Origin of the sequence: Falsiroseomonas algicola (assembly GCF_011040385.1) — a bacterium.
Taxonomy (GTDB): Bacteria; Pseudomonadota; Alphaproteobacteria; order Acetobacterales; family Acetobacteraceae; genus Falsiroseomonas; species Falsiroseomonas algicola.
In genome coordinates this window covers 1-57671 of the sequence record NZ_JAAIKB010000015.1, presented here as the reverse complement: position 1 = coordinate 57671, position 57671 = coordinate 1, and the positions used below count along the sequence as shown (strand labels likewise).

The 57671-nt window shown below is 71.5% G+C and carries 44 protein-coding genes and 1 tRNA gene (1 of these 45 running past the window's edge); 21 read left to right on the top strand and 24 right to left on the bottom strand.

What is annotated here, in order from left to right:
* The 7 genes from G3576_RS25730 to rplM form a co-directional block, all read right to left on the bottom strand.
* Positions 1-272, bottom strand: the 5' portion of a protein-coding gene (locus G3576_RS25730) for a hypothetical protein (protein ID WP_164697357.1). It extends 352 nt beyond the left edge of the window; 272 of the gene's 624 nt are visible here — the first part of the coding sequence; its start codon is at positions 270-272; its stop codon lies off the left edge, out of view.
* 89 nt (positions 273-361) lie between these two features.
* Entirely contained in the window at positions 362-958 is a 597-nt protein-coding gene (locus tag G3576_RS25725; RefSeq protein WP_164697356.1) for a P-loop NTPase family protein, read from the bottom strand.
* A complete protein-coding gene (locus G3576_RS25720) occupies positions 939-1496 on the bottom strand; it encodes a hypothetical protein (RefSeq protein WP_164697355.1) in 558 nt (185 codons plus the stop codon). Before G3576_RS25720 ends, G3576_RS25725 begins: the two co-directional genes overlap by 20 nt.
* A 75-nt stretch (positions 1497-1571) precedes the next feature.
* On the bottom strand, positions 1572-2129 hold the full coding sequence (locus G3576_RS25715) for a gamma carbonic anhydrase family protein (RefSeq protein ID WP_164697354.1): 558 nt from the start codon (positions 2127-2129) through the stop codon (positions 1572-1574).
* Between the two features lie 9 nt (positions 2130-2138).
* On the bottom strand, positions 2139-3098 hold the full coding sequence (gene argC, locus G3576_RS25710) for an N-acetyl-gamma-glutamyl-phosphate reductase (protein ID WP_164697353.1): 960 nt from the start codon (positions 3096-3098) through the stop codon (positions 2139-2141).
* 145 nt (positions 3099-3243) lie between these two features.
* Positions 3244-3747 (bottom strand): 30S ribosomal protein S9, encoded by a 504-nt coding sequence (gene rpsI, locus G3576_RS25705; RefSeq protein ID WP_164697352.1) that lies wholly within the window; start codon positions 3745-3747, stop codon positions 3244-3246.
* Position 3748: 1 nt separating this feature from the next.
* A complete protein-coding gene (gene rplM / locus G3576_RS25700; RefSeq protein ID WP_164697351.1) occupies positions 3749-4240 on the bottom strand; it encodes a 50S ribosomal protein L13 in 492 nt (163 codons plus the stop codon).
* A gap of 173 nt (positions 4241-4413) precedes the next feature.
* Here rplM and G3576_RS25695 point away from each other — a divergent pair, with 173 nt between their 5' ends.
* From G3576_RS25695 to G3576_RS25680, 4 genes are all read left to right on the top strand, one after another.
* Entirely contained in the window at positions 4414-4806 is a 393-nt protein-coding gene (locus tag G3576_RS25695; protein ID WP_164697350.1) for a VOC family protein, read from the top strand.
* Between the two features lie 33 nt (positions 4807-4839).
* Positions 4840-6540, top strand: a complete 1701-nt coding sequence (locus tag G3576_RS25690) for a dihydroxy-acid dehydratase (RefSeq protein ID WP_164697349.1) — start codon at positions 4840-4842, stop codon at positions 6538-6540.
* Positions 6537-7379, top strand: coding sequence for an SDR family oxidoreductase (locus G3576_RS25685; RefSeq protein WP_164697348.1), 843 nt, complete (start codon positions 6537-6539; stop codon positions 7377-7379). Before G3576_RS25690 ends, G3576_RS25685 begins: the two co-directional genes overlap by 4 nt.
* A gap of 224 nt (positions 7380-7603) precedes the next feature.
* Positions 7604-8779, top strand: a complete 1176-nt coding sequence (locus G3576_RS25680) for a M20 aminoacylase family protein (protein ID WP_164697347.1) — start codon at positions 7604-7606, stop codon at positions 8777-8779.
* A gap of 216 nt (positions 8780-8995) precedes the next feature.
* Here G3576_RS25680 and G3576_RS25675 read toward each other — a convergent pair whose 3' ends face one another.
* The 5 genes from G3576_RS25675 to G3576_RS25655 all read right to left on the bottom strand — a co-directional run bounded on the left by G3576_RS25675 (position 8996) and on the right by G3576_RS25655 (position 12765).
* Positions 8996-9808: an aspartate dehydrogenase gene (locus G3576_RS25675; protein WP_164697346.1), complete on the bottom strand. Its 813-nt coding sequence runs from the start codon at positions 9806-9808 to the stop codon at positions 8996-8998.
* 44 nt (positions 9809-9852) lie between these two features.
* Entirely contained in the window at positions 9853-10533 is a 681-nt protein-coding gene (locus tag G3576_RS25670; protein ID WP_164697345.1) for a zinc metallopeptidase, read from the bottom strand.
* 15 nt (positions 10534-10548) lie between these two features.
* A complete protein-coding gene (locus G3576_RS25665; RefSeq protein WP_164697344.1) occupies positions 10549-11334 on the bottom strand; it encodes an SDR family NAD(P)-dependent oxidoreductase in 786 nt (261 codons plus the stop codon).
* A gap of 62 nt (positions 11335-11396) precedes the next feature.
* Positions 11397-11472, bottom strand: a tRNA-His gene (locus tag G3576_RS25660).
* Between the two features lie 99 nt (positions 11473-11571).
* The gene (locus G3576_RS25655; protein WP_164697343.1) at positions 11572-12765 is read right to left on the bottom strand and encodes an aminotransferase; all 1194 of its coding nucleotides are present in this window, start codon (positions 12763-12765) and stop codon (positions 11572-11574) included.
* Positions 12766-13113: 348 nt separating this feature from the next.
* Here G3576_RS25655 and G3576_RS25650 point away from each other — a divergent pair, with 348 nt between their 5' ends.
* Both G3576_RS25650 and glnA read left to right on the top strand, forming a co-directional pair.
* Complete coding sequence (locus G3576_RS25650) at positions 13114-13452, top strand: P-II family nitrogen regulator (protein WP_092963044.1); 339 nt, start codon at positions 13114-13116, stop codon at positions 13450-13452.
* Positions 13453-13647: 195 nt separating this feature from the next.
* A complete protein-coding gene (gene glnA / locus G3576_RS25645; protein ID WP_164697342.1) occupies positions 13648-15087 on the top strand; it encodes a type I glutamate--ammonia ligase in 1440 nt (479 codons plus the stop codon).
* Between the two features lie 406 nt (positions 15088-15493).
* Here the strand turns inward: glnA and G3576_RS25640 are convergent, their stop codons facing one another.
* A complete protein-coding gene (locus G3576_RS25640; RefSeq protein ID WP_164697341.1) occupies positions 15494-16045 on the bottom strand; it encodes a TetR/AcrR family transcriptional regulator in 552 nt (183 codons plus the stop codon).
* A gap of 290 nt (positions 16046-16335) precedes the next feature.
* On the opposite strand from G3576_RS25640, the gene G3576_RS25635 reads away from it, so the two are divergent.
* From G3576_RS25635 to G3576_RS25625, 3 genes are read left to right on the top strand one after another with little or no spacing between them, the layout of a single operon-like run.
* The gene (locus tag G3576_RS25635) at positions 16336-17421 is read left to right on the top strand and encodes an efflux RND transporter periplasmic adaptor subunit (protein ID WP_164697340.1); all 1086 of its coding nucleotides are present in this window, start codon (positions 16336-16338) and stop codon (positions 17419-17421) included.
* A complete protein-coding gene (locus G3576_RS25630) occupies positions 17418-20558 on the top strand; it encodes an efflux RND transporter permease subunit (protein ID WP_328729811.1) in 3141 nt (1046 codons plus the stop codon). Before G3576_RS25635 ends, G3576_RS25630 begins: the two co-directional genes overlap by 4 nt.
* A gap of 2 nt (positions 20559-20560) precedes the next feature.
* Positions 20561-22006 carry an efflux transporter outer membrane subunit gene (locus tag G3576_RS25625; RefSeq protein WP_164697338.1) on the top strand — a complete coding sequence of 482 codons (1446 nt, stop codon included), beginning with the start codon at positions 20561-20563 and terminating at the stop codon, positions 22004-22006.
* Between the two features lie 379 nt (positions 22007-22385).
* Here the strand turns inward: G3576_RS25625 and G3576_RS25620 are convergent, their stop codons facing one another.
* The 8 genes from G3576_RS25620 to mhpA form a co-directional block, all read right to left on the bottom strand.
* The gene (locus G3576_RS25620; RefSeq protein WP_164697337.1) at positions 22386-25244 is read right to left on the bottom strand and encodes a hybrid sensor histidine kinase/response regulator; all 2859 of its coding nucleotides are present in this window, start codon (positions 25242-25244) and stop codon (positions 22386-22388) included.
* Between the two features lie 108 nt (positions 25245-25352).
* Positions 25353-25952, bottom strand: coding sequence for a nuclear transport factor 2 family protein (locus G3576_RS25615; RefSeq protein ID WP_164697336.1), 600 nt, complete (start codon positions 25950-25952; stop codon positions 25353-25355).
* Entirely contained in the window at positions 25949-26935 is a 987-nt protein-coding gene (locus tag G3576_RS25610; protein WP_164697335.1) for a Bug family tripartite tricarboxylate transporter substrate binding protein, read from the bottom strand. Before G3576_RS25610 ends, G3576_RS25615 begins: the two co-directional genes overlap by 4 nt.
* Positions 26932-27906 (bottom strand): tripartite tricarboxylate transporter substrate binding protein, encoded by a 975-nt coding sequence (locus tag G3576_RS25605; protein WP_164697334.1) that lies wholly within the window; start codon positions 27904-27906, stop codon positions 26932-26934. The genes G3576_RS25610 and G3576_RS25605 overlap by 4 nt, the downstream gene beginning before the upstream one ends.
* A gap of 27 nt (positions 27907-27933) precedes the next feature.
* Positions 27934-28881 carry a tripartite tricarboxylate transporter substrate binding protein gene (locus G3576_RS25600; protein ID WP_164697333.1) on the bottom strand — a complete coding sequence of 316 codons (948 nt, stop codon included), beginning with the start codon at positions 28879-28881 and terminating at the stop codon, positions 27934-27936.
* Positions 28878-29858: a VOC family protein gene (locus tag G3576_RS25595; RefSeq protein ID WP_164697332.1), complete on the bottom strand. Its 981-nt coding sequence runs from the start codon at positions 29856-29858 to the stop codon at positions 28878-28880. Before G3576_RS25595 ends, G3576_RS25600 begins: the two co-directional genes overlap by 4 nt.
* Positions 29855-30694, bottom strand: a complete 840-nt coding sequence (locus tag G3576_RS25590) for a fumarylacetoacetate hydrolase family protein (protein ID WP_164697331.1) — start codon at positions 30692-30694, stop codon at positions 29855-29857. The genes G3576_RS25595 and G3576_RS25590 overlap by 4 nt, the downstream gene beginning before the upstream one ends.
* A 15-nt stretch (positions 30695-30709) precedes the next feature.
* A complete protein-coding gene (gene mhpA, locus G3576_RS25585; protein WP_164697330.1) occupies positions 30710-32149 on the bottom strand; it encodes a bifunctional 3-(3-hydroxy-phenyl)propionate/3-hydroxycinnamic acid hydroxylase MhpA in 1440 nt (479 codons plus the stop codon).
* A gap of 81 nt (positions 32150-32230) precedes the next feature.
* On the opposite strand from mhpA, the gene G3576_RS25580 reads away from it, so the two are divergent.
* A complete protein-coding gene (locus tag G3576_RS25580) occupies positions 32231-33019 on the top strand; it encodes a helix-turn-helix domain-containing protein (protein ID WP_164697329.1) in 789 nt (262 codons plus the stop codon).
* 7 nt (positions 33020-33026) lie between these two features.
* On the opposite strand, the gene G3576_RS25575 is transcribed toward G3576_RS25580, so the two are convergent.
* Entirely contained in the window at positions 33027-33440 is a 414-nt protein-coding gene (locus G3576_RS25575; protein WP_164697328.1) for a cupin domain-containing protein, read from the bottom strand.
* Positions 33441-33631: 191 nt separating this feature from the next.
* Here G3576_RS25575 and G3576_RS25570 point away from each other — a divergent pair, with 191 nt between their 5' ends.
* The 4 genes from G3576_RS25570 to G3576_RS25555 all read left to right on the top strand — a co-directional run bounded on the left by G3576_RS25570 (position 33632) and on the right by G3576_RS25555 (position 40316).
* Complete coding sequence (locus G3576_RS25570) at positions 33632-35941, top strand: molybdopterin guanine dinucleotide-containing S/N-oxide reductase (protein WP_164697327.1); 2310 nt, start codon at positions 33632-33634, stop codon at positions 35939-35941.
* A gap of 217 nt (positions 35942-36158) precedes the next feature.
* On the top strand, positions 36159-38411 hold the full coding sequence (locus tag G3576_RS25565) for an ATP-binding protein (protein ID WP_164697326.1): 2253 nt from the start codon (positions 36159-36161) through the stop codon (positions 38409-38411).
* Position 38412: 1 nt separating this feature from the next.
* On the top strand, positions 38413-38877 hold the full coding sequence (locus tag G3576_RS25560; protein ID WP_164697325.1) for a response regulator: 465 nt from the start codon (positions 38413-38415) through the stop codon (positions 38875-38877).
* Positions 38874-40316 carry an HWE histidine kinase domain-containing protein gene (locus G3576_RS25555; RefSeq protein ID WP_164697324.1) on the top strand — a complete coding sequence of 481 codons (1443 nt, stop codon included), beginning with the start codon at positions 38874-38876 and terminating at the stop codon, positions 40314-40316. Before G3576_RS25560 ends, G3576_RS25555 begins: the two co-directional genes overlap by 4 nt.
* 16 nt (positions 40317-40332) lie before the next feature.
* On the opposite strand, the gene G3576_RS25550 is transcribed toward G3576_RS25555, so the two are convergent.
* Positions 40333-40911, bottom strand: coding sequence for a TetR/AcrR family transcriptional regulator (locus G3576_RS25550; protein WP_164697323.1), 579 nt, complete (start codon positions 40909-40911; stop codon positions 40333-40335).
* Between the two features lie 162 nt (positions 40912-41073).
* Here G3576_RS25550 and G3576_RS25545 point away from each other — a divergent pair, with 162 nt between their 5' ends.
* The 3 genes from G3576_RS25545 to G3576_RS32660 all read left to right on the top strand — a co-directional run bounded on the left by G3576_RS25545 (position 41074) and on the right by G3576_RS32660 (position 47318).
* On the top strand, positions 41074-42288 hold the full coding sequence (locus G3576_RS25545; RefSeq protein ID WP_235952447.1) for an efflux RND transporter periplasmic adaptor subunit: 1215 nt from the start codon (positions 41074-41076) through the stop codon (positions 42286-42288).
* A 163-nt stretch (positions 42289-42451) separates the two neighbouring features.
* Complete coding sequence (locus G3576_RS25540) at positions 42452-45604, top strand: efflux RND transporter permease subunit (RefSeq protein WP_164697322.1); 3153 nt, start codon at positions 42452-42454, stop codon at positions 45602-45604.
* A 124-nt stretch (positions 45605-45728) separates the two neighbouring features.
* Complete coding sequence (locus G3576_RS32660) at positions 45729-47318, top strand: GMC family oxidoreductase (protein ID WP_164697321.1); 1590 nt, start codon at positions 45729-45731, stop codon at positions 47316-47318.
* 15 nt (positions 47319-47333) lie between these two features.
* On the opposite strand, the gene G3576_RS25530 is transcribed toward G3576_RS32660, so the two are convergent.
* The gene (locus G3576_RS25530) at positions 47334-48320 is read right to left on the bottom strand and encodes a Bug family tripartite tricarboxylate transporter substrate binding protein (RefSeq protein ID WP_164697320.1); all 987 of its coding nucleotides are present in this window, start codon (positions 48318-48320) and stop codon (positions 47334-47336) included.
* Positions 48321-48528: 208 nt separating this feature from the next.
* Here G3576_RS25530 and G3576_RS25525 point away from each other — a divergent pair, with 208 nt between their 5' ends.
* From G3576_RS25525 to G3576_RS25510, 4 genes are read left to right on the top strand one after another with little or no spacing between them, the layout of a single operon-like run.
* Entirely contained in the window at positions 48529-50028 is a 1500-nt protein-coding gene (locus G3576_RS25525; protein ID WP_164697319.1) for an efflux transporter outer membrane subunit, read from the top strand.
* Positions 50025-51395 (top strand): efflux RND transporter periplasmic adaptor subunit, encoded by a 1371-nt coding sequence (locus G3576_RS25520; protein ID WP_164697318.1) that lies wholly within the window; start codon positions 50025-50027, stop codon positions 51393-51395. Before G3576_RS25525 ends, G3576_RS25520 begins: the two co-directional genes overlap by 4 nt.
* Positions 51392-54505 (top strand): efflux RND transporter permease subunit, encoded by a 3114-nt coding sequence (locus G3576_RS25515; protein WP_164697317.1) that lies wholly within the window; start codon positions 51392-51394, stop codon positions 54503-54505. Before G3576_RS25520 ends, G3576_RS25515 begins: the two co-directional genes overlap by 4 nt.
* 3 nt (positions 54506-54508) lie before the next feature.
* Positions 54509-57601: an efflux RND transporter permease subunit gene (locus tag G3576_RS25510; protein ID WP_164697316.1), complete on the top strand. Its 3093-nt coding sequence runs from the start codon at positions 54509-54511 to the stop codon at positions 57599-57601.
* The last annotated feature ends 70 nt before the right edge of the window (positions 57602-57671 follow it).

Here is a 57671-nt window from a genome sequence, read left to right as displayed (position 1 = left end):
ATCTCGAACCCCACGGAGGGGGAGAGCGGGGCCCAGCGCGCATCCCGGGCGAATTCGGCGCTGATCACCTCCACCCGCGCGGCGGCGCGTGCCATGCGGGCGGGATCATTCGCGAGCGACCGGCCCGCATCCTCGAAATCGGTCGCGGCCTGGTTCACCAGGTCCAGCACCGGGTCGGCACTGCCAGCGGCCAGGACGGGCGGGATGCGCGTGATGGGGGCCGGCGTCCGCATCTCCGCGCAGGCGCCGAGTCCCGCGGTCATGGCCAGCAACAAGAGGGCATTCCGGCCGCGGCGCAATGGGCTGATTCCCTTCCCGACTGCCCTGGTGTAGCCGATCGCGGCCGCGTCGCGGAAGGGCACTACTCGTCGAGGTCGGTGTCCCGGCCCAGCCGGATCAGTTCCGAATAGGCAAGGGCGGTGGCGGAGGCTGCCACCTCCGACGGCGGAAGGTGGTCGAGGCGCGAGAGCACCGCGGCGCCCTGCCCGTCGGCCACGGGCGCCAGCGCCGCCGCGCCAGCCAGGCGGTCGCCGAGGTCGAGCGCCGCCGCGGCATCGATCATGGCGCGGGCGACGGCGTCGGCCGGGATGGCGCGGGGAATCCCGATGCGGTCGCGCAGCTGGTCCCGTCCCTGGCCGAGCAGCCGGGCCGTGACAGGCGTGGCGGCGTTCCAGTAGGGATCGCGCGGCAGATCCGTCGCCATCCATTCCAGCCGCGCGACGGCGCGCGCGGCTTCGGCGGGGCGGCCATCGATGCGGCTGACATCGCCGAAGACATAGGCGGCGCTGGTGATGGTGGCGCGCAGCGGATCGCCGGCCCCGGCCATGGGCGGAAGCGGCACGCTGGACTGCTGCGCCGCCGCGGAGGCCGTCGCGGCTGGGGGCGGCGCGCAGGCCGCCAAGGACAGCAATGCCGCCAGGGCGAGCGAGATGGTCCTGTCAGAACAGCCTGCGGTCATCGCGCCCTCCCCGGTCCCTCTGCGCCAGCGCGGCGCGGGCGCGGGTGGTTCCGGCGATCGCCTGCGGAAGGGTCGGAAGGCTGACGAGGCGCGGCACGACACCGCCGGCCGGCGCCACCGGCCGCAGCGCGGCTTCCGCCGCTTTGGTGTCCCGGGCACGCAGCGCGGCGGCGGCGGCGTAGAGCGCATCGACGGCGGCCTGGGCACTGGCATCGGGGCGGAGGCCGAAGGCGCTGCGGGCCTCCGCACGGCCCTGCCGCAGCAGCGGCACCACCAGCGGGTCGATGTCCCGCCAGGCGCCGCCATCCAGCGCGACGGCGAGGTATTCGAGCTGGGCGAGCGCGGTCGCGACCGCGGCCGGGTCGCCGGCGACGGTGCCCGGGCTGGCGAAGGCGACGGAGGAAGCGAGGATGGCACCGCGGGTCGGATCCCCGACGCCAGGGACGGTGGCGGTGGCGGGCAGCGACACGTCCTCCGGCGGCGGCATCGGCGTGCAGGCGGCGAGGAGCGGGAGAAGCATCAGGGATCGGCGGCGCATCGTACCCTCCTGGGTGATCCGGCGCCCCCGATCTTGGGCCTGTCGGGCGCGGCGGCAAGCACCGCGCCTGGCGGGTCAGCCCTTCGTCAGGCTGGACCGGTGCCGCTTGGCCAGGGCGACATAGGCGGGCGCGGTGCGGTCGAAGCGGGCGCGCTCCTCCGCATCCATCACCCGGACCAGCTTGGCGGGGCTGCCCATCCAGAGCTCGTTGGGGCCGATGCGCTTGCCCGGCGGCAGCATGCCGCCGGCGCCGAGCATGCCGCCTTCCTCGATCACCGCGCGGTCCAGCACGGTGGCGCCCATGCCGACGAAGGCGCGGTTGTGCAGGGTGCAGGCATGGATGATGCAGGCATGGCCGATGGTGACGTCATCGCCGATGATCAGCGGCTCCGCCCCCGCATTCAGATGCAGGATGCTGCCATCCTGGATGTTGGTGCGGGCGCCGATGCGCATGATGTTGGTGTCGCCACGCAGCACGCAGTGATACCAGACGCTGCTCTCCTCCCCGATCTCGACATCGCCGATGACCACCGCCGTGGGGGCGACCCAGGCGGTGGGATGGAGCTTCGGCGTCTTGTCCTCGAAGGGCAGCAGGGCGCCGGGGACGCCAAGGGGGACGCTATTCTCGGTCATGGACGGTTCCTATTCAGCGGCCAGCGGCAGGGCGCCCTCGACGTCGAGGCCGAGCATCAGGCCGATATTCTGCACCGCGGCGCCCGAGGCCCCCTTGCCGAGGTTGTCGAGCCTGGCGACCAGCACCGCCTGGCCCCGCGCCTCGTTGCCGAAGACGCGGAGTTCGAGCCAGTTGGTGCCGTTCAGCTCCTCCGGCGCGAGCCGCGCCTTGCCATCCGCGGCTTCCACGCGCACCCAGCCGGAGCCCGCATAGGCGGCGCGCAGGCAGGCTTCGAGGTCTCCGGGCTTCGGCGCCCCGTTCAGCAGGTCGAGGTGCAGCGGCACGCTGACCAGCATGCCCTGCGCATAGTCGCCGACCGAGGGGACGAAGAGCGGGCGCCGCGTCAGGCCGCTGTAGCGCTGCAGTTCGGCGACGTGCTTGTGCTCCAGCCCCAGGCCGTAGAGGAAGAAGGGCGCGGCGCTGCGGGCGGGCTCGAATTCCGCGATCATCGCCTTGCCGCCGCCGCTGTAGCCGGAGACGGCATTGACGGTGACGGGATAGTCCTTCGGCAGGATGCCGGCATCGACCAGCGGGCGCAGCAGCGCGATGCCGCCCGTGGGGTAGCAGCCGGGGTTGGAGACGCGGCTGGCCTTGGCGATGGCGGCTTCCTGGCCCGGCAGTTCCGCGAAGCCATAGACCCAGTCGGGATCGACGCGATGCGCCGTCGAGGCATCGATCAGCTTCGGCGCCTGCGCGCCGAGCGCATCCGCCATGGCCGCGCTTTCCTTCGCGGCGGCGTCGGGCAGGCAGAGCACGACGAGGTCCACTTCCGCCATCAGGGCGCGCTTGGCGTCCGGGTTCTTCCGGTCGGCCTCCGCGATGCTGCGCAGTGTCAGGCCGGGGAAGCGTTCCAGGCGTTCGCGGATCTGCAGGCCGGTGGTGCCGGCCTCGCCATCGATGAAGACGCTGGGGATGGGTCCCTTGGCCATGGTCTTGATCCTCTCGCCCAACGGGGCGCCGGAAGCGGATGGGGATGGAAACAGGCGGAAAAAGCAAGAGGGGCAGGCCCTTGCGGACCTGCCCCTCCTTGATAACCAGCCATGCGGGCCGGGCGTGACGCCCGGTCCGGGGGCGTCAGCGCTTGGAGAACTGGAAGGAACGTCGGGCCTTGGCCTTGCCGTACTTCTTGCGCTCGACCACGCGCGGGTCGCGCGTCAGGAAGCCCGCCTTCTTCAGGATGCCGCGCAGGCCCGGCTCGTAGTAGGTCAGGGCGCGGGAGATGCCGTGGCGCAGCGCGCCGGCCTGGCCGGAGAGGCCGCCGCCGACGACGGTCGCGAAGACGTCGAACTGCTGGTACCGGTCCGCCACCAGGAAGGGCTGGCTGATCAGCATCCGCAGCACGGGGCGCGCGAAATACTTGGCCGAGGGCTTGCCGTTGATCTGGATCTGGCCCTTGCCGGGCTTCACCCAGACGCGCGCGATGGCGTTCTTGCGGCGGCCGGTGGCGTAGGAACGGCCGAGCGCGTCACGCTTCGGCTCCGCCGGGGCGGCGACGGGCTGCGCGGCCGGGCCGCCGGCCGCGTTCACCAGGTCCTTCAGTTCCGCCAGCGAAGCGCCGGTACGGGGAGAATCGCTCATCTCAGGCAACCTTCTTCGCCGGGGCGGCGACCGTGTTCTTGCGGTTCAGGGCGGCGACATCCAGCGCGGCGGGCGTGTTGCCGGCATGGGGATGCTCCGGGCCCGCATAGACGTGCAGGTTGCGCATCTGGCGACGGCCGAGCGGGCCGCGCGTGATCATGCGCTCCACCGCCTTCTCGATCACCCGCTCGGGGTGCGGGCTGGCCAGGCGCTCCGCGATGGTGCGGCCCTTGATGCCGCCGGCATAGCCGGTGTGCCAGTAGAAGACGGACTGCGCGGCCTTCTGGCCGGTGACCTTCACCTTCTTGGCGTTGATGACGACGACGTGGTCACCGCAATCGACATGCGGCGTGAACTGCGCCTTGTGCTTGCCGCGCAGGCGGTTGGCGATGAGGGCCGCGAGGCGGCCGAGCACGAGGCCCTCCGCATCGATCAGGACCCAGCCCTTGGAGACCTCCGCGGGCTTGATCGAGGTTGTCTGGCGAGTGAGCATGGATGTGTCGGTTGTCCGGTGTGAACTGGGCGCGGCTTATCGCGGCCGGGGCGCGGAAAGTCAAGGCTCGAGGCCGGTTTCCGCGTGGCGGTATCGGGATACCGCCAACTTCCGCAACCCTCGTCAAGCTGCGCCGTGGCAGGGATGGGTGCCTTCACGGAAAGGAACTGCCCATGCTCAGCCACGTCACCATCGGCACCAACGACCTGCCCCGCGCCATCGCCTTCTACGACCGGCTCCTCGCGCCGCTCGGCATCACGCGGCACGAGACGAGCCTGGAGCACGGCATGGCGGGCTATGCCCGGGCGGCGGAGGGGACGCCGCAGTTCTGGCTGATGCGGCCGATCGACGGCCGGCCCGCCACGGTGGGCAATGGCGTGACCGTGGCCTTCGAGGCCCTGGACCGGGCGGCGGTCGATGCCTTCCACGCGGCGGCGCTGGCCGAAGGCGGCCAGGACGAGGGTAGCCCCGGGCTGCGGCCGCATTATCATGCCGACTATTACGGGGCGTATGTCCGCGACCCCGATGGCAACAAGATCTGCTGCGCCTGCCACCGTCCCGGATAGGGCGGACGGCCGCGCCGCCCGGGGGTGACACGCATGACCGAGAAGAAGGCGCATGGGCTGGGGCGCAATGCCTCCAACTACGGCGATCCGGCCTTCGCCCTCTATCTCCGGCGGTCCTTCGCCAAGTCGATGGGCTATTCCCAGGCGATGCTGGACAAGCCCGTGGTCGGCATCGCGGATACGGCCAGCGACTACAACAACTGCCACCGGACCATCCCGGAGCTGATCGAGGCGGTGAAGCGCGGCGTGCTGGCCGCCGGCGGGCTGCCGCTGTCCTTCCCGACGATCAGCATCTGCGAGCCCTCGCTCAGCCCGTGCTCCATGCACTACCGGAACCTCATGGCGCTGGACACGGAGGCGATGCTGGCCAACCAGCCCATGGATGCCGCGGTGCTGGTGGGGGGCTGCGACAAGACCGTGCCGGCGCAGCTGATGGCGGCGATCAGCGCGGGCACGCCTTCGGTCATGCTCGTCGTCGGGCCGATGCTGGCCCAGGCCTTCGAGGGCGAGCGCCTGTCCGCCTGCACGGATTGCCGCCGCTACTGGGCCCGCTACCGCGCGGGCGAGGTGACGGATGAGAAGATCAACCTGCTGGAGGGCAAGCTCGCCACCACGGCCGGCACCTGCGGGGTGATGGGCACGGCCAGCACCATGGCCTGCCTGGCGGCGACGCTCGGCTTCATGCCGCTGGACGCGGCCTCCGCCCCCGCCGTGCATGCCGACCGGCTGCGCATCGCGGAGGAGGCGGGGGCGCAGGCGGTGCGGCTGATCCGGAACCCCGTCTCGCCGCTGTCGCTGATGACGCAGGGCAATCTGGACAATGCCGTCCGCGTGCTGCTGTCGCTCGGCGGGTCGACCAACGCCATCGTCCACCTGGCGGCGATCGCGGGCCGGGCGGGGCTGGTGCTGGACCTCAAGCGGCTCGATGAGTTGAGCGAGACGACGCCGGTGCTGGTGGATCTGAAGCCCACTGGCGATGGCTACATGGAGGATTTCCACGCGGCCGGCGGCATGCGGGCGCTGCTGTGGGAGCTGCGGGATCTGCTCGATCTGACGACCAAGGATCTCGACGGGGTCTCGCTGGCGGATCGCATCGGGGACGGGTCGCATTTCGTGGACCGGCGGATCATCCGGGAGCGCGACAAGCCCGTCTCGCCCGTTGGTGGCCTGGTCGCGCTGTTCGGGTCGCTGGCGCCGGAGGGGGCGATCCTTAAGCGGTCCGCCGCCACGCCATCGCTGTTCGAGACGGAGGCGCGCTGCCTGGTGTTCGACGGGCTGGCGGACCTCTCGGCGCGGATCGACGACCCGGACCTCGACGTGACGCCGCAGGACATCCTGGTGCTGAAGGGCGCGGGGCCGCGTTCGCCGGCGGGGATGCCGGAAGCGGGCTACCTGCCCATCCCGAAGAAGCTTGCGCGCCAGGGCGTGAAGGACATGGTGCGCATGAGCGATTGCCGCATGTCCGGCACCGCCTTCGGCACCATCGTGCTGCACATCGCCCCGGAAGCCGCGGTCGGCGGGCCGCTGGCGCTGGTTGAGACGGGCGACCGCATCCGGCTTTCGGTCAAGGAGCGGAAGCTGGACCTGCTGGTGGAGGACAGCTTGCTCGCGGCGCGCCGCGCAGCCTGGCAGCCCGCCCCTGCGCCGAAGCGGGGCTGGGACAAGCTGGTGCATGACCAGGTGACGCAGGCGCCGGAGGGGGCGGATCTGCGCTTCCTGCAGGCGGCGCCTTGATCGCTGTCATCGGCGCCTCCGGGCGCAGCGGGGCGGCGCTGTGCCGCGCGCTGAAGGCCGCCGGGCGCCCCTTCATCCCCGTGGTGCGCAACGCCGCGCATTGGATCGCGACGGGGATCTCCGCGGAGGGCGTCTTCGCGGATCTCGAGGATGCGCGGGCGCTGAAGGCGGCGCTGGCCGGCGCGACGGTGGTGGTGAACACCGCCCATGCCCGCTTCGCCCCCGCCGTGCTGGCGTCGGCGCCGGAGGGGGCGCGCTTCGTCTTCCTCGGCTCCACGCGGCGATTCTCGCAATGGCGGGATGCGCATGGGGATGGGGTGCGGGCGGGGGAGGCGGCCTTCCTCGCCTCCGGCCGCGCGGGCGTGATGCTGCACCCCACGATGATCTACGGGGCGACGGGGGAGGACAATGTCCAGCGCCTGGCCGCCCTGCTGAAGCGCCTGCCGGTGGCGCCGCTGCCGGGCGGCGGGCGCGCGCTGGTGCAGCCGATCCACCAGGAGGACCTCTCCCGCTGCATCCTGGCGGCGATCGACATCGACTGGCGGCATGCGGAGGTGATGGTGGTGGCGGGGCCGGAGCCCCTGCCCTATCGCGATTTCCTGCTGGCGGTCGCCGCCGCCGCCGGGCTGAAGCCGCCGCGGGTGGTGGATGTGCCGGTGGCGCTGCTGGAGGCGGTGGCGCCGGTGACTCGCTGGCTGCCACGCGTGCCTCGGATCGGCGCGGAGGAGGTGCGGCGGCTGGTGGAGGACAAGGCGTTTCCGGTGACGGAGATGCGCGACCGGCTCGGCGTGGTCGGGCGGCCGCTGGCGGAGGGGCTCGCGCTCACCTTCCGCCGGTAGGGCGCGAGGTTGACCGGGGTGGGGGGCGGGGCCATCAAGGATGCGTTCCATCGCTTCCCTGGCACGGGCCGCGCGGACCCCCACCCCGACCCTCCCCCGCAAGCGCGGGGGAGGGAGTGACGGTGGCAAGACCTGCTCCCTCCCCCGCGCTTGCGGGGGAGGGCTGGGGTGGGGGAAAGCGAAAGTCCTGCCGGAAAGGCCGCCACCCCGAAGGGCCCCTTCCCATGCCGATCGTCAACCGGATTGCCGAATTCCACCCCGAGATGACCGAATGGCGCCGGGACTTTCATCAGTTCCCGGAACTCGGCTTCGAGGAGGTGCGGACCTCCGGCATCGTCGCCGCCAAGCTGCGCGAATTCGGCGTGGACGAGGTCATCACCGGCATCGCCAAGACCGGCGTGGTCGGCGTGATCCGCGGCAACGGCACGTCGAACCGCGCCATCGGTTTCCGCGCGGACATGGACGCGCTGCCGATCGAGGAGCAGACGGGCAAGCCCTGGGCGTCCCAGAAGCCCGGCCTGATGCATGCCTGCGGGCATGACGGGCACACCACCATGCTGCTGGGTGCGGCCAAGTACCTGGCGGAAACCCGCAACTTCGACGGCACCGTCTACCTGATCTTCCAGCCGGCGGAGGAGAACCTGGCCGGTGGCGAGGTGATGGTGAAGGAAGGGCTGTTCGACCGCTTCCCCATGGACCGCGTCTTCGGCATGCACAACTGGCCGGGCGCGCCGGAAGGCGTCTTCCTGCACGCGCCGGGGCCCGTCATGGCCGCCGTCGCGAACCTGGAAGCGACCATCACCGGCCGCGGCGCACATGGCGCCATGCCGCATAACGGCATCGACCCGATCCTGATCGCGTCGCACGTCGTCACCGCGCTGCAATCCGTCGTCGCGCGTAACGTGAACCCGCTGGAATCGGGCGTCATCACCATCGCGCATATCGAGGGCGGCCACACCTTCAACGTCATCCCGGAAAGCGTGAAGCTGCGCGGCACGGCGCGCTGGTTCCTGCCGGAGGTCGGCGACCTGCTGGAGAGCAAGTTCAAGGAGATCGTCACCGGCGTCTCCGCCGCCTTCGGCGCCAAGGCGGAAGTGAGCTTCACCCGCGCCTATCCCGCCACGGTGAACGAGCCCGAGAGCACCGTCATCGCCGCCAAGGCCGCCGCCACCGTCGTCGGCGAAAGCCGCGCCCGCCCGCTGCCCCAGCCCACCATGGGCGGCGAGGATTTCAGCTTCATGCTGAACGAGAAGCCGGGCGCCTATTTGTTCCTCGGCGGCGGCAAGGGCGAAGGCGACGCGATGGTCCACCACCCGCTCTACGACTTCAACGACGACATCCTGCCGATCGGGGCATCCTGGTTCGCGACGCTGGCCGAGCAGGTGATGCCGCGCGGCTGAGGTTGCGCTGTCCCGGGAGGGGCGCTGCCCCTCCCGGACCCACCCCGCCAGGGCCGAGACGGCCCTGGACCGTCGTCAGTATAGTCGCGACGCATGAGGGGGGCCGAGGCCCCCCTCATGCGTCGCGACTGCATTTGCTGGCGGGGCCCGGGGACCGCCACGGTCCCCGGCGGGTGGGGTTCGGGGAGGGCAGCGCCCTCCCCGAGGAACCGCCCCTCAGCTGCCGACCTTCAGCGTGCTCGTCAGTCCGCGCAGGCAGGCCAGGATCGACAGGGGCGTGATCTTGCCGGTGCGGGGGTTCTCCTCGCTCGGCACGTTCTCGATCGTCATGGTCAGGCGTGCGCTCTCGGCCTCGACGCGGATGGTGTGGGTGTTGCGCGTGACGTGCGGGTCGGCCCAGATCTCGATCGTCGTGCGCTGCGGGCCGATGCCGGCCAGCGCGAGGGCGGCGGCGACGTTGACGTTCGCCGGGAAGCCCTGGGCGGCGTCGAAGGCGTTGCCCTTGAAGATGAGCTTCTTCTCGTCCGTCACGGCCATGACGTCGATGTTGTTCTGCTCGAGATAGGGCGCGCCGACCAGGCCGCGGGGGGGCTTGCGCGTCTCGATGGTGACGGAGGCGACCTCGCCCTCCGCCGCGGCGCGCACGGCATCGAGGCCGAGCAGGGCGCCGGTCGGCACGATGATGCGGGCGCCGGTTGCGCGGGCGCGATCGACCAGGTGCATGCGGGGCAGCAGGGCGCCGACGCTGCTGGGGACGAAGATGCGCCCGGCCTCGATGGCGGCGGTCGCGACTTCCTCGAAGACCGCGGCGGGGGCGGCTTCGACGACGATGTCGGCGGCCGCCAACTCCTTCAGCCCGACGATGGGCGGCTGCGCCTTGAAGCCGGCCAGGTTGGCGCGCGCCTTGGCGTGGTCCCGGGCGGAGACGGCGTGGAGCTTCAGGCCCTCCACGCCCGCATCCAGCGCGCGCGCCAGGTGCAGGCCGATGGCGCCGAGGCCGGCGATTCCGACGGTGAGTTCACGAGCCATGGCGGGTCCTCCAGCGGGTGTTGGGGCCCGCTAGCACGAAGCGCTCAGCGCCGGAACCAGCGCAGCACGTCGAGCAGCGTGACCAGCGCGGCGGCGACATAGGTGAAGGCGGCGGCGCGCAGCACGCGGGTCGCCTGCGGCATGTCCGCCGGCGCCAGGTAGTTGCCGGCACGCAGCACCGGCAGCGCCTTGTTGAAGCTGGCATCGAGCTCGACCGGCAGCGTCACGGCATGGATCAGCACGCGGAGCGACAGCAGGGCGATGATGGCGCCGAGCTGCAGCGCGATGAAGGCGGGCGAGTGGACGAAGATCAGCACCAGCGGGATGGTGGCCATGACCAGCTGCGCCACGCGGAAGATCGGCGCGATGGCCAGCACCAGCGCCTGGCGGCGAAGGAAGCCCGGCTCGCCGCGGGCGTGCTGCACGGCATGCGCGACCTCATGCGTCGCGACAGCGACGGCGGCGATGGAGCGGCCGGCGTGGTGGGGTGGCGTGAGGCGCACCACGCGCGCATCGGGGTCGTAGTGGTCGCCATCCGGCGTCTCCTCGACGCGGACGGAATGAAGGCCGGCTTCGTCCAGCAGGTGGCGCGCGAGTTCGGCGCCGGTGCCGGGCAGGTCCGGGCGATCCGCCTGGGCGCGGGACAGCACGTGGCGGATCCAGAGCTGCGGGCCGAAGATCAGGGCCAGCAGCAGCACGCCCGCCAGGATGATGAGGATCGCCATGGCGGGCGCTACCGGTCAGACGACGGGGCTGCGCCCGCCATCGACGTTGATCGCGGTGCCGGTGATGTAGCCGGCATTCTCGCTGGCGAGGAAGGTCGCGAGCGCGGCGAATTCCTCCGCCTTGCCGATGCGGCCGAGCGGCACGCCGCGGCCCTGCTCCGCCTTCCAGTCTTCCCAGGAGATGCCGCGCGGGTCGGCCGCGTGGCGGCGGACCCACTGGTCGCTTTCGATGATGCCGACGAGCATGCCATTGACGAGGATGTTGTGGGGCGCGCCCTCCCCGGCAAGCACCTTGGTCAGCGCCATGCCCGCGGCGCGGGAGACCGCGGTCGGCGCGCCCTGCGCCGGCGGCGCCTTGGCGCCGGTGTTCAGCACGTTGATGATGCGGCCCCAGCGGCGTTCCTGCATCCCCGGCCAGACCGCGCGCGTCAGCCGGATGGCGGCGAAGAGCTTGAGGTCGAGATCCGCCTGCCAGAGCGCGTCATCCACGCTCATGAAGGCGCCGCGCTGGCTGGTGCCGGCGTTGTTGACCAGGATGTCGATGGGGCCGAGCTCGGCGGCGGCCGTGGCGGCGGCGCGGGCGCAACCCTCCGCCGTGCCGACATCGGCGGCGATGGCGGCGACGCGCGCGCCCTGGAATTTCGCGATGATGCCGGCCTTGGCCTTGGCGAGCGCTTCCTCGCCGCGCGCGACGAGCGCGACGGAGGCGCCGGATTCGACGAAATGGGTGGCGATGGCGAGGCCGAGGCCCTTCGAGCCGCCGGTGATGAGCGCGACCCGCCCATCGAGCCTGATCTGCATGTCTGGTGTCCCCCCGGGATTGTCCGGAGGGGAAGGTATCCCCGGTCAGGGGAGAGGGCGAGTGGGGCGATCGACGGGGCTCGAACCCGCGACATCCAAGACCACAACCTGGCGCTCTACCAGCTGAGCTACGACCGCCACACGCCTTGCCCGGGTTGGTGCCCGGGCGCCGGGTGATAAGGCCCCGGGGCGGGGCCCGTCAACAGGGGGTCTAGCCCGCTGCCACCCGCAGGGTGGTCAGCCGGCGGCGGCGCGGAGGCCGCCGGCGCGGGAGGCGATCCAGGCCTCCATCCGGGCCAGCGCCGCATCCAGCACCGCATCGCCCTTGCAGAAGGCGAAGCGGGCGTAGTGGTTCGGCGCATCGGCGGAGGCATAGAAGGCGGTCACGGGAATCGCCGTGACCTTCGCCTCCACCGTCAGGGCGCGGCAGAAGGCGACGTCGTCGCCGTTGAAGCCGAGCGGCCGGAAATCGGTCGTGATGAAGTAGCTGCCCTGGGTCGGCAGCACGCCGAAGCCGAGCCGCGCCAGGCCCGTCGCCAGCCGGTCCCGCTTGGCCTGGAGGCTGGAGGACAGGCCCTCGAAATACGCATCGTCCTTGGCCAGGCCGACGGCCACTCCGCGCTGGAGGTTGGGCGGCGTCGTGAAGGTCAGGTTCTGGTGCGCCTTCGCGACATTGGGGGCGAGCGAGCGGTCGCAGGTGACGTAGCCGATCTTCCAGCCCGTCAGGCTGAAGGTCTTGCCCGCGCTGCCCACGCGCATGCAGCGCTCCCGCATCCCCGGCAGGGTCATCAGCGGGATGTGCTTCCAGCCGTCGAAGGTCAGGTGTTCATAGACCTCGTCGCACACTGCGTAGCAATCGTGCTTCTGGACGAGGTCCGCGATGAAGGCGAGTTCGGCGGCGGTGAAGACCTTGGAGGTCGGGTTCATCGGCGTGTTGAGCAGGATGGCCTTGGTCTTGGGACCGAAGGCGGCGGCGAGTTCCGCGCGCGGCAGTTCCCACTTCGGCGGCGTCAGGCGCACGAGCTTCGGGATGGCACCCAGCAGCTTCACCACCGGCAGGTAGGTGTCGTAGAGCGGCTCGATCAGCACGCATTCATCGCCGGGGTTCAGCACGGCCATGAGGCAGGCGGTGATGGCCTCCGTCGCGCCGGAGGTGACGACGACCTCGGCGTTGGGGTCCACCTCGATCCCGTAGAAGCGCTTGTTGGCGGCGGCGACGGCCTGGCGGAGTTCCGGCGCGCCGGTCATCGGCGGGTACTGGTTGCGGCCATCGAGCAGCGCGGCCGCGGCGGCGTGGATGACATCCGCCGGCCCGTCATAGTCCGGGAAGCCCTGGCCGAGGTTGATGGCGCCGTGTTCGTTGGCCAGCGCGGACATCACCGTGAATATCGTGGTGCCGGTGGCGGAGAGCAGGTCGTTCTGGGGCTTCACGTCGGGGCCTCGGCGGGGTCGCGGGATGGGATGCGCATAGCACGGGATGGGGATCGCGCGAGGGATGATGGGAGGGGTAGGCCGGGGGCGCAATGTGGCGACGCGCGGAAGCTCGTTTTTTGTGCTTTTTGCACATCACATAGGCTGTTTTGCTACTACCCCCCCGAGAATCCCGGGCTGGCGGCGTTGCCGGCGTGGCACGAGCCATGCAAAACGACGCGAAGCAGGGGCGCCTGCTGAGGCCCGGCGATGCCGCCGGGGTTGGCCAGCGGGCCGGACCCGCCGGCGTGGCGGGCGCCGGGGGGAATGAGCGCACGCAACTCAGACGCGTGCGGAGCGACGGAGCCGATGAAGAAGATCGAGGCCATCATCAAGCCCTTCAAACTCGATGAGGTGAAGGACGCGCTGCACGAGATCGGCCTGCAGGGGCTGACGGTCGTGGAGGCCAAGGGATTCGGCCGGCAGAAGGGCCATACCGAGTTGTACCGCGGCGCCGAATACGTCGTGGACTTCCTGCCCAAGGTGAAGATCGAGGTCGTCTGCCCGGATGAGCTGCTGGACCGCGCGATCGAGGCGATCACGCAGGCCGCGCGCACGGGCCGCATCGGCGACGGCAAGATCTTCATCAGCGACGTGCAGGAAGTGATCCGCATCCGCACCGGCGAACGGGGCGAGGACGCGGTCTGAACATTTCACCCGGCGCGCCGCAAGCGCGCCGGAGGAAGACGGGCCGGACCGGCAGCAATGCCGGGGAAGGCTGGCCGGATGGGCCGGGAAGCTCCTCGACGGGGGGCGGACGGCAGGATCCGGGCGCGCGGCGGGGACCGGTAACGCCGCGCGGCACAGGGACCGGGGTTGAGCACGGAAACAGGACCGCACACGATGGCGAAGAAGCCGGCAGCCGGGGGCACGAATGCCGCCGTCTCCAAGGTCATGGACATGATCAAGGAGCACAGCGTCGAATACGTGGACTTCCGCTTCACGGATCCCCGCGGCAAGTGGCAGCACACCGCGCAGCACGTCTCCACGATCGATGAGGACGTGTTCACGGACGGCATCATGTTCGATGGCTCCTCCATCGCCGGCTGGAAGGCGATCAACGAGTCCGACATGATCCTGATGCCGGACGCCTCCACGGCGGTAATGGATCCCTTCGCGGCCAAGCCGCAGATGATCCTGTTCTGCGACATCGTGGAGCCCTCCACGGGCCAGATGTATTCCCGCGACCCGCGCTCCACCGCGAAGCGGGCCGAGGCCTATCTGAAGTCCACGGGGATTGGCGACACCGCCTTCTTCGGCCCGGAAGCCGAGTTCTTCGTGTTCGACAGCGTGAAGTTCGGCACGGGCGGCAATTTCGGCCACTACATGCTGGAGTCCATCGAGGGCCCCGGCGCGAACATGAAGGACTACCCGGAAGGCAACATGGGCCATCGCCCGGTGGTCAAGGGTGGCTACTTCCCGGTCCCGCCGGTGGACAGCGAGACCGACCTGCGCGCCGAGATGCTCTCCACGATGGGCGAGATGGGCCTGCCGATCGAGAAGCATCACCACGAGGTCGCACAGTCCCAGCATGAGCTGGGCACGAAGTTCGGGCCGCTGGTGCAGCAGGCCGACTTCATGCAGATCTACAAGTACTGCGTGCACAACGTGGCGCACAGCTACGGCAAGACCGCGACCTTCATGCCGAAGCCGATCTACGGCGACAACGGCAGCGGCATGCACGTCCACCAGTCCATCTGGAAGGCCGGCAAGCCGGTGTTCGCGGGCAACGGCTATGCCGACCTGTCCGAGACGGCGCTGTACTACATCGGCGGCATCATCAAGCACGCGAAGGCGCTGAACGCCTTCACGAACCCGCTGACCAACTCCTACAAGCGCCTGATCCCGGGCTTCGAGGCCCCCGTGCTGCTGGCCTATTCGGCCCGCAACCGCTCCGCCTCCTGCCGCATCCCCTACGCGACGAGCCCGAAGGCGAAGCGCGTCGAGGTCCGCTTCCCGGATCCGGGTGCCAACCCCTACCTCGCCTTCGCCGCCATGCTGATGGCCGGCCTCGATGGCATCAAGAACAAGATCCATCCGGGCGAGGCGATGGACAAGGACCTGTACGACCTGCCGCCGGAGGAGCTGAAGGGCATCCCGACGGTGTGCGGCTCGCTGCGCGAGGCGCTCGGTGCGCTCGCCGCCGACCACGAGTTCCTGCTCGCCGGCGACGTGTTCACCAAGGACCAGATCGAGAGCTACATCGAGCTGAAGTGGACGGACGTGTACAAGTTCGAGCACACGCCGCACCCCGTCGAGTTCGAGATGTACTACTCGGTCTGACGAGGTTTTCCTTGTTGGATCGGGCACTCGGGGGCGCCTGACGTTCGCTTGGAGACGCTGCGTCAGCGTGCCACTGAGTGCCGGTCGATGCGGGGCCGGGTCGCGTTCATCATGACGCGACCCGGCCTTTTTCATGCGCGCGAGACAGAACGGAACCGAAACATCCTAACGTGACCTTGGAGAGCCCGACAAAGGACGGGAGACTTTGCCGACGTGCCGAAGGGACCGTGCCGAGGACAATGCGCCGCTCGCTTCGGCGCCGGTCCGGGCGGGAGCACCGAGCCACCATGAACTCGTCCGCCTTGCCCGGGATGAGGATCCGCTGAACAGGCACCGGACCTGGACGTCAGCCGTGACGCGCGACCTCAGCTAGCCCTTCCCTTGAGGTGCCCTTGCCGGCGGGCGCTCAGAGCTTCCCCTCGATCAGCGCATCGAGATCCGCGGCCAGGCTGCGCCACTCCTCCTCCTGCAGCCGGAAGAAGCCCAGCGCGTCCAGGATGAAGGCTCCCTCGGTCGCGAACAGGGCAAGGCGGGCGCGGCGCCCTTCCTCCGACTCAAGGTCGAGCCCGCCGAACCTGTCCCGGTACCAGGTGCTGACACTGGCGAGGTGCTCGCGCGCCTCGATCATCGCCGCCAGGAAGGCCGCGGCCCTCGCCTTCCCCCCATTGGCGAGGGCCATCGCCAGCGATGCCGCGACATTGCCCCGGACCGCATCCACGGGCCCCGGGGAGAGCCCCACCGCGGCAGTCACCTGGGCGAGGTACTCCCGGTCACCGCGCTCCAGCAGGGCAGCGATCAGGTCGTTCTTCGTCCCGAAGCGGGACTGGACCCCGCCCTTGGAGATGTCTGCGGCCCTGGCGACGGCGTCGATCGTCAGCCCCGCCGTGCCGTCCCTGAGCAGGATGGCCTCCACGATGTCGAGAACCTTCTCGCGGTCGATCGTCGGCCGACGCCCCATGGACCCACCTTGACGCCTAATACGAATACGTACATATTTATTTCTATCGACCACCGCCCTGCCTGGCAAGCCGCCAGGCACGGCCGTCCCCGCAGCCGAGGTTCCATGCCAGCCCCATCCGGCGCTTCCCGCCCGTCCGGGCCCGCCACGCCCCCCGCCGGGCCGCCTGGCACGATGTCTCCGGCCGGCTGAACCCGCAACCGTCCTTCCTTCCCTCCTGAAGCCTTTCGGGAACCGGGCAGCCGCGTGGCGGCCCGCCCTCCTGTCGTGCCCTCCGTCCGGTGACCCGCATGCAGCGCCGCTACACCCTCCCCGTCCTCCTATGGCTCGCCGCCTGCGGCGAGGAACCGCAGTCCCGGGAGCCCTCCAGGCCGCCGCCCAGGGTCGGCATCGTGGAGGTACGGCCCAGGCCGACGCCGCTGGCCTTCACCTATGGTGGCCGGGTCACCGCCACGCGCCAGACCGAGGTGCGCGCGCGGGTCGGCGGCATCCTGCTGCGGCGCGCCTTCACGGAAGGCAGCGAGGTCCGGGAAGGCGACGTCCTCTTCCTGATCGACCCGGCGCCCTACCAGGCGGCGGTGAACCTCGCCACGGCGCAGGTCCAGGAAGCCGAGGCGACGACACAGCGCGCCCGGCGCGACCAGCAGCGCACGGCGGCCCTGCTGCGCGCCGCGGCGGGCAGCGAGAAGGATCGCGACGACGCCGTCTTCGCCCTCGCGCAGGCCGAAGCCGCCCTGGCGGCGGCGAGCGCACGCCTGGCGACGTCGCGGCTCGAGCTCGGCTACTCCACCGTCACGGCGCCCATCGCCGGCTTCACCAGCCTCGAGGCCATGCCAGAGGGCAGCCTGGTCGGCACGGGCGAGGCCAATTCGCTGCTGACCCGCATCACGCAGCTCGACCCGGTCCAGGTCGCCTTCGCCTTCCATCTTCCCGATCTGGCGGCCCTGTCCGCGGGCGATGGGCCGGACCTGCAGGCGGAGGTGGTGCTGGGCCCGGATGGCGGACCGCAGGGCAGGGTCAGCTTCACGGAGGCGACCGTCGATCCCGCCACCGGCACCGTGCGCGCGCGGGCGACCCTCCCCAATGCCGGCCACCGCCTGCGCCCCGGGCAGTTCGTGCGCATCCGTGTCTCCGGCCGCCTGCGCGACGCCATCCGCATCCCGCAATCGGCGGTGCAGCAGGACATCCAGGGGCCCTTCGCCTATGTGCTCGGCCCGGACAGCAGGGCGGAGCGCCGCGCCCTGCGCCTCGGCCGCCTGCTGGGCGAGGAATGGGTGATCGAGGAGGGCCTGCGGGCCGGCGACCGGGTGATCGCCGAGGGCGTCGCGAAGGTGACGGAAGGTGCGGTCGTGGACGCGCAGGAGGCCCGGCCGTGACCGCCCGCTTCTTCGTCGCGCGTCCCGTCCTGGCCGCCGTCATCTCCCTCCTCATCGTGCTCGCCGGCATCCTGGCCCTGCGCGTGTTGCCGGTCGCGCAATACCCGGAGATCGTGCCACCCCAGGTCGTGGTGCAGGCCAACTACGCCGGCGCCGATGCCGAGACGGTCGCCCAGACGGTGGCCGCCCCCCTGGAGCAGGCCATCAACGGCGTCGAGCGGCTGATCTACCTGCAATCGACCAGCACCGACGGCAGCGCGGCGCTGAGTGTCAGCTTCGACATCGGCACCGATCCCGACCGGGCCGCCATCGCCGTCAGCAACCGCGTGCAGGGCGTCCTCGCGTCCCTGCCTGCGGAGGTGCAGCGCGTCGGCGTCACCGTCACCAAGCAGTCCAGCGCCTTCCTGGCGGTGCTGGCGCTGACCGCCACCACCGACCGCTTCGACGAGATCTACCTCAGCAACTACGCGCTGCGGAACGTGATCGACGAGATCCGGCGCGTGCCCGGCGTCGGCAATGTCGAGCTGTTCGGCCAGAAGGAATACGCCATGCGGATCTGGCTGCGGCCGGAGGCGCTGGCGCAGCACGCGCTGGCGCCGTCCGACGTCGCGGCCGCCATCCGGGAACAGAACCAGGAATTCGCCGCCGGACAGGTCAATGCCGTCCCCGGCACCGGCGGGGCCCATACCACCGCGATGACCACGCGGGGACGCCTGCCCGACGCACAGGCCTTCGGCGACATCATCCTGCGGGCGCGCCCGGACGGCTCCGCGCTGCGGCTTCGCGACGTCGCGCGCGTGGAACTGGGCGCGCAGCAATACGACTTCGCCGGCACGCTCGATGGCCGCCCGAGCGCGCCCTTCGGCATCTACCTGCAGCCCGGGGCCAACGCCCTTGCGACCATGCGGGCGGTCGCCGCCCGCATGGAGGCGCTGGCAGCCGCCATGCCGCACGGCATCGCCTTCTCCATCCCCTACGACACCACGACCTTCGTCCGGGTCTCCATCCGGCAGGTGGTCGCGACCTTCGTCGAGGCGGCCCTGCTGGTGGTCGGTGTGGTCTTCCTGTTCCTGCAGACCTGGCGGGCCGCGATCATCCCGCTGATCGCGATCCCGGTCTCGATCATCGGCACCTTCGCCGGGCTCCACGTCCTCGGATTCTCGATCAACCTGCTGACGCTGTTCGGCCTGATCCTGTCCATCGGCATCGTCGTCGACGACGCCATCGTGGTGGTGGAGAATGTCGAGCGCCTGATGGCCGAGGCGGGGCTGTCGCCCCGCCAGGCCGCGATCCGCGCGATGGAGGAAGTCACCGGCCCGGTCATCGCCATCGTGCTGGCGCTCTGTGCGGTCTTCGTGCCGGTGGGGTTCCTCGGCGGGCTGAACGGGGAGCTCTACCGGCAGTTCGCGATCACCATCGCCATCGCCGTCACGCTGTCCGGCCTCGTCGCCCTGACCTTGACCCCGGCGCTCTGCGCCATGCTGCTCCGGCCCCGCACGGGACGGCCGGCGCTGCCGTTCCGCCTGTTCAACGCCGCTTTCGCGCGCCTGGCCGGCGGCTACATCGCCGGGGTCCGCTTCTTCCTCCGCCGAGGCCTCGCGGGCCTGCTGTCGCTGGCCATGGTCTGCGGCCTGACCGTCCTGTTGTTCCGGTCGGTGCCTGGCGGTCTCGTCCCCGATGAGGACCAGGGCAGCATCCTGGTCGCCTGGACCCTGCCGCCGGCGACCGCGCTGGAGCGCACCGCCGCGGCCGGGGCGGAGGTCGAGCGGCTCCTGCGGGCGGATCCGAGCGTCCGCTCCGTCATCTCCTTCGCGGGCTTCAACCTGCTCTCCAACGGCAGCAGCAGCAGCGCGGGGGCCGCCTTCGTGGAACTGCAGGACTGGTCCGCCCGCACCGCCCCCGGGCAGGATGCGCGGATGCTGGCGGCGGGCCTGTCCGACAGCCTCGCCGCCGTGCGGGACGCCGCCGTCACGGCCTTCAATCCGCCCCCCATCGACGGGCTGGGCAATGTCGGCGGCTTCGAGTTGAAGGTCCTCGACCGCGGCGGCGCGGGGCCGGTGGCCCTGGCGGCGGCGGTGCAGGACCTGCTGCGGGCCGCCGCCCGGAGGCCGGAACTGGCCGAACTGAGCACCACCCTGCAGACCAACGTGCCGCGCTACCGGCTCGACATCGACCGGGAGTCGGCGAAGGCGCGCGGCGTGGCGCTCCCCGACCTGTTCGAGGCGGTCCAGACCAGTTTCGGTGGCCTCTACGTCAACGACTTCACGATGATGGGGCGGAACCACCGGGTCTATCTGCAATCCGAGGCGGAAGACCGGCGGGGCCCAGACGACCTCGGCCGCGTCTTCGTCCGGGCCGCGAATGGCGAGATGGTCCCCGCCAGCACGATGCTCGGCGTGACCCGCGTGGTCGGCAGCGACCTGGTGGAACGGTTCAACGTCCACCGCGCGGCCAGCATCAATGGCAGCGCCGCGCCCGGCTATTCCTCCGGCCAGGCGCTCGCGGCCCTGCAGGAGGTCGCGGCGGCCAGCCTGCCACGGGGCTTCGCCATCGCCTGGAGCGGCACCGCCTTCCAGGAGCAGGCGGCCGCCACGACCGCGCCGCTGGTCCTGGGCTTCGGCATCGTCATGGTCTTCCTGATCCTGGCCGCGCAGTACGAACGATGGACGCTGCCGCTCGCCGTGATGGTGGCCGTGCCCTTCGGCCTGTTCGGCGCCCTGCTGGCGGCGTGGCTGACCGGGGTGAACAACGACATCTACTTCCAGGTCGGCCTCATCACCCTGGTCGGCCTCGCCGCCAAGAACGGCATCCTGATCGTCGAGTACGCGGCGCTCGAGCACCGGGCCGGCCGCTCCGCCGCCGAGGCCGCGCTGGCGGCCGCGCGGCTGCGCTTCCGGCCGATCGTGATGACGTCGCTCGCCTTCATCCTGGGCTGCCTGCCGCTGGCCGTCAGCACCGGGGCCGGCTCCGGCAGCCGGGTCTCGATCGGCGTCGCCGTGGTCGGCGGCATGCTGGCGGCGACCGTCCTGGCGACCTTCCTGGTCCCGCTCTTCTACCGGCTGCTCGCCGGGCGCGCCGGGGCGAACCCGCCTGGCGCGCGGCAGGACGACGCCGCGGCGCCGGGCACGGGGGGCTGACCATGCGCAATCGCCGATCCCTCCTCGCCGGGCTGGCCCTTCTGTGCTGCGCCGGATGCACCCTGGGCCCGGATTTCGATCGGCCCGCCGCGCCCGCGGCGGCCGGCTACGGCCCCATACGCCCGCCGGATCCGGACGCAGGCACCGCGGGCGAGGCGGCGCAGCGCTTCGTGCCTGGGGCGCCCGTCCCGGCCGAATGGTGGCGCGCCTTCGGCTCCCCGGAGCTGGACGCGCTGGTGGCCGAAGCGCTCCGGCACAATGCGGGGCTGGAGGCGGCGCGCGCGACGCTGCGCCAGGCGGAGGCGCTGGTCGCCGCCGGGCGTGGCGGCTTCTACCCCTCGCTCGGGCTCGGCGCGCAGGCCACGCGGCAGAGGGCGGAGCCGGCGCCGGCCGCGTCCTCCCCCTACAGCCTGCGCACCGCGCGGCTGGAGGTGAGCTACGCGCCCGACCTGTTCGGCGGCACCCGCCGCGAGGTCGAGGGGCTGGTGGCGGAGGCCGACCGCCAAGGCTTCGAACTGGCCGCGGCGGCGCTCGGCGTCAGCGGCAACCTCATCAACGCCGTCATCGAGGAGGCGGCCCTGCAGGCGCAGCTGACGGCGACCCGGGAGATCATCGCGGTGGCCGAGGACAGCCTCCGCCTGCTGCGCAGCCGCCTCGCCCTGGGGGCCGTGCCGCGCGGCGAGGTGTTGCTGCAGGAGGCCGAGGTGATGCAGCGGCGGGCCGAGCTTCCGGCCCTGCAGAAGGCGGTGGAGGCGCGACGGACGCTGATCACGGTCCTGCTGGGCGGCACGCCGGATCGCCCGCTGCCGGCGCTGGACGCGCTGCGCCTGCCGGAGACGCTGCCCGTCAGCCTGCCCTCCGCGCTGGTGCGGCAACGGCCGGACATCCTGGCGGCGGAGGCCGCGTTGCGGGCGGCCAATGCCGGCATCGGCGTGGCCACCGCGAACATGCTGCCGCGGCTGCCCTTGACCGCGGCCTACGGCACCGCTCAGGCGCCAGGCGTGGATGCCTTCACGCCGCAGGGGCTGATCTGGTCGGTGGCGGCAGGCCTGACGCAGCCGCTGTTCCAGGGGGGACGGCTGGCGGGCCAGCGGGAGGCCGCCATCGCCGCGCGGGATGCCGCCGCCGCCCGCTACCGGGCGGCGGTGTTGGGGGCGTTCCGCGATGTCGCGGACGCACTCCGCGCGATCGGGTCGGATGCCGAAGAGCTGCGCGCCCGCCGCGAGGCGGCGCGCGTCGCGGCGCAATCGCTGGAGATCGCGCGGCGGCAGCAGCGCCTTGGCGCCGTCTCGCTGCTGGAGGTCCTGGCCGCGCAGCAGGCCGATGCGCGCGCCCGCATCGCGCTCGTCCAGGCGACGGCGGCACGCTTCAGCGACACCGTGGCGCTGCACGTCGCCCTGGGCGGGGGCGTCCTGACCGGCCACGTCCCTTCCTCCCTCCCGCCATGAGCAGGCAGCGGCCCTTTCGCGTCACCGCTTCAGGCCTTCCCCCTACGCCGGGCAGAAACCTCCGATTTCCTTGGCTTCGCCGCATAGGCGGCGGGGCGCATTCCGGGTGCCCATGCACGTTGCGCGGCAACGCGCATGGGCACCCGTCGCGGCCTTGGCAGGCAGTGCCGGCCGCAGGCCACGACATGTGCTCGGCGGTATCAGCAGGCTGCGGAAACACGGGACGGGTCGGCCGTGCGGCGCCTTGCTGCGCAGGATTCGGCCATTCCCCCCTTTGGCGCTCGCCACGATGTCCCTGCATCGTGTCTTCGCGTCATCCATTCCTGGCTGACCGAGGGGGCCGGACCGCGCCACGGGGCCTGGTCCGGCCCTTTCCTTGTCAGGGACGGCCGGCCAGAGCGCGTGCCAGCGCTGCCGCCAGGTCATCCAGCCGATAGGGCTTGGCCAGGACCTCGACGCCCGGCAAGGTCCGTCCCCCGGCCAGGCGCGCGCTGTAGCCGGTGGCCATCACGATGGCGAGCCGCGGGTAGCGTCGCCGCACCTCCGCCGCCAGCTCGATGCCGCCCATCGCGCCAGGCATGACGATGTCAGAGAAGACGGCGTCGATCCCCTCCCCTTCCTCCGCCAGCAGCGCCAGGGCTTCCGCGGCATCGAGGGCGCGCAGCGTGCGGTACCCCAGTTCCTCCAGCATCTGCGCGGCGAAGTCGCCCGCCTGCTCATTGTCCTCCACCACCAGCACGGTCCGGCCGCGGGAGGTCTGCAGCGCCTCGATCACCGCGCCGGGGCCGGCCGGGGTGGCGCAGCCGCCACCTGCCCGGCGCGGCAGGTGCAGCAGGACGGTGGTGCCACGTCCGGGCTCGCTCTCGATCGAGATGTCGCCGCCGGATTGGCGCACGAAGCCGAAGACCTGCGCCAGGCCGAGGCCGGAGCCCTGGCCGACGCCCTTGGTGGTGAAGAAGGGTTCGAAGACGCGGGACAGCACGGCGGGCGTCATGCCGGTGCCGGAATCCTGCACCGCGAGCTGGATGTAGTCGCCGGCCAGGCGCTCCCCGGCCGCCGGCAGCGTCGCGTTGCGGGTGCGGAGCACCAGGGCGCCGCCGCGCGGCATGGCGTCGCGCGCATTCACCGCCAGGTTCAGCAGCGCGACCTCGAACTGGCCGGGATCGCAATGCGCCTGCCAGAGATCGGGCGCGAAGTCGGTGGTGATGCGGATGCCGGAACCCAGCGTCTGCCGCAGCAGACGCGACAGGCTGAGGAGCCGGGCGTTGAGGTCGAAATCCTGGGGAGCCAGCGGCTGGTGCCGCGCGAAGGCGAGGAGCTGGTTGGTCAGCTCCCGCGCCGTCTGCCCGGCGGCGACCATGCCATCGAGGATCGTGGTCTTGCGCTGCTCCGTCAGGCCCGGGCGGCGCAACAGCTGCGCGCCGGAGGAGACGACCTGCAGCAGGTTGTTGAAGTCGTGCGCGACGCCGCCGGTGAGCTGGCCGAGGGCGGCAAGCTTCTCCGCCTGCAGCATGGCCTCCTCCGCCCGCCGCCGCTCCTCGGCCGCGCGCAGCAGGTCGGCGGTGCGGGCCTCTACCAGCTGTTCCAGCTCCGCCCGGCCGCGCGCCAGGACCTCCGCCGCCTGCCTGGCGTCGTCGATATCGGTGCAGGTGCCGAACCAGCGCTGGATGATGCCGGCCTCGTCGCGCAGCGGCAGGGCGCGGCCGAGCACCCAGCGATAGACGCCGTCGCGCCGGCGCAGCCGGTACTCGATCTCATAGGGCTCGCCGGTGGCGAGGCTGTGGCGCCAGCGGGCCCAGGCGGTCTCCCGGTCCTCGGGATGGAACATGTCGTTCCAGCCCTCCCCGTCCGTGGAGCCTTCCGGCGTGCCGGTGAAGTCGTACCAGCGGGCGTTGTAGTAGTCGTGGAAGCCATCCGGGCGGGTGGACCAGACCATCTGCGGCATGGCGTCGGCCAGGGTGCGGAAGCGGGCCTCGCTCTCCTCCAGCGCCGCTTCCGCGGCCTTCCGGGCGGTGATGTCCTGCGTGGTGCCGATGCCGCGGATGGCGCGCGCGGTGGCGCCGGAGCCCTCGAACTCCACACGGCCGAAGATGGACAGCCAGCGGACCGTCTCGCCATCCGTGATCCGGTACTCCGTGGCGACCGGCCCGCGCCGCGCCGGGTCCAGCGCCGCGGCGACCATCGCCCTCAGCCGGGGCAGGTCCTCGGGATGGATGCGTGACAGCAGGGTGGCAAAGGGCGTGGCCGCTGCGTCGATGCCGAAATGGGCGCGGGCCCGCGCATCGAGGCGCAGGACATCCTCCGTCAGGTCATGTTCCCAGATGCCGAGATCGGCGGCCGCGAGTGCGAGGCGGCTGCGCAGCTCGCTCTCCCGCAGCGCCTCCGCGGCGCGGCGATCCGGCGTCACGTCCCGGAAGAAGACGGACAGGCCATCGGGGGCCGGGAAGGCCCGGACTTCGTACCAGCGGTCGTGATCGGGATAGAAGGCGGTGGCGGAGCCCGCCTGCCCCTGTTCCAGCGCGTGGCGGTACAGATCCTCGAAGGGCGAACCGAGCAGGCCGGGATACTCCGCCCAGATGACGCGGCCGACGAGGTCCGTGGCGGAACGGCCGAGGATCCTCTGGGCTTCCCGGTTCAGTTCCGTGAAGCGCCAGTCGCGGTCGATGGCCATGAAGCCGTCGGTGATGCTGGCCAGCACCGCGCGGGCGCGGGCCTCCCCGGCTTCCCGCGCGCGTTGCAGCCCGCGCTCGGCCGTGGTTTCGGTGGCGGTGCAGAGCACGCCCTCCGCCGCGCCACCCTCGGCCGCGATCGGCGTGCAGGACAGCACGAAATGCGCGGGCTCCGGTGCGCCAGCAAGCGGCGGGGGCAGCGCGATGTCATCGAGATGCACGGCGTCCCCGCCAAAGGCGCCGTCGAGGAGCGGGCCAAGCCACGCGAGCCCGGCCTCGGCGTGCGGCACGCCCATGGCGGCCGGATGCCGGGTGCCGAGCAGCGGGATCGCTGCATCGTTGTAGAACAGAACCCGCCCCGGGCCCCAGGCGAGGAGCATGGGCTGCCGCGCCCCCGCCATGACGGCCAGCAGCGTCCGCAGCGATGCCGGCCAGGCACTCGATGGACCGAGCGGGGTCGCGGCCCAATCCACCGCCCGCATGGCCTCCGCCGCCGGGCCGGTGCCTGGCAGGCGGGGCGGAGCGCTGGCAGGCGAGGTGACCGGCGGTGGCGGTGGTTGCTGCGGCATCGGGGGCGGAGAGGCTTGCCAGCATCGCCTCCCCTCCGCAACGGGCGGCGGCGGCCGCGCGATCACAAGAATGGCGGGGCAGACGGAATCGCCGGATCCGGGCCGCCGCTACGCCGTCCCTGCCAGCCAGGCGGCGTCGGCCTCGCGCCGGCTCCGTTCCAGGTCGCTGCCCGGCGTCGGCAGCAGCGCGGGGACCGTCAGCCCCGCCCGCCGCAGCCGCCAGGCCAGGAAGCGATAGCCGGCGGGCAGCGCCGCGACCTCCTCCACCGGCACGGCGAAGGGCGTCCCGGGGATCGAGGCCGCCAGCGCGTCATGGTCGTAGATGGCGATGCGCGAGAGCAGGCGCCAGCGCCCCGCACGCCGTTCCACGCGGTCCAGGAAGCGCATCAGCGTGGTGCCAGTCACCTCCACCCCATCGACGACCGAACGGCCATGCAGCGTGACATCCGTCTCGGCCAGCGCGCGGTCCCCGCGCGGCGTCACGCGGCTGCCCGCCATGACGTGCTTCGAGAAGCTGCGCCCGGCGCGGGCGCGGGAGGCGGCGACGAAATCGGCGAAGGGGCCGGCGAACCAGCTGACGGCGATGTCGCCTTCGGGATGGAAGGTATCGAGCAGCGCGTCCCACTCGCCGGCATCGCGCCGGAAGCCCCAGGCCTCGACCAGCTCCCGGATCGCGGCGCGGTCGAGCATGCTGTCGGATGTGCTCATTCGATGACGATCCCGATCTGGCGGGAGAGGTCTCCCAGCTCCTCGCGCTCCGCCGCGGCGAAGCGGGCGAATTCCTCTGGCAGGCTGCCGATCGCCTCCGCGCCGAGTTCGGTCAGGAACCGCGCGCGCAGCGTCGCGTCGGCGAGCACGGCGCGGCAATCCGCGGCAAGCCGGGTGACGAGGTCGGGTGGGGTGGATGCGGGCGCGAGCAGGCCGAACCAGCCGACACGCTGGAAGCCGGGGAAGGTCTCCGCCACGGTCGGCACCTCCTCGAGGCCCGGGAAGCGCGAGGGGGCGGTGATGGCGAGCGGTGTCAGCGCCCTTGCCCTGACCTGCGGCGCCAGCAGCGGCGTGCCATCGATGACCAGGTCCACGCGCCCCGCCAGCGCATCCTGCAGCGCCGGCGGGCTGCCGTTGTAGGGGATGTTGCTGAGTTCCACGCCGGCACGCCGCGCCAGCTGTTCGGCGGCGAAGCGGGGCAGGCTGGTGGCGCCGCTGGTGGCGAAGGTGATCCGCCCCGGCGCCCGCCGCGCCAGGCGCAGCAGGTCGTCCAGCGTCTCCACGCCGAGGCCGGGGCGCGCGGCCAGGATGAAGGGCGTCATCAGCAGCAGCGACACGGGCGCGAGATCCCGCGCCGGGTCGAAGGGCATGGACCGCATCAGATGCTGGTTCAGCACGATGGGGCTGGCCTGGGCGAAGAGCAGCGTGTGGCCATCCCCCGGCGCGCGCGCCACGGCCTGGGCGCCCAGATTGCCCGCCGCGCCTACGCGGTTCTCCACCACCGCGGGCTGCCGCCAGAGCGTGGCGAGACGATCGGCGAGCAACCGCAGCCCGATATCGGGCGCGCTGCCGGGGGCCGCGCCCACGACGATCCGGACCGGCCGGGACGGGAAGCCGCCCTGCCCGAGCGCCTGGCGTGGCAGGGCCGCCGCCGCCAGCCCGGCCGCCAGCAGGGTGCGGCGGCCGGCGCGGGGCGCGGTCATGGCGCGATCAGCCCCAGCCGGCCGAGCAGCGCCTGCGCCTCCCGCTGTTCCGCCACCAGGCGGTCGCTGAAGCGGCGCGCATCCAGCGGGGCCACGACCTGCGCCGCACTGGCCATGACGCTGCGATAGGTGTCGGAGGCGGTGGCCTCCAGGCAGGCCGCTTCCAGCCGCTGCGCCACGGGCTGCGGCAGCCCGACCGGCGCCCAGAGTCCGCCGAAGCCGCGCCAGTTCACGGGGAAGCCGAGCTCCGCCAGGGTCGGCACCTGCCCCAGCGTGGGGTCGCGCGCATCGGCGGCGACGGCCAGCAGGCGCAACCCGCTGTCGCGCAGCGTCGCCCAGGTGGTGGCGACCATGTCCACCGTGCCGGCCTGGGCATCCGTCATCATCTGCCCGCCGGCGCGGTAGGCGACATCGTTGAAGCGGGTGCCGGACAGGATTTCCAGCTGCCGGCCGATCAGGTGGCCGACGGTGCCGTTGCCGGCATGGCCGAAGCTGAGGCTTTCCGGCTTCTCCCTCGCGGCGGCGAGGAATTCAGCCAGCGTGCGGTGGGGGGAGCGCGCCGGCACGGCCAGGGCGAAGACATTCTCGAAAGTCTGGCAGATCGCCTCGAACCGATCGAGGCGATAGGTCAGCGACGGCACCAGGAAGGGCTGCGTCGTCAGCATGCCGGAGGGGCCGAAGCCGATCGTCGCGCCATCGGGCCGCGCCTGTGCGACGGCGGCGGCGGCGATGCTGCCCCCCGCCCCTTCCCGGTTGACGACGACGACGGTGGTGCCGCCGCCGAGCGCCTGGCGCAGCGGCTCCGCATAGGCGCGGGCCATGATGTCCACCACCGTGCCGGGACCGAAGGGCACGATGAGGGTGATGGTGCGCGGCAGGGCGGGTGGCGTGCCCTGTGCCAGGGCCGGCAGCGGCAGGGCCGGCAGCAGCAGGGCCGGGGCAAGCAGCGCCAGGGTGCGGCGGGTGATCATTCTTGTCCTCCCAGGTATTTGGTTCGGTCAGTCGAGGCGGATGCTGCGCAGCTGCTCCGCCTTCATCGTGGCATCGGATTGCAGACGCGCGGCGAAGGCGCCGGCGCCGGTGTGGAAGGCCTCCGGCTGCAGGGCGCGGCGGGCGGCGGCGCGGTAGCCCTCGGTCGCTGCGACCTCCGCGCAGGCGGCTTCCAGCACGGCGATGCGATCCTCCGGCGTGGCGGCGGGCGCCATCAGGCCGCCGAAGCTGGTGGGGGCCACGTCGAAGCCGGCCTCGATCGCCGTCGGCACATCCGGGAAGGCCGGATTGCGCGCGGTGTCGAAGACCGCAAGCAGGCGGATGTCGCTGCGGCCGGAGGCGGAGCCGAGCACGATGGCGCCGGCATCGAGCCGCCCGGCCAGCACCTCCGTCAGCACGGCGCCGTCGCCGCGATAGGGGATATGCGCGAGATCGAGCCCCGCCGCTGCCGTCCATTGCAGCATGGCGAGATGCGGGATGGAGGCGACGCCAAGGCTGCCATAGGTGACGCGCCCCGGCGCGGTGCGCGCAGCGGCGACCAGGTCGCCCAGCGTGCGCCAAGGGCTGTCGGCCCGCACCGCGATGGCCTGGGCATTCGAGAACATCTGGCAGACCGGGCGCAGCGAATCCGTCCGCAACCCGCTGTTCGGCTGCGTGACCGGCAGCACGGTCAGCACCAGCGCCGGCACGAAGGCCAGCGTGTAGCCATCCGGCGCCGAGCGCGCGACGGCGGCGGTGCCGATGGCGCCCGCGGCGCCGTCCCGGTTCACGACGACCACGGGCTGGCCGAAGCGCGTGGAGAGCCCGGCGGCGAGCGCGCGGGCCATCAGGTCCGTGGCGCCGCCGGCGGGATAGGGATTCACGATCTGCATCCCGCGGGCGGGGAATGCCTCCTGCGCCGTCGCGGGCGCGGCGAGGAGCGCGAGCAGGGCCGGGATGACAAGGCGGCGCATCATTCGGCCCTCACCACCGCATCGGCCCAGGCGCAGCCGGTGGAGGGTGCGGGATCCGGCGCGCGAAGCCCGCGCGCCGCGGCATCCAGCCGCATCTGGCGCAGGCGGGCGCGCGGCCCGTCTTCCGGCAGATGGATGCGCTCATGGCCCCAGTAGCTGGGACCGTCGAAGGTCTCGTGCGGCTGCCAGGTGGCGGGGTCGATCACCCTGCCGCCCCAGCCATACTCCACGAAGAAGCCCGACGGCGTCGTGGTGTAGAAGGAGGTCATGTGGTCGTTGGAATGGCGGCCGAGCGTGTAGGCGACGCGGCCTGCCTCCAGCTGCGCCAGGTCGTAGCCCTGGCCGACATCGTCGAGGCTGCCGAGTTCCACCATGAAATGATGCATCCCCGCGCGGCCGGATCCGACCATGGCGAAGGAATGGTGCCGGCCATTCACGTGGAAGAAGAAGAGGTCGTAGGGCGTGCGGCCGTAATCGGTCAGGCCGAAGCCGAGCACATCGCGATAGAAGGGCAGCAGCGCCTGCGCATCGACCACGTTCAGCACGGCATGGCCCATGCCGAGCGCGCCGGTGCGGAAGCCCGTGATGGGGCGGCCCGGCGCGAAGGGCGTATCGGCGAGTTCCTGGCCGTGGAAGGCCTCCAGCCGATTACCGCCGGGGTCGCGGAAGACGATGAGGTCCCGCACATGGCGTTCCGCCGCCAGCGCCGCGCTGCCGCGCTGCACGGCGGTGCCGGCGGCTTCCAGCCGCGCGGCCAGCGCATCCAGCGCCGCGGCATCGGCGACCTGCCAGCCGAGGAAGGCGAGGCCATCCTCGGCTTCCGGCGTGACGATCAGGCGCTGCGCGCGGTCATCCATGCGGAACAGCCGCGTGCCGCCCCCGGCATCGACGCGCTGCATGCCGAGCAGCCGCGTCGCATAGCCATCCCATTCCGCGGGCTGGCTGGCCCTGATGCCGATATAGCCCAGTGCGGTGATCATGCTTCCGCCTCCACGGGGTTTCGCAGCACGCCGATGCCGCTGATCTCGACTTCCGTGACGTCGCCGGGCTTGAGCCAGAGCGGCGGGTTGCGCTTGGCGCCGACGCCGCCCGGCGTGCCGGAGACGATGACATCGCCCGGCAGCAGCGGCAGCACGGTTGAGATGTATTCGATGAGCTGCGGCACCGGCGTGATCATCAGGTCCGTCGTGGTGTGCTGCACCACCTGGCCGTTGACGCGCGTCTCCAGCGTCAGCGCCGCAGGGTCCGGGATCTCGTCGCTCGTGACCATCCAGGGGCCGAAGGCGCCGGTGCCGGCGAAGGTCTTGCCGGCGAGGAACTGGCTGGTGTGGAGCTGCCAGTCCCGCACGCTGCCCTCATTGTAGCAGGCATAGCCGCCGACATGGCGCAGCGCGTCCGCCGCCGCGATATGGCGGCCGCCGGTGCCGATGATGACGGCCAGCTCGCCCTCGTAGTCGAAGCGCTCCGACACGCGCGGCCGGATCATGGCCTGGCCATGGCCCACCTGGCTGCCGGCGAAGCGCGCGAAGAGCGCCGGCTTCTCCGTGACCGTGCGGCCGGTCTCCGCGACATGGTCGCGGTAGTTCAGGCCGACGCAGATGATCTTGTCGGGGTCGGGGATGACGGGGGCGAGGCGCAGCCCCTCCAGCGGCAGATCGGGCGTGGTGATCGCGCGCGCCTCCGCCAGCCGGCCGGCCGCCATCAGGGCGCGGATCGAGGGGATGCCGAGCCGCGCGGTGAGGTCGGCGACGCCGCCCGGCACGACCACGCCGCAGGCCGGGGTGCCATCGGGACGGAAGAAGGAGACGAGGCGCATCGCGTATTCCTGCTGTCAGAAGCGGTCGAGAAAACCGGCGATGCCGGCGGCATCGGCGGCAAGGGCGAGCAACTGCCGGTCCGGCCGCACCAGCGCCGCCGCGGCACCCAGCTCGCCGAGCCAGGGATCGAGGGCAGGGTCGGCGACCAGCACGGCGCCGCGCGCGGCCAGGCGATCCATCGTCGCGGCGTCCAGCGCCGCGGCGACATCGGGGCGCAGCAGCACGGCGAAGCGCGGACCGATGCGGTCATCGAGGCGCATGCCATCGGCCAGCGCGGGCTGCGGCACGGGCCGACCGAAGGGCGCGGTGAAGCCGCCCAGGGCCGGGGCGATGCTGCGCATGCGCACCGGGCCGTCATCGCCAGGGGCGCCGCCACCCAGCGCGGCCTCCTTCGCCCGCGTGTTGATGAGCCCACCGAGCCGCACCGCGGTCTCGATATAGGTGCGCGCATGCGGCGCGCGTTCGGCCTGGTAGCTGTCGAGCAGCGCCTCCGGCGCGCTGCCGCGGTGCACGCGGGCCAGCTTCCAGGCGAGGTTCGCGACATCGCGAATGCCGGCGCACATGCCCTGCCCCATGAAGGGCGGCGTGAGATGCGCGGCATCGCCGGCGATCAGCAGCCGGCCATCCCGCCAGCGCCGCGCGACGGCGGAGCGGAAGGTGTAGATCGCGGCGCGTTCGAGCTCCGCATCCTCCGGCGTGATCCAGGTGGCGAGCAGGCGCCAGACCTCGGCTTCCGGCATCCGGTCACCCGGTGCCTCCCCGGGATGGACCGTGATCTCGAAGCGGCGGCGGTCACCGACGCCGCGGACATAGGTGGCGGGGCGCGCGGGGTTGCAGAACTGGATGCTGTGGTCGCCAAGGTCGGGGCGCGGACGCTTCAGGATCAGGTCCACGACCAGCCAGCGCTCGTCGAAGCCGAGATCCTCCATGCCGCCACCGATGACGCCGCGCAGGAAGGATCGCGCGCCGTCGCAGCCGATGACCCAGGCGGCGCGGCGCGGGCCGCGGGTGGTGGAGAGCGTGACGCCATCGGCATCCTGCGCCACCGCCGTCACCTCCGTCGCGGTCTCGGTGGTCACGGCGGGATGGCGGGTCAGCCCTTCCCGCAGCACGCGTTCCAGCGCGGGCTGGTGGAAGCGGTAGGAGGCATGCCAGCCCTGCGGCGTCAGCGCCGCGGGGCGCGACCAGTCCATCAGCAGGCGGCCATCCGGGTCCACGAAGCGCATGCCCGGGGAGACATGCGTATCGGGCAGGATCGCCTCCGCCAGGCCGATGCCCTGGAAGACGCGCATCACCTCGTCATCGACATGCACGGCGCGCGGCAAATGGTAGGCGGCTTCCTCCCGGTCCAGCAGCAGGACGCTGAGCCCCTGCTGCGCCAGCAGATGCGCCAGCGTGGCGCCCACCGGGCCGAATCCGATGATGGCGGCGTCGTGCGCCCGCTCTCCTGGCATGCCGTTGTCCTCCTGCCCCAAGGGTTGCCAATCCGGCAGGCCGGACGCAAAGCTTCCCTTGCATCTGTCCGCCAGGTGGACATGGGAACGCCCGCGAAACCGATCCGCGCCTTTGCCCGGGGGCTCGACCTGTTGGCCGCGCTGAACCGCCATGGCGGCGCCACGGCGCTGACCCTGGCGCGGGAGACGGGCATCCCGCGCGCCACGGTCTATCGCCTGATCGAGACGCTGGAGCGGGAGGGCTATGTCGCGCGCAGCCCGTCCGACGAACGCTGGGTGCTGCGGCTCAAGGTCCGCGGCCTGTCGGACGGCTTCGAGGATGAGGAATGGATCAGCGCCGTGGCGGCGCCGGCGCTCTATCGCCTGACGGCGCGCATCGGCTGGCCCTGCGATCTCTGCACCCTGGAGGGCACGGCGATGGTGATCCGGGAGACGACGCATCGCGTCGCGCGCTTCTCGATCGACCGGGGCATGATCGGGCGCGCGCTGCCGGTCCTGCCGAGTTCGGTCGGCCAGGCCTGGCTCGCCTTCTCCGGCCGGGCGGAGCGGGAGACGCTGATCGGGCTGCTCGCGGCGTCCGACCGAGCGGAGGATGCGCCGGCGCGGCGCGGCGCGTCACTCGCGCGGAGTTTGGCGCTGGTGCGCCGGCGCGGCTATGCGCTGCGGCCGGGCGGCACGGCGCCCTGGCGGCATACCGGATCGCTCGCCCTTCCGGTGCGCCATCACGGCGTGGTGCTGGGCTGCGTCAACACGGTGTGGATGGCGCGCGCCGTCTCCACGGAGGAAGGCGTGCGGCAATGCCTGGAGCCGCTGCGCGGCGTTGTGGCGGAGATCGAGGCGGCGCTGGAGAAGACGCCGCCACCCGCCTGACGCCGTGTCAGCCGACATGCTCCGCGGAGACGGGGCGCGTCTCTCCGGTCTCGACCAGCGTGCGCGTCGCATCGATGCGCGCATAGATCCAGAGGATCTTCATCCCCTCCGTGTTGGAGGCGTTGATGAAGCGGTGCGGCACGCCTTCGGGAATCCAGGAGATGTCGCCCGCCTTGATGTCATGGCGTTCGCCGTCGATCTCCGCGATGGCGTTGCCTTCCAGCAGCAGCACGCTCTCCTCGCAATTGTGGGTGTGCAGCGGGATGGCGGCGCCGGGGCCGAAGATGGTGATGCCGTTGAGGAAGCTCTGCGCGCCGATGCGCGGGCCGACGAGCGGGATGGTCTTCGCGCCGCCGCCGCGCTCATAGGCCTTCATCTGCTCGGGGTAGAGCACCACGCCCTTGGGGGCCTTGTCGGTCATGCCTGGTTTCCTTCCCGGGATCGGCGTCGTGATGAAAGCGTCCCGGTATTCGGGGATTCGTGCAAGCGGCCCCGGGGATCACGCAACGGGGAGAGCCGGGCTGCCAGGACGGGGCGACGCTGTCACGGGCCCGGGGAACGGGTACAACAGGGGCGGCGGCGCCGAGCCGCCCCAAAAGCGAAGGCCAGGTGATGAACGCCGAGACCGGTTCCGAGGCTGATTTCCGCCCGCACAGCTCCCATTGGGGCGTCTTCACCGCGGCGATGCGCGATGGCGAATTGCTGGTGCGGCCGCATCCCGGGGACCCGGACCCGAACGCCATCCTGCAGAACTTCCCGGCGGCGCTGCGCCACCGCGCGCGCATCGCGCAGCCCATGGTGCGGCGCGGCTGGCTGGAAGCCGGGCCCGGCCCCGATCCGCGCCGCGGGCGTGACGAATTCGTGCCCATGGCCTGGGACGCGGTGCTGGACCTGCTGGGCGCGGAGGTCGCGCGCATCCGCGACCGCCACGGGCCGGGCGCGGTCTTCGGCGGCTCCTATGGCTGGGCCAGCGCCGGGCGCTTCCACCATGCGCAGAGCCAGATCCACCGCTTCCTGAACTGCGCCTTCGGCGGCTACGTCGCCTCCGTCAACAGCTACAGCTCCGGCGCCGCTTCCGTCATCGTGCCGCATGTGCTGGGCAACTACGAAGCGCTGACCAAGCACAACGTCACCTGGGACCAGCTGGCGCAGCATACGGAGGTGGTGCTGGCCTTCGGCGGCATGGCGCTGAAGAACGCGATGGTCGCTGGTGGCGGCATCAGCGAGCATGTGGAGCGCCCCGCCATGAAGGCGGCACATGACAGGGGCTGCGACTTCATCCTGCTGGGCCCGCTGCGGAGCGACCTGCCGGAGGAAGCCGGCGCCGAGTGGATCGCGAACATTCCCGGCACCGACACGGCGCTGATGCTGGCGCTGGTGCACACGCTGGTGGCGGAGGGGCTGCAGGACCAGGATTTCCTCGACCGCTACACCACGGGCTGGGCGGTGTTCGAGCGTTACCTGATGGGCCGAGAGGACGGCCAGCCCAAGGATGCCGGCTGGGCCGCGCCCATCACGGGCGTTCCGGCGGACACCATCCGCGCCCTCGCCCGCCGCCTGCATGGGAAGCGCGTGCTGGTGACGGTCGCCCATGCGCTGCAGCGGGCGGAGCATGGCGAACAGCCCGTCTGGATGGCGGCGGTGCTGGCCGCGGCGCTGGGGCAGATCGGGCTGCCCGGTGGCGGCTATGGCTATGCGCTGGGCGCCATCGGCTATTACGGCCGCCGCGCCAATGCGGTGCCGGGGCCGACCCTGTCGCAGGGCCGCAACCGGCATGGCGACTACATTCCCGTCGCGCGCATCGCCGACATGCTGCTGAACCCCGGCATGACCTATCGCTACAACGGCCAGACGCGGACCTATCCCGACATCCGCATGGTCTATTGGGCCGGCGGCAATCCCTTCCACCACCACCAGGACCTCAATCGCCTGCGCCAGGCCTTCGCCCGCGTCGATACGCTTGTCGTGCATGAACTCGCCTGGACGGCCACGGCACGGCATGCCGACATCGTGCTGCCGGCCACGATGACGCTGGAGCGGGAGGATATCGGCTTCAGCTCCCATGACCCGCTGATGGTGGCGATGCACCGCATCACCGAACCCTTCGGCGAGGCGCGGGACGACTACGACATCTTCGCCGGGCTGAGCCGGCGGCTCGGCGTGGAGGAAGCCTTCACCGAAGGCCGCAGCAGCCGGGAATGGCTGCGCCACCTCTATGCCCGCACCGAGCAGGCGCTGCGCGAGCTGGGCCATCCCGCGCCGGATTTCGACGCCTTCTGGGAAGCGGGCACGCTCGCCCTGCCCCAGGCGCCGGATGATGGCGGCCCCTGGCGCGCCTTCCGGGAGGATCCGGAAGCCAACCCGCTGCCGACGCCGAGCGGGCGGATCGAGATCTTTTCCGAGACCATCGCGGGCTTTGGGGAGGCCGACTGCCCCGGCCACCCCGCCTGGCTGCCGCCGCAGGACGTGCCGCGCGCGGGCACGCCGCTGCACCTCGTCGCCAACCAGCCCGCGACGCGTCTGCACAGCCAGCTCGATTTCGGGGAGCACAGCATCGCCTCCAAGCGTCGCGGGCGGGAGGTGGCCTGCCTGCATCCCGCGGACGCCGCCGCGCGCGGCATCGCGGAGGGCGACGTCATCCGCCTGTTCAACGAGCGCGGCGCCTGCCTGGCCGCGGCGCATCTGACGACCGGCATCCGTCCCGGCGTCGTGCAGCTGGCGACGGGCGCCTGGTACGATCCGGAGGATCCGGCGGAGGACAAGCCGCTCTGCGTCCACGGCAACCCGAACGTGCTGACGCGGGATGTCGGCACGTCGGGCCTGGCGCAGGGCTGCACGGGGCAGCTGACGGTGGTGGAGGTGGAGCGCTTCACCGGCAACCTGCCGCCGATCCGCGCCTTCGATCCGCCGATGACGGTCTGACGGAAAGGCCTCCGACGCGCAGAACGACGGCGGTTTCAATCGCACACAGTTGAGCCGGTCCTCAGTGGACGCTGGGCTGGGGATACGGGACGTTCTGCCGTCTCCCCGTCCTGGAACACGCCTTGCCCCCTCGTCCCGACGCCGCCCCATCCGCATGCGGGACAAGGCGCTTTCGGCATCGCTGCGCTGCCATACCGTGAGTGCGACCGATCGCCCCATGGCGCCCGTTGCCGAGACGGAGCTGGGACGGCAGGAGGCGGAAGCGGCCTGCGCGCGCGAGCCGATCCACATCCCTGGCAGCATCCAGGCGCATGGGCACCTGCTGGCCTTCGATGCGGCTGGGCTGGCGCTGACCCATGCGAGCGCCGATGCCGGCCTCGTCATCGGCCAGGACGTCACGGATGCCTTCGGCCTGCCCGCGGCCAGGCTGCTGCCCGCGCCGATGGCCGCCCTGCTGCGCGACCGCCTTCCTGCCTCGGCGCCGGGCGTGCCGGTCGGGCTCGGCACGCTGCCGATGACCGATGGGGCCGTCGTGGAAGCCATCGGCCACCGATCCACCTGCGGCCACCTCATCGTCGAGTTCGAGTTGCCGGGCGCGGCCGACGAGATGGAGACCCAGGATCGCGGCGTGCGCGATGCCTTCGCCCGGCTCGGTCGCACGGCCTCCACCACCGAATTGTCGGCGACGGCGGCGGCGGCGCTGCGGGCCATCAGCGGCTTCGACCGCGTGCTGATCTACCGGTTCGAGGAGAACTGGGACGGCGTGGTGGTGGGGGAGGACGGCAACGGGCGCCTGCCCTCCTATCTCGGCCTGCGCTTCCCCGCCACCGACATCCCGGCCCAGGCACGGCGCCTCTATGAGGCCAATCCGCTGCGGCTGATCGCCGATGAGGCCGCGCCCGCCGTGCCGATCCGGGCGGGCCGGCAGGGGCCGCCGCTCGACCTCAGCTTCTCCGCGCTGCGCAGCGTCTCGCCCGTCCATCTCGACTACATGCGCAACATGGGCACGGCCTCCTCCATGTCCGTCTCCATCCTGCGCGGCGATGGGCGGCTCTGGGGCCTCGCCTGCTGCCACCATGCGGGTCCGCGCCGCGTGCCGCCCGCGACGCGGGAGGATTGCGACCTGGTGGCGCGCATGTTCGCCGCCCGCGTCGTGGCCAGCGAGGAGATGGAGCATGCGCAGGCCCGCGGCCGGCTGAAGGGGCTGGAGGGCCGGCTGATCGCCCGCATGACGGCGTCGGAGCGGATGGATGATGGGCTGGTCGCGGTGCCGACCGACCTGCTGGAGATGGCCGGCGCAACCGGCGCGGCGGTGCTGGCCGGGGGCGAGTGCAAGCTCGTCGGCCGCACGCCGGCGGAAGGCGATGTCCGGCGCATCGCGGACTGGCTGGCGCAGCAGGACTCCCGCGACGTGGTGGAGACGGAGTGCCTGTCAGCCAGCATGCCCGGGGCGGAAGCCATGGCCGAAACGGCAAGCGGCATCCTCGCCATCTCCATCTCCAACCTGCATCCGAACTTCGTGATCTGGTTCCGGCCGGAGGTCGTCAGCACCGTCACCTGGGGCGGGCAGCCGGCGAAGACGGTGGATGCGGATACCGGGCGGCTGGGCCCGCGGCGGTCCTTCGCCATCTGGGCGGAAGCGGTGCGGCTGCGATCGGCCCGCTGGACGCCGGCGGAGATCGACACCGCACGCGATCTTCGCGGCGGCATCATCAGCATCGTGCTGCGCGCGGCGGAGGAACGGGCGGAACTGACCGGGCGGCTGGAACGCGTGAACCGGGAACTCGCCGCCTTCTCCTACACCGTCTCGCACGACCTCCGTGCGCCCTTCCGCCACATCACGGGCTTCGCGGCCCTGCTGAAGGAACAGGAGGGTGCGGCGCTCAGCGAACGCGGGCGCCGCTATGTCGGTACCATCGCGGAAGCGGCGGAGACGGCGGGGCGACTGGTGGATGCGCTGCTGAACTTCTCCCAGATGGGGCGGAGTTCGATGGTGCCGGTGCAGTTCGACCCGGCGATGCTGGTGGCGGAGGTGCAGCGCGCGCTGGAGACGGAGATCGCGGGCCGCCCGATCGACTGGCGCATCGCGCCGATGTCGGCGATGCAGGCCGACCCCGTCATGATGCGCCAGGTCTTCCAGAACCTGCTGTCCAACGCGGTGAAGTACACGCGCGGCCGCGATCCGGCGGTGATCGAGGTCTCGGCCCGGATCGAGGGTGGCGAGTTCGTCTGCACGGTGCGCGACAACGGCGTCGGCTTCGACATGGCCTATGTGCACAAGCTCTTCGGCGTGTTCCAGCGCCTGCACCGGGCGGAGGAGTTCGAGGGCGTCGGCATCGGGCTTGCGAATGTGCAGCGGATCGTCGAACGCCATGGCGGGCGCATCTGGGCGGAAGGCGCGCTGGGCCAGGGCGCGGCCTTCCACTTCGCGCTGCCGATGCGCGGCATTCCGGCAGGAAAGGCTGGCTGACATGGCGGGATTGCGCCCCGTCCTCCTCGTGGAGGACAGCCTGAACGACATCGAGCTGACCCTGGCGGCACTGGAACGCAGCCGGCTGGCCAACCCCGTGATCGTGGCCCGCGACGGGGTGGAGGCGCTGGACCTGCTGTTCCGCCGCACCAATGCGCCGAACGAGATGGTGGCGCAGCTGCCCGTCGTCGTGCTGCTCGACATCAAGCTGCCGCGCGTGGACGGGCTGGAGGTGCTGGAGAGCATCCGCCGCGACCCGCGCACGCGCCACGTGCCGGTGGTGATGCTGACCTCCTCGCGGGAGGAGCAGGACCTGGTGCGCAGCTACGGCCTCGGCGTCAACGCCTTCGTGGTCAAGCCCGTCGGTCATCGCGAGTTCTTCGACGCCATCAGGGACATCGGCGCCTTCTGGGCGGTGCTGAACGAACCGCATCCCGGCATGCCCGCGGCGGAAGGCAAGGCATGACCGAACCACTCGAGGACGCCACGCCCGGCGACCACTTCCGGCTGCTGCACCTGGAGGACAGCCCGCTGGACGCGGAGCTGATCGCCGCCTGCGTCTCCCGCGCCCTGCCCGGCTGCACGATCCGCCTGGTGGCGACGCGCGCGGATTACGTCGCGGCGCTGCGGGAGGGTGGGTTCGACATCATCCTCGCCGATTTCGTCGTGCCGGGCTTCGACGGCATGGCCGCGCTGGCCCTGGCGCGCGAATTGGCGCCCGACCGCCCCTTCATCTTCGTCTCCGGCACGCTGGGGGAGGAGGAGGCGGTGGAGGCGGTGAAGCAGGGCGCGACGGATTACGTCGTCAAGCAGCGGCTGATCCGCCTGCCCGTCGCCATCGCGCGGGCGCGGGCGGAGATGAGGGCGCGCGACGGCCAGCGCAGTGCCATGGCCGCGCTGCGGGAGAGCGAGGCGCGCCTGCGGCTGGCGCTGGAGGCCGGGCGCCTCGGTTCCTGGGAGCTCGACCTGCGGGGCATGGTGCTGCAGGCATCGAAGACCTGCCTGGCCAATTTCGGGCGCGGGCCGGAAGACGATTTCACCTATGACGACCTCTGCCGCAGCGTCCATCCGAAGGACCAGGCACGCATGCGCGAAGCGGTCGGCCGATCGGTGAATGACGGGGCCGATTACGACATCGAATACCGCGTCGTCTGGCCCGACAGCACGGTGCATTGGGTGCATGTCAGCGGCCGTCCGATCCAGGCGCCGGACGGCACCGCGCTTGGCATGGCGGGCGTCTCGCTCGACATCACCGACCGCAAGACGGCGGAGGAGCGCCAGGCGCTGCTGTCGCGGGAAGTGGACCACCGTGCGAAGAATGCGCTGGCCGTGGTGCAGGCGACGCTGCGGCTGACCAAGGCGGCCGCGGTGCCGGAGTATGTCCGCACCGTGGAGGGACGAGTCGCGGCGCTGGCGCGCGCACAGACCATGCTGGCGGAAGGGCGATGGCGCGGCGCCGATTTGCGCGCGCTGCTGGAAGGCGAGTTGGCGCCCTTCCTGCACGCCGGCACGCGGCTGGCCTTCGGCGGGCCGCGCGTGATGGTGCCGGCCGCCGCGGCACAGCCGCTCGCCATGGCGCTGCACGAACTGGCGACCAACGCGATGAAGTATGGCGCGCTCTCGACGGAGGCCGGGGGTCTCGCCGTCTCCTGGCGGGTGGAGCCGGCGGAGCATGGGCCGCCGATGCTGCTGTTGCGCTGGATGGAAACGGGCGGCCCCGCGATCCTGCGGCCACCCGCGCGCAAGGGTTTCGGGGGCCGCGTGCTGGATGGCACCATCCGGTCACAGCTCGGCGGGCAGGTCACGCTGGCCTGGCAGCCCACCGGGCTGGTCTGTGAGATCGCGGTGCCGCTGGGAAGCGAGTCGCTGGAGCAGGCCGCCAATCCCTGGGGCGACGCCGCCTGAGGGCCGAGGGCTGGGCTCAGCCCGTCGCGTCCCGCAGGGCGCAGGCGGCGGCGTTGCGCAGGATTTCCGCCGCGCGGTCTCCGCCGAGATAGGGCAGCGTGGCCCAGGCGCCGTCGAAGAGCATGGCCAGCGTGTCGGCGGTCATCTCCGGATCCTTGATCCCGGCCTGGCGCACCAGGTCCACCATCGTGCCCCGCATGCGCCGCTTCTGCGCCGCCACGAGGCGATGCGTGGGGTGGTCGGGGTCCGGGAACTCGGCCTGGGCGAGCAGCATGGGGCAGCCGCGATAGTCCGGGTCCTGCACCTTGGCGGCGATCGCTTCCACCAGCGCCCGCAGCTTGCCCGCGGCATCGGGCACGGCGCCGGTGACGCCTTCGAACCACCGGTCCCAGGCGGCCGCATCCTCCTCCAGGATCGCCGCCACCAGCGCGTCCTTGCTGGGATAGGCGCGGTAGAGGCTCATCTTCGTCGCCTCGGCGACGCGGCACACCTCCTCCACGCCCGTGGCGCGGATGCCCTGGCGATAGAACAGCTCCTTCGCGGCGTGCTGGATGCGATCCGCCGCCTTGGGGCGTTCGGCCGTGGCATGGGCCATGGTGCCTGTCTCTCCTCCTGCCGTCCTGGCGGGCAAAGCTGCCAGGAAGCCTCGCGGTTTTCCTCACGCTTTCGTGGGGTGGGCGTGGGGGCTTGATGATACTGACCGGTCACTTACACTATGAGACGAACCGGTCGGTATCATCCGGCCCCGGAGATTGCCATGATCCCTCCCCAGGACAAGGGCCAGCCCGCGGAACCTCGCGGGAATCTGTGGCTCGATTGGCTGGACCGCATCCAGGCCCGTGGCGCGCTGATGGGCGGCGCCACCGCGGTCGGCCTGATGGCCGCCACCGCCCTGACCAGCCCCGCCGCCGCGCAGGGCGGCGCTCCCCCGACCGTCACCGCCGCCACGCCGCTGTCCCGCGCCGTCGCGCAATGGGACGAGCATACCGCCCGGATCGAACCCTCCGCCCGGGTGGAGATCCGCCCTCGGGTGTCAGGCCAGGTGGAGGCGGTGCATTTCCGCGACGGCGCGCTGGTGCCGGCGGGCGCGCTGCTCTTCACCATCGACCAGCGCCCCTTCCAGATCGCGGTGGACAGCGCGCGGGCGGAGCTGGCGCGGGCGGAGGCGCGGCTGACGCTGGCGGAGCAGCAGGTGCAGCGCTACGGCCCGCTGACCGCCCAGCGCATCGCCCCTGAGTCCGAGATGGACACCCGCCGCAGCGCGCTGCGGGAAGCGCAGGCCGGGCTGCTGGCGGCGCGCGCGGCGCTGCGCCAGGCGGAGCTGGACCTGACCTTCACAGAGGTCCGCGCCCCGCGTGGCGGGCGCGTCAGCGACCGGCGGGTCGATGCCGGCAATCTGGTGCAGGCCGGGCAGAGCCTGCTGACGACGCTGCTGGCGCTCGACCCCGTCTATGCCAGCTTCGACGCCAGCGAGGCGCAGTACCTCCGCTACGCCCGCGCCGCGCGCGGCGGGCTGCGGGAGGCGGGCGGGCTGCGGGTGCAGCTGCGCCTGCTGGATGAGGCCGAGTTCAGCCATGAGGGCGGGCTCGACTTCGTGGACAGCGCCTTCGATGCGCGCAGCGGCACCATCCGCGGCCGCGCCGTGGTGGCGAACCCGGACCTGCTGCTGACGCCGGGCGGCTTCGCGCGGCTGCGGCTGTTCGCGGGCGAAGGCCAGGCGCTGCTGGTGCCGGATGCCGCCATCGTCGCCGACCAGTCCGGCCGCGCGGTGCTGACGGTGGGGGCGGACGGCACGGTGATGCCGCGCCCGGTGCAGCTCGGCCCGTTGGTGGAGGGGCTGCGCGTGGTGCGCAGCGGCCTGGCGCCGGAGGATCGCGTGATCATCGGCGGCCTGCACCGCGCCCGGCCGGGCACCCGCGTGACGGCCGAGCAGGGCCGCATCGGGCCGAGCCCCATCGCCTCCGCACGATAGTGACTCCCTCAGACGTGTCGTGCCGAAGGCACGCCTCCGGCGTGACGCGCGGCCTCCGGCCGCTTGGCTTCGCGGCACCGGCCGCGGCGCCCGTTCGGGCGCTCGGACCGGGCTGATGCCCGGTCCGCAACATTAGTTTCACCTCCGCCGAAAGTCCGATCCCATGCGGCTCGCCCGCTTCTTCATCGACCGCCCGGTCTTCGCGGCGGTACTGTCCATCGCCATCACGCTGGTCGGTGCCATCGCCGCCTTCCGGCTGCCGATCGCAGAATACCCCGACATCGCGCCGCCGACGGTGCAGGTCACCGCCAGCTATCCCGGCGCCTCCGCCGAGACCATCGCGCAGACCGTCGCGGGGCCGATCGAGCAGGAGGTGAACGGGGTGGACGGGATGCTCTACCTCTCCTCCCAATCCACGGGCGATGGGCGGCTCGCCATCAGCGTCGTCTTCCGCCAGGGCACCAATGTGGACCAGGCGCAGGTGCTGGTGCAGAACCGCGTCGCCATCGCGGAACCGCGCCTGCCGGAGGAGGTGCGGCGCCTCGGCATCACCGTGCGCAAGGCCTCGCCCGACCTGCTGATGGTCGTGCACATGACCTCGCCCGATGGCAGCCGCAGCCCGGAATACGTCTCCAACTACGCGACGCTCGCCATCAAGGACCGGCTGACGCGGCTGGAAGGCGTGGGCGATGCGCAGGTCTTCGGCGCGCGGGACTATGCGATGCGCGTCTGGCTCGACCCGGACCGTCTTTCGGCCCGCGGCCTGGCGCCGGGCGAGGTGGTGGAGGCGCTGCGCCGCGCCAATGCCCAGGTGGCCGCCGGCGCCATCGGCCAGGCGCCCCGCGCGGCGGAGGCCGGGGCCTTCGAGATCAGCGTGCAGGCGCGCGGCCGCCTCTCCTCCCCGGAGGAATTCGACGAGCAGGTCGTGGGCACCGGCGCCAATGGCGCGCCGATCCGGCTGCGCGACGTGGCGCGGACGGAGATCGGCGCGGCGGACTACTCCGTCAACGCGCTGCTGAACAACCAGGTCGCCACCGCCATCGTCATCTTCCAGCGGCCGGACAGCAATGCGCTGGCGACCGCCGCCGCGGTGCGCGCGACGATGGAGGAGGCGGCCGGCGCCTTCCCCTCCGGCATCGGCTACAGCGTGGTCTATGACCCGACCCGCTTCATCGCGCAGAGCATGGAGGCGGTGCTGCACACCTTCGCCGAGGCCGTGGTGCTGGTGGTGCTGGTCGTCATCCTGTTCCTGCAGAACTGGCGCGCGGCGGTGATCCCGCTGCTGGCCATCCCGGTCTCCGTCATCGGCACCTTCGCGGTGCTGCTGGCCATGGGGTTCACGCTGAACACGCTGACCATGTTCGGCCTGATCCTGGCCATCGGCATCGTCGTCGACGACGCGATCGTCGTGGTGGAGAATGCGGAACGGCACATGGCAGAGGGTCTCAGCCCGCTGGAGGCCGCGCGGAAGACGATGGACGAGGTGGGCTTCGCGCTGATCGCCATCGCGCTGGTGCTGGTCGCGGTCTTCCTGCCGACCGCCTTCATCGCCGGCATCTCTGGGGCCTTCTACAAGCAGTTCGCGGCGACGATCTCGGTCGCCACGGTGCTTTCGGCCATCGTGTCGCTGACGCTGTCGCCGGCGCTCGCGGCGCGGCTCCTGAAGCCGCACGGGCATGGCAAGCCCTCCGTCATCGGGGCGCCGGTGCGGCTGTTCTTCCGCGGCTTCAACGCGGTGTTCGACCGGCTGTCCTTCGGCTATGGCGCGCTGACGAAGAAGCTGGTGCGGCTGCCGGTGATCCTGCTGCTGATCTATGGCGGGCTGCTGGCCTTCACCGGCCAGACGGTCCTGACGACGCCAACCGGGCTGATCCCGCCGCTCGACCGCGGCTACTTCATCGCCGCCTTCCAGCTGCCGCCGGGCGCCAGCCTCAGCCGGACGGATGCGGTGGTGCGGCGCGCCTCCGACGCCATCCTGGCGGCACCCGGCGTGGAAAGCGCCGTCGCCTTCGTGGGCTTCGACGGCGCGACCTTCACCAACGCGCCCAATACCGGCGTGGTCTTCGCCAGCCTCAAATCCTTCCAGGAACGGGCCGCACTCGGCCTGTCCGGCAACGACATCCTGGGCCAGCTCCAGGGAAGGCTGATGGGTGACCAGGATGCGCAGGTGCTGGTGATCCCGCCGCCCTCGGTCCCCGGCATCGGCACCGGCGGCGGCTTCAAGCTGATGATCCAGGACCGCGCGGGCCACGGACCGCAGGCGCTGGAACGCGCGGTGTGGCAGGTGCTGGGCCAGGCCAATGGCACGCCGGGCATCGCCTTCGCCTTCAGCCTGTTCAACACCGCGACGCCGCAGATCCGCGCCGAGATCGACCGCACGCGGGCGGAGATGCTGGGCGTCCCCATCTCCCGCGTGCATGAGACGCTGGGCATCACCATGGGGTCCGCCTTCGTCAACGACTTCAACCTGCTGGGTCGCACCTGGCGGGTGACGGCGCAGGCCGACATGCGCCACCGCATGGATGTGGAGGATATCGCGCGGCTGCGCGTGCGCAGCGACAGCGGGCAGATGGTGCCGATGGGCTCCATCGCGACCTTCCACGAGACCTCCGGCCCCTATCGCGTGCCGCGCTACAACCTGTTCCCCGCGGCGGAGATCCAGGGTGCCGCGATGCCGGGCGTCTCGACCGGCCAGGCCATCGCGGCGATGGAGCAGGTGCTGAAGAACCTGCCGGAGGGCTTCAGCTACGAATGGACGGAGATCGCGCTGCAGGAACGCATCGCGGGCAATACGGCGCCGATCGCCTTCGGGCTCGCCGTCGTGTTCGTCTTCCTGGTGCTGGCGGCGATGTACGAAAGCTGGCTGCTGCCGCTGGCGGTGGTGCTGATCGCGCCGATGTCGGTGCTGGCCTCGCTGCTCGGCGTGCTGCATGCGGGCCTCGACAACAACGTGCTGGTGCAGGTGGGCCTCGTGGTGCTGGTCGGGCTGGCGGCGAAGAATGCCATCCTCATCGTCGAATTCGCCCGCGCGGCGGAGGAGGAGGGGATGTCCCGCTGGGAAGCGGCCGCGGCCGCGGCGCGCACGCGCCTCAGGCCGATCCTGATGACCAGCCTCGCCTTCATCCTCGGCGTGCTGCCGCTGACGGTCGCAACGGGCGCGGGGGCGGAGATGCGGCAGAGCCTGGGTGTCGCGGTGTTCTACGGCATGCTCGGCGTGACGATCTGCGGCCTGCTCTTCACGCCGGTCTTCTACGTCGTGGCCCGCGCCATGGCGCGGCGCCGCCAGGCGGAGCCCAGGGTGCAGGCCGCGCATTGAGCGGTTCGACGTCACCGATCCGGCTGGCCGCTGCGCCAGCCGGATTGGTTGTCTCTGTCAACGACCGGGTCTAGCCTTCCCTCCAAGCTGCGGCGCGCCCGCGGCATCAGGGGGGAACGGGTCCGTGCAGGGCTACGACTATATCGTCATCGGCGGCGGCTCCGCCGGCTGCGTCATCACCCAGCGCCTGGTCGCGGCCGGCAAGGGCGTGCTGCTGCTGGAAGCCGGTAAGCCGGACAACCATCCCTTCGTCCACATCCCCGGCACCTTCGTCCGCGTCATCGGGTCCCACCGCACCTGGATGTACAAATCGGAGGATGAGCCGGGGCTGAAGGGCCGGCCGATGCATGTGCCGCAGGGGCGCACGCTCGGCGGCGGCTCTTCCGTCAATGCCATGATCTACATTCGCGGCCAGCATGCGGATTACGACCACTGGGCGGCGCAAGGCGCGGAAGGTTGGGCCTGGGAGGATGTGCTGCCCGTCTTCATCCGCGCCGAGGCGAACCAGCGCCTGGCCGCGCCCTGGCACGGGACGGAGGGAATGCTGCGCGTCTCCGACACGCGCTACCGCCATCCCCTGAGCTACGCCTTCATCCGCGCCGCGCAGGAAGCGGGCGTGCCCTACACCGATGACTTCAACGGCGCGCGGCAGGAAGGGGCGGGCTTCTTCCAGACCACGACGATGGAGGGGCGGCGCGGCAGCACCGCCGCCACCTACCTCGCCGCCGTGCGCGGCCGGCCGAACCTGACCATCCGGACCGAGGCGATGATCGAGGCCATCCTGGTGGAGAACGGCGCTGCCACCGGCGTGCGCTGGCGCGGCCCCGATGGCGGCACGCAGCAGGCGGAGGCGCGGGAGGAGGTGATCCTCTGCGCCGGCGGGATCGGATCGCCGAAGGTGCTGCAGCTCTCCGGCATCGGGCCGGCGGCGCATCTGGCGGAACATGGCATCACCGTGCGGCGCGACCTGCCGGGCGTGGGCGAGAACTACCAGGACCACATCTCCGCCTCCGTCTATGGCCAGACGCGGGAGGCCGTGAGCCTGCTGGGGCATGACCGGGGCTGGCGATCCATCCGGCATGGGCTGGAATACATCCTGACCCGGTCGGGGCTGCTGTCCTCCAACATCGTGGAGGCCGGTGCCTTCGTGGATACCAGCGGCTGCGGCCGCCCCGATGTGCAGATCCACCTGACGCCGACGCTGGTCGGCGACGTGCATCGCGCCGCGCCGGCGGGCCACGGCATCACCATCAACCCCTGCATCCTGCGCCCCACCTCCCGCGGCAGCGTCAGGCTGCGCAGCGCGCGGGTGCAGGACCCGGTGGTGCTGCGCGCCAATGCGCTCGGGACGGAGCAGGATCTCGCGACGCTGGTGCGCGGCCTGAAGCTGTCCCGCCGCATCCTCCGCGCGCCCTCGCTGGCGAAGGTGATCGAGCGGGAGATCCTGCCCTCTCCCGCCGATGACGCGCCGGATGAGGTGCTGGCGGACCATGCGCGCACGGTCGGCAAGACCGTCTTCCACCCCGTCGGGACCTGCCGCATGGGGCGGGATGCGATGGCGGTGGTGGACCCGCAGCTCCGCGTCCATGGCGTGCCGCGGCTGCGCGTCGCCGATGCCTCCGTCATGCCGACGCTGGTCAGCGGCAATACCAACGCCGCCGCGGTGATGATCGGGCAGCGCTGCGCCGATTTCCTGCTCAGGTCCGGCGCGTGACGCTCCCCGTGTCGATCACTCCGCGATCAGGCCGAGCCGGTTGACCAGCTCACGCTCCCGCAGCGCCTCCTCCCGGATGAAGGCGGTGTAGTCGGCGGTGTTCAGGTAGCTCAGCGGCAGGTCGTAGCGGCGCATGATCTCCCGATGCGCGGGGTCGAGCAGCGCCTTGTGGAAGGCGTCGTGCAGCACGCGGACGATGCCGGGGTCCATGTTCTTCGGGCCGGAAATGCCGAAGGGCGCGGTGAAGGCCATGTCCATGCCGAGCTCCTTCAGCGTCGGCGCCTGCGGGAAGCGCGGGCTGCGTTCCTCCGTCCAGACATTCAGCAGCCGGAAGTCGCCTGCCTCCACGCCTGGCGCCCAGCCGGAGCCATCGCCGACGCAATCGATCTGCCCGGCATGGAGCGCCAGCAGCGCCTCCGAGATGCCGCGGAAGGGCACGTGCTGCAGCTTGATGCCCGCCCGTTCGAAGACGACGTGGGAGACGACGTGCCCGTCCGATCCGACGCCGACGCTTCCATGGGTCAGCCGGTCCGGATTGGCGCGGGCATGCGCCACGAAGCTGGCCCAATCCGTCCAAGAACTCCTGGAGTTCACGACCATGCCCAGCATGTAGCCGGACAGGCGGATGATGTAGGTGATGTCGTTGACCGGGTCGTAGGACAGGCTGCGCCGCATGAAGGGCTGGCGGATCGTGCCCATATGCGACTGCGCGAGCGTATAGCCATCCGGCCGCGCCTGGCCGGAGGCCAGGAACTGCGCCGCCAGCACGCCGCCGGCGCCGCTGCGGTTCTCGATCACGACGTTCTGGCCGAGTTCGCGCGTCGCCGCCGTGGCGAGCACCCGGAACACGACATCGGTGGTGCCGCCTGGCGTCCAGGGGATGATCAGGCGGATCGCGCGGTTGGGAAAGCCCTGCTGCGCCACCGCGGGCGCCGCCAGGATCGAACCGGTGCCGAGCAGGGCGAGCCGGCGCGTGATGGCGCCGGGGTGGGTGACCTTCATCGTCGTCTCCTCCGGGCTCATGCGGCCCATTGCGACGATGGTCGGGCGTAATGGTTGAGAGTGTCAACCGTCTCCGTGCCCGCAACGCTTCGTTGCCAAAGGAGGCTGGCGCCAGGGCGGTGGGCGCGCGACATCACGGGCGATGCCGAACACCGCCCATGACGCGCCGCATGCCGATTGCCGGGAACAGGCGTATCCTGGGCGCCGCATGACAGATCCCCTCCCCCGCCTTTCGCGTCGTGGTGCCCTGGCGGCGCTGGCGTTGACCGCCGGCTGCGCGCCGCGCATCGAACCGGCTTCCTCCGGCTTGCGCCTGCCCGCCCTGTTCAGCCGCGCGCCGGCCACCGCCGCGCCCCCCGCCACCATGGCCTGGCCGGATGCCGCCTGGTGGCGGGAATTCGGCGCGCCGCCGCTGGATGCGCTGATGCGGGCGGCCATGGCGGGCAATCTCGACCTCGCCGCGGCCTCCGCACGGGTGCGCCAGGCGGATGCGCAGGTGCGGATCAGCGGCGCCTCCCTGCTGCCCTCCGTGGATGGCGACCTCTCCGCCGGGCGATCCCGGTCCGGCAACCGCAACCCCGGCAGCGCGGCGCAGGCCGGCAACAGCTTCGGCGCCACGGTGTCCGCGAGCTACGAGGTCGATTTCTGGGGCCGCAACCGCGCGGCGCTGGAAGCCGCGCGATCCAGCGCCACGGCCGCGCGCTACGCCGTCGGCGTCACCGCCCTCTCCACGCAATCCGCCGTGGCGAATGCGCTGTTCAGCCTGCTCGGCGCGCGGGAACAGCTGGAGATCCAGCGCGGCAACCTGGAAGTGGCCACCCGCAACCTCGGCATCCTGCGCAGCCGCATCGCGGCCGGCACGGCCACGGGCCTCGATGTCGCGCAGCAGGAGACGGTGGTGGCGCAGCAGCGCGCCGCCATCCCGCCGCTGCAGCTGACGGCGGACCAGAACGCGCTGGCGCTCGGCACGCTGACCGGCACCATCCCCGGCGACATGGTGGTGGAGACCTTGCGCATCGGCGCCATCCGCGTGCCGGAAGTGCCGGCGGGCCTGCCCTCGGAGGTGCTGGCCCGGCGGCCCGACGTGCAGCTGGCGGAAGCGAATCTGCTGACGGCGAACGCGAATGTGGCGGCCGCACGGGCCGCGCTGTTCCCGACCATCGCGCTCACCGCGCGGGGCGGCGTGAGCGCCACCGCGCTCGACCTGCTGCTGCGGCCCGGCTCCACCCTCTACAGCCTGGCAGCGGGGCTGACCGCGCCGATCTTCGATGGCGGCGCGCTGCGCGCCCAGGTGGACCAGTTCCGCGCAAGGCGGGAGGAGCTGCTGGCCAACTACCAGCAGGCGATCCTGGCGGCGCTGGAGGATACGGAGGCGAGCCTCGCCGCGCTTCGCTGGAATACGGAACTTGTCGAATTGCAACGCGCCCGCGTCGCCGCCGCCCAGCGCGCCTATGACATCGCGGAGGCGCAGCTGCGTGCCGGCACGGTCGATCTGCTGACGGTGCTGAGCGTGCAGACCAGCCTCTTCTCCGCCCGCACGGCGCTCGCGCAGGCACAGACCGGCCGGCTGCAGGCCGCTGCCGCATTGTTCACCGCGCTTGGCGGCGGCTGGAGCCTTGATGCGGCTGCCGCGACGCCATCTCCAGGGGGCGGCCCAGACGGCGGCCCCTGGGGCGGCCCTAACGCCGGAGGCAGCCCGAGCCCATGAACGACGTGCCGAAGACCCCGCCCGCCCCGGCGGAGACGAAGCTGGCCACCCCGGTCGCGCCGCGGCGGCGCCGCTGGCCCTGGCTGCTGGCGGGGCTGGTCGTGGTCGGTGGTGGTGCCGGCTTCTACGCCTGGAAGACCGGCCTGCCGCCCTTCGCGCCGGCCGCGCAGGCGCCCACGCCCCCGGGCCAGCCCGGCGGCCGGCGCCCCGGTGGCGGCGCGCCCGCCATCCCCGTGACGGCCGCCGCGGCCAGCGTGGAGGACCTGCCCATCCTGCTCGATGCCCTCGGCACCGTGCAGGCGTCCAACACCATCACCGTCGTGCCCCAGGTTTCCGGCCGCATCACGGAAATCGCGTTCCGGGAGGGGCAGGAGGTGAAGGCGGGCGATGTGCTGGTGCGGCTTGATCCGCGCAGCCTGCAGGCCTCGCTCGACCAGGCGGTGGCGACCAAGGCGCAGCGGGAGGCGCAGCTGGCCAATGCGCGGCTGGACCTGACGCGCTACCAGCAGCTGCTGCGCAGCAACGGCACGTCCCAGCAGACGGTCGATACGCAGCGCGCCCAGGTGGCGCAGCTGGAAGCGCAGGTGCAGTACGACCAGGCGACGATCGAGGCCGCGCGCACCCAGCTGGACTTCGCCACGATCCGCTCACCGATCGATGGGCGCGTCGGTCTGCGGCAGGTGGATATCGGCAACCTCGTCTCCTCCGGCACCACCACGGGCATCGTGGTGGTGACGCAGCTGAAGCCCATCACGGTGAACTTCACCCTGCCGCAGCAGACCCTGCCGCAGGTCATGCAGGCACTGGCGGCGGGGCCGGTGCCGGTGGAGGCACGGCTGGCGGAATTCGCGCCGCCGCGCCTCGATGGCACGCCGGCGCCGCCGAACCCCATCGGGCAGCTGGTGACCATCGACAACCAGGTGGACAGCGCGACCGGCACGATCCGGCTGAAGGCCACCTTCCCGAATGAGGACCAGCGCCTCTGGCCCGGCGCCTTCGTCAACACGCGGCTCCAGGTCGCGGTGCTGCGGGGCGTGACCGTGCTGCCGCTGGTGGCCGTGCAGCGCGGGCCGCAGGGCCCCTACGCCTTCGTGGTCAGGGACGACAACACGGTGGAGCAGCGCAACATCACGCTCGGCACCATTGCGGGCAACCAGGCGGTGGTGCTGGCCGGCATGCGCGTGGGCGAGCGTGCGGTGACCTCGGGCGCGCTGCGCCTGGTGAATGGCAGCGCGGTGCAGGTGGCGGAGCCGGTGAGGCCGCCGCCTTCGGTGCCGCAGGCGCGCCGCCGGCCGCAGCAGGCCCCGGCACCAGCCCCCGCGACACCCCCGGCCGAAGCCCCGGCGCCCGCGCCCGCGCGCCCATGAGCATCTCCTCCCCCTTCATCGCCCGGCCCATCGCGACCTTCCTGCTGGCCGTCGCGGTGCTGCTGGCGGGCCTCTATGGCTATCTGCGCCTGCCGGTGTCGTCGCTGCCGGAGGTCGATTTCCCGACCATCCAGGTGACGACACAACTGCCCGGCGCATCGCCGGACACGGTGGCCATCCTGGTGACGGCGTCGCTGGAACGGCAGCTCGCGCAGATCGCGGGGCTGTCGGAGATGGTGTCCGTCAGCGGGCCATCGGTGTCGCGCATCACGCTGCAGTTCAACCTGGGCCGCGACATCGACGATGCGGCGCAGGACGTGCAATCCGCCATCAACGCGGCGCGCGGCACGCTGCCCTCCACCCTGCCCTACCCGCCGACCTACCAGAAGGTGAACCCGGCCGATCCGCCGATCATGACCCTGGCGCTGACGTCGGAAACCCTGCCGACCGCGCGCCTGTCCGACGTGGTGGACACGTTGCTGGCGCAGCGCCTGTCGCAGGTGACGGGCGTGGGACGCGTGGCGGTGCAGGGCAACATGCGCCCCGCGGTGCGGCTGCAGGTCGATCCGCAGCGCCTCGCGGCCTATGGCATCGGCATGTCCACCGTGCGCACCGCCGTCGCCGCGGCCAATGTCGCGGGGCCAAAGGGATCCATCGACGGGCCGCAGCAGGCTTCCGCCGTCATGGCCAATGACCAGGTGACGTCGCCGGCGGGCTTCGCCGACCTCATCATCGCCTGGCGGGACGAGGCGCCGGTGCGGCTGCGCGATGTCGGTGCGGCGGTGGAGGATCTGGAGAACACGCTGACGGCCGCCTGGTACAATGGCCGTCCCGCCGTGCTGATCGACGTGCAGCGCCAGCCCGGCGCCAACATCGTGCGCACGGTGGAGCTGGTGCGCGCGCAGCTGTCCAACCTGGAACGCGCGCTGCCAGCCGGTGTCGCGCTTTCCGTCGTTTCCGACCGGACGGAGACGATCCGCGCCTCGGTGGAGGAGGTGCAGTTCACGCTGGTGCTGTCCGTCGTGCTGGTGGTGGCGGTGATCTACCTGTTCCTGCGCAGCGCGCGGGCCACGGTGGTTCCGGGCGTGGCGCTGCCGCTGTCCATCGTCGGCACCTTCGGCATCATGGCGCTGTTCGGCTTCTCGCTCGACAACCTCTCCCTGATGGCGCTCGTGATCGCGACCGGCTTCGTCGTGGACGACGCCATCGTGATGATCGAGAACATCGTGCGCCTGATCGAGGGGGGCAAGAAGCCGCTGGAGGCAGCCTTCGAGGGTGCGAAGCAGATCGGCTTCACCATCGTCTCCCTCACCGTCTCCCTCGTCGCGGTCTTCATCCCGCTGCTGTTCATGGAGGGCGTGGTGGGGCGGCTGTTCCGCGAATTCGCCATCGTGCTCACCGTCGCCGTCCTCGTTTCCATGGTCGTGTCGCTGACGCTGACGCCGATGATGTGCGGCCTGCTGCTGCGCCCGCATGCGGAGGAGAAGCCGGGCCTGGTGAACCGCGCCTTCGAGGCCGGCTTCGAGTGGCTGCGCCGCCTCTATGCCCGCACGCTGGACTGGGCCCTGGCGCGGGAGGGGCTGATGCTGGCCGTCGCGGTGGCGACGCTCGGCGGCACCGTCTGGCTCTATGTGGTGATGCCGAAGGGCTTTCTTCCGCTGCAGGATACCGGAATCATCGCCATCACGACCGAGGCGCCGCAGGATGTCTCCTTCGCCCGCATGTCCGCCCTGCAGCGGGAAGTGGCGGAGGTGGTGGCGCGGGATGCGGAGGTCGTCGCCGTGACCTCAGTCGCCGGCGCCGGCACGGTCAATGCCGCGCAGAACACCGGCCGCGTGGTCGCGGTGCTGCGGCCGCGGGCGGAACGCAGCGACGATGTCTCCACGGTCATCGACCGGCTGGCGCCGCAGATCGAGCGCATCCCGGGGGTCGTCGCCTATCTCCAGCCCGTGCAGGACATCCAGATCGGCACGCGCCCTTCCAGCACGCAGTACCAGTACACGCTGACCGACACGGCGGCGGATGAGTTGCGCGCCTGGGCACCGCGCCTGCTGGCGGGGCTGCGGGATCTGCCGCAGCTCCGCGATGTCGCGAGCGACCAGCGGGATGACGGGCTGCGCATCCAGGTGCAGGTGGACCGCGCCCGCGCCGCCCGGCTCGGCGTCACGATGCAGGCGATCGACGACACGCTGTATGACGCGCTGGGCCAGCGGCAGATCTCCACCATCTATGGCCAGGCGAACCAGTACCGCGTGGTGCTGGAAGCCGATCCCCGCCAGGTGAACGATCCCGCCGCCATCGGCCTGCTGCGCGTGCCTGGCACGGCGACGAACGGCATCGCGGCGCAGATCCCGCTGGCGGAGATCGCGACCATCACGCGGGCAAGCGGGCCGCTGACCATCACGCGGCAGGACCAGTTTCCGGCCGTGACCTTCAGCTTCAACCTCGCGCCCGATGCCTCGCTCGGCCAGGCCGTGACGGCGATCCGGGCGATGCAGGCCAGGCTCGGCATGCCCGACACGATGCAGGGCAGCTTCGGCGGCGATGCGGCGGAATTCGACCGATCGCTGGCCGGGCAGGGCTGGCTGATCCTGGCCGCCGTCATCGTCATCTACATCGTGCTCGGCGTGCTCTACGAAAGCGTCGTCCACCCCATCACCATCCTCTCCACCCTGCCCTCCGCCGGCATCGGCGCGCTGCTGGGGCTGATGATGTTCGGGCTCGACCTTTCCGTGCTCGGCCTCATCGGCATCGTGCTGCTGATGGGCATCGTGAAGAAGAACGCGATCATGATGATCGACTTCGCGCTGGAGGCGCAGCGGGACCACGGCATGTCGCCGCGCGATGCGATCCGGGAAGCCTGCCTGCTGCGCTTCCGCCCCATCATGATGACGACGATGGCCGCCCTGCTCGGCGCCGTGCCGCTGGTGCTGGGGCATGGCGCGGGGTCGGAGCTTCGGCTGCCGCTCGGCGTGTCCGTCATCGGCGGGCTGCTGCTGAGCCAGGTGATCACGCTCTACACGACGCCGGTCATCTACCTGGCGCTGGAGGATCTGCGGGGCTGGGTGGCGCGGCGCTTCCGGGGCGCGGCACCGGCGGCGGCGGAGTAGCGCGTGTCGATCTCCGCCCCCTTCATCGCGCGGCCCATCGGCACCACGCTGCTGGCCATCGGGTTGGCGCTGGCGGGGCTGGTGGCCTACTTCAACCTGCCCGTCGCGCCGCTGCCGCGCGTGGATTTCCCGACCATCGCCGTCAGCGCCAGCCAGCCCGGCGCCGATCCCGCCATCATGGCGTCTTCCGTGGCGGCACCACTTGAACGGAGGCTGGGTGAGATACCGGGGGTCACGGAGCTGACCTCCACCTCCAGCCTCGGCAGCGCCACTGTCATCATCCAGTTCGACCTCAGCCGCTCCATCGCTTCCGCCGCGAGGGATGTGCAGGCGGCGATCAATGCCGCGATGTCAGACCTTCCCTCCGGCCTGACCAACACGCCGACCTTCCGCAAGTTGAACCCGGGCGATGCGCCTGTGCTGATCCTGGTGCTGACCTCACGCACGCTGACTCCAGGGCAGCTCTATGACGCCGCCGACAATGTGGTGGTGCCGCGGCTGTCGCAGGTGGATGGCACGGCGCAGGTCAACATCGCGGGTGCCGAGCAGCCCGCGATCCGCGTCGCGGTCAATCCCGCCGCGGCAACGGCGGCGGGCGTTTCGCTCGACCAGATCCGCACCGCCATCACCGCCGCGAACGTGACGCAGGCCACCGGCATGCTGGAAGGTCCGGAGCAGTCGGCCGCCATCAGCGTGAATGACCGGCTGCAGGATGCATCCGAATTCGGCGCCATCATCGTCCGCCAGGCCAATGGCGCGATGGTGCGGCTGGACAGCATCGCGCGGGTGGAGCAGGGCGCGCGGGACCGACGGCAATCCGGCCTCTTCAACGGCCAGCCCGCCGTGATCCTGACCATCTTCAAGCAGGCCGACGCCAATGTGCTGGAGGTGGTGGACGGCATCCGCGCCCTGCTGCCGGACCTGCAGCGCTGGATGCCCGCCGGCGTCGACGTCACCATCATGCGCGACCGGTCGGAGACGATCCGCGCCTCCGTCGCCGAAGTCCAGCACACGCTGATCATCAGCATCGTCCTGGTGGTGCTGGTGGTGGCCGTCTTCCTGCGCAAGCCCTCCGCCCTGTTCGCCGCCGGCATCGCGGTGCCGCTGTCGCTGCTCGGCACGCTCGGCGTCATGTGGATGGTGGGGTATTCGCTGAACAACCTCTCGCTGATGGCGCTCACCATCTCGGTCGGCTTCGTGGTCGACGATGCCATCGTGATGATCGAGAACATGGCCCGCATGCAGGAACGCGGCATGCGGCCGATGAAGGCGGCGCTGGAGGGGGCGCGGCAGATCGGCTTCACCGTCGTGTCGATGAGCCTGTCGCTGATCGCGGTCTTCATCCCGCTGCTCTTCATGGGCGGGATCGTGGGCCGGATGTTCCGCGAATTCGCGGCGACGCTCTCCATCGCCGTCGCCATCTCGGCCGTCGTGTCGCTCACCGTGACGCCCATGCTGGCCGCACATCTGGCCCGTGCGGAGCCGAAGCCGGAAGGCCGTGTCGGCCGCGCCATCGAGGCGACCCTGGACTGGATCGTGCGCGGCTACATGAAGAGCCTGGTGGTGGTTCTCCGCTTCCGCGTGCTGACCTGGCTGTTCAACATCGGCCTCGTCGTGCTGACGGTCTGGCTCTACACGGTGGTGCCCAAGGGCTTCATCCCGGCTCAGGATTCCGGCCTTCTGCAGGGCTCCGCCCAGGCGCAGGCCGATACCTCCTTCCAGCAGATGGTGGTCTACCAGCAGCGCCTGATGGAGGTGCTGCGCGCCGATCCGGCGGTAGAGAGCGCCTCGGCCTCCGTGGGTGGTGGCGGCTTCTTCGGCAGTTCCAGCAACATCCGGATCCAGGTCGCGCTGAAGCCGGCCGCGGATCGGCCTGGGCTGAATGCAGATGGCGTGATCGCGCGGCTGCGCGGCCCGCTGGCGCGGATCACCGGACTGCAGACCTTCCTGCGCCCCGTGCAGGACATCAACATCGGCGGGCGGTCGAGCAGCGGGTCCTACCAGTATGTCCTGCTGACGCCGGACCTGGAGGAGCTCGGCGTCTGGAGCGAGCGACTGGTGCAGCAGCTGCGCACGCTGCCGCAGGTGGCGGATGTCTCTTCCGACCAGCAGCGCACGGGCCTCGTCTCCCGCCTCGTCATCGATCGGGATGCCGCGGCCCGTCTCGGGGTCTCGATCTCCGCGCTGGGCGGCGCGCTGAACAACGCCTTCGCGCAGCGCCAGGTCTCCACCATCTACCGTGCCCGCAACCAGTACCGCGTGGTGCTGGAGGTGGACCCCGTGCTGACCGAGGATCCCGAGAGCCTTCAGCGCATCTTCGTGCCGGGCAGCGCGGGGCCGGTGCCGCTGGGGTCGCTGGTGCGGCTGGAACGCACCGTGGCGCCGCGCTCCATCACCCACCAGGGGCTCTTCCCCGCCGCCACCATCAGCTTCAACCTCGGAGAGGGTGCGACGCTCGGCCAGGCGGCGGCGCTGGTGGAGCGCGCGGTGCTCGACATCCAGATGCCGGGCAGCATCAGGGGCGAATTCGCGGGCAATGCGCGCGCCTTCCAGAACTTCCAGTCTGGCCTGCCGCTGCTGATCCTGGCGGCGCTGGTCGCGATCTACATCGTGCTCGGCGTGCTCTACGAAAGCCTGATCCACCCGCTGACCATCATCTCCACCATCCCGACCGCGGGCGTCGGCGCGCTGCTGGCACTGCTGGCCACCAACACGCCCTTCACCATCATCGCGCTGATCGGCGTGATCCTGCTGATGGGCATCGTGAAGAAGAACGCCATCATGATGGTGGACTTCGCGCTGGAGCATGAGCGCGAGGGCGGCGAGGGTGGCATGACGGCGATCCTGGAAGCCTGCCGCGAACGCTTCCGCCCCATCCTGATGACGACGCTGGCCGCGCTGTTCGGCGCGCTGCCGCTGGCGCTGGCGACCGGCCCGGGGGCGGAGCTGCGCCAGCCGCTGGGCATCACCATCATCGGCGGGCTGATCGTGTCCCAGTTGCTGACGCTCTACACCACGCCGGCCGTCTATCTGGGGCTGGAACGCCTGGCGGGCGCGAAGCGGGAGAAGCTGCCCGCGCTGACGGCGAGGGCCTGAGTGACCTGTGTGGACGGCCCCTTCGATGCAAGGGCGTTGAAGGGTTGAGGCGCCGCGGTCGAGTGCGGTC

Excerpts from the sequence above, each read along its gene's own strand:
- G3576_RS25725 (WP_164697356.1), bottom strand. The coding sequence starts at position 958 with ATGACCGCAGGCTGTTCTGACAGGACCATCTCGCTCGCCCTGGCGGCA.
- G3576_RS25720 (WP_164697355.1), bottom strand. The coding sequence starts at position 1,496 with ATGCGCCGCCGATCCCTGATGCTTCTCCCGCTCCTCGCCGCCTGCACG.
- G3576_RS25715 (WP_164697354.1), bottom strand. The coding sequence starts at position 2,129 with ATGACCGAGAATAGCGTCCCCCTTGGCGTCCCCGGCGCCCTGCTGCCC.
- argC (WP_164697353.1), bottom strand. The coding sequence starts at position 3,098 with ATGGCCAAGGGACCCATCCCCAGCGTCTTCATCGATGGCGAGGCCGGC.
- rpsI (WP_164697352.1), bottom strand. The coding sequence starts at position 3,747 with ATGAGCGATTCTCCCCGTACCGGCGCTTCGCTGGCGGAACTGAAGGAC.
- rplM (WP_164697351.1), bottom strand. The coding sequence starts at position 4,240 with ATGCTCACTCGCCAGACAACCTCGATCAAGCCCGCGGAGGTCTCCAAG.
- G3576_RS25695 (WP_164697350.1), top strand. The coding sequence starts at position 4,414 with ATGCTCAGCCACGTCACCATCGGCACCAACGACCTGCCCCGCGCCATC.
- G3576_RS25690 (WP_164697349.1), top strand. The coding sequence starts at position 4,840 with ATGACCGAGAAGAAGGCGCATGGGCTGGGGCGCAATGCCTCCAACTAC.
- G3576_RS25680 (WP_164697347.1), top strand. The coding sequence starts at position 7,604 with ATGCCGATCGTCAACCGGATTGCCGAATTCCACCCCGAGATGACCGAA.
- G3576_RS25675 (WP_164697346.1), bottom strand. The coding sequence starts at position 9,808 with ATGGCTCGTGAACTCACCGTCGGAATCGCCGGCCTCGGCGCCATCGGC.
- G3576_RS25670 (WP_164697345.1), bottom strand. The coding sequence starts at position 10,533 with ATGGCGATCCTCATCATCCTGGCGGGCGTGCTGCTGCTGGCCCTGATC.
- G3576_RS25665 (WP_164697344.1), bottom strand. The coding sequence starts at position 11,334 with ATGCAGATCAGGCTCGATGGGCGGGTCGCGCTCATCACCGGCGGCTCG.
- G3576_RS25650 (WP_092963044.1), top strand. The coding sequence starts at position 13,114 with ATGAAGAAGATCGAGGCCATCATCAAGCCCTTCAAACTCGATGAGGTG.
- glnA (WP_164697342.1), top strand. The coding sequence starts at position 13,648 with ATGGCGAAGAAGCCGGCAGCCGGGGGCACGAATGCCGCCGTCTCCAAG.
- G3576_RS25640 (WP_164697341.1), bottom strand. The coding sequence starts at position 16,045 with ATGGGGCGTCGGCCGACGATCGACCGCGAGAAGGTTCTCGACATCGTG.
- G3576_RS25635 (WP_164697340.1), top strand. The coding sequence starts at position 16,336 with ATGCAGCGCCGCTACACCCTCCCCGTCCTCCTATGGCTCGCCGCCTGC.
- G3576_RS25625 (WP_164697338.1), top strand. The coding sequence starts at position 20,561 with ATGCGCAATCGCCGATCCCTCCTCGCCGGGCTGGCCCTTCTGTGCTGC.
- G3576_RS25620 (WP_164697337.1), bottom strand. The coding sequence starts at position 25,244 with ATGCCGCAGCAACCACCGCCACCGCCGGTCACCTCGCCTGCCAGCGCT.
- G3576_RS25615 (WP_164697336.1), bottom strand. The coding sequence starts at position 25,952 with ATGAGCACATCCGACAGCATGCTCGACCGCGCCGCGATCCGGGAGCTG.
- G3576_RS25610 (WP_164697335.1), bottom strand. The coding sequence starts at position 26,935 with ATGACCGCGCCCCGCGCCGGCCGCCGCACCCTGCTGGCGGCCGGGCTG.
- G3576_RS25605 (WP_164697334.1), bottom strand. The coding sequence starts at position 27,906 with ATGATCACCCGCCGCACCCTGGCGCTGCTTGCCCCGGCCCTGCTGCTG.
- G3576_RS25600 (WP_164697333.1), bottom strand. The coding sequence starts at position 28,881 with ATGATGCGCCGCCTTGTCATCCCGGCCCTGCTCGCGCTCCTCGCCGCG.
- G3576_RS25595 (WP_164697332.1), bottom strand. The coding sequence starts at position 29,858 with ATGATCACCGCACTGGGCTATATCGGCATCAGGGCCAGCCAGCCCGCG.
- G3576_RS25590 (WP_164697331.1), bottom strand. The coding sequence starts at position 30,694 with ATGCGCCTCGTCTCCTTCTTCCGTCCCGATGGCACCCCGGCCTGCGGC.
- mhpA (WP_164697330.1), bottom strand. The coding sequence starts at position 32,149 with ATGCCAGGAGAGCGGGCGCACGACGCCGCCATCATCGGATTCGGCCCG.
- G3576_RS25580 (WP_164697329.1), top strand. The coding sequence starts at position 32,231 with ATGGGAACGCCCGCGAAACCGATCCGCGCCTTTGCCCGGGGGCTCGAC.
- G3576_RS25575 (WP_164697328.1), bottom strand. The coding sequence starts at position 33,440 with ATGACCGACAAGGCCCCCAAGGGCGTGGTGCTCTACCCCGAGCAGATG.
- G3576_RS25570 (WP_164697327.1), top strand. The coding sequence starts at position 33,632 with ATGAACGCCGAGACCGGTTCCGAGGCTGATTTCCGCCCGCACAGCTCC.
- G3576_RS25565 (WP_164697326.1), top strand. The coding sequence starts at position 36,159 with ATGGCGCCCGTTGCCGAGACGGAGCTGGGACGGCAGGAGGCGGAAGCG.
- G3576_RS25560 (WP_164697325.1), top strand. The coding sequence starts at position 38,413 with ATGGCGGGATTGCGCCCCGTCCTCCTCGTGGAGGACAGCCTGAACGAC.
- G3576_RS25555 (WP_164697324.1), top strand. The coding sequence starts at position 38,874 with ATGACCGAACCACTCGAGGACGCCACGCCCGGCGACCACTTCCGGCTG.
- G3576_RS25550 (WP_164697323.1), bottom strand. The coding sequence starts at position 40,911 with ATGGCCCATGCCACGGCCGAACGCCCCAAGGCGGCGGATCGCATCCAG.
- G3576_RS25545 (WP_235952447.1), top strand. The coding sequence starts at position 41,074 with ATGATCCCTCCCCAGGACAAGGGCCAGCCCGCGGAACCTCGCGGGAAT.
- G3576_RS25540 (WP_164697322.1), top strand. The coding sequence starts at position 42,452 with ATGCGGCTCGCCCGCTTCTTCATCGACCGCCCGGTCTTCGCGGCGGTA.
- G3576_RS25530 (WP_164697320.1), bottom strand. The coding sequence starts at position 48,320 with ATGAAGGTCACCCACCCCGGCGCCATCACGCGCCGGCTCGCCCTGCTC.
- G3576_RS25525 (WP_164697319.1), top strand. The coding sequence starts at position 48,529 with ATGACAGATCCCCTCCCCCGCCTTTCGCGTCGTGGTGCCCTGGCGGCG.
- G3576_RS25520 (WP_164697318.1), top strand. The coding sequence starts at position 50,025 with ATGAACGACGTGCCGAAGACCCCGCCCGCCCCGGCGGAGACGAAGCTG.
- G3576_RS25515 (WP_164697317.1), top strand. The coding sequence starts at position 51,392 with ATGAGCATCTCCTCCCCCTTCATCGCCCGGCCCATCGCGACCTTCCTG.